Raw genomic sequence first — 57,671 nt, 5'->3', positions numbered from 1 at the left:
GGCGTTGTTCCAGGCGCCGGAGCATGACCTCTACATCACCGACCCGAACTACCGCGGCCAGGTCACGCCGTTGTTGGCGATGCCGGGACAAAACGACGATGTTGGCAGCGTCCTGAGCCTGTGGCATGACTACCGCGACAAGCGCAACGAGTACGAAGCGCTACGCCGGGACAATTACGCCGATCTGCCGGCGCCGAGCTGGTCGACCCTGTGGGCAGGCAACGACAACGCGCTGCTGAGCATCTTTCGGCATTTCGACAGCGCGTCGGTGAACAAGGGCCTGATCGGCAACGTGCCGCAAACCATCTGGCTGTTTGACTATCCGCTGCTGGAACGCACGTATTATCAGTTGGTGGTCAACTTCGACGTGTTCGGCAACGTCTCTCACCAGGCGCAGACACGCCTGTACTTCGACCTGATCCGCAACGGCGCCGAGCAGAATTTCCTGCGCCTGATGCCGGCCGATTCGCGGGACGATTACCTCAATGACTGGTACCAGGCCGGTGGCCAGTTCAAGATGTGGCTGGATTACGAGGCCATCGACAATGACAAGCCGACGGCACTGAAACTGGATGAGAAGGACCCCAAGCGCGACTTTGCGATGCAGCTGTTGACCCGTTACGGCGAACTCAATGCCAGGCCAGATCCGATCAACCGTTGTGACGGCGCTTACTGTTCCCGACCGAACATCGACCCGGCGTTGCAGAGTGCCGAGCAGGCGCTGAGTCGCCTGACTTCACGCCCGGCTGCCGGGTTGAAGGTCATCGATCAGTTGCCGGAAGCGACCATGCTGCGCATCGAGACGGCGAGCGGCAAGCGCGAGGTCTACAGCCTGCTGCGCAACCGGGCCCACAGCAATGTGGCATTCCTGCTCGGTGAATCGCTGCGCTATCAGCCGGGACTCGATACGTTGACGATTTTCCCGGGCGTGCTCAGCAGCTATCCGAATTTCATATTCAACATTCCTGCCGACCAGGTGCCGGCGTTCGTCGATGCGATGGAAAACGCCAAGGACGCGCACCGTTTCGAGAAAATCGTCGAGCGCTGGGGCATTCGCCGCAGCCATCCGCAGTTCTGGTTTTACTTCCACGACCTGAGTCGCTACCTCCACGAAACCGAGCCGTTGGAAGAGGGCGTGCTGGACATGAACCGGTACGAGAATCTTTGATCGACCTTTGACTGCTGGCCGGTGTCGGACTCAATAGGCACCGCCATTCCCCTGTAGGAGCGAAGCTTGCTCGCGAAGGCAATCGACCGGCCGACAATGATGTTGAATGTACAGGCCACTTCGCGAGCAAGCTTCGCTCCTACAGGGAACTGTGGTGGTTTTGGGTCTTGCGGTGGAGGGGCGTCGATGTTGATTTCAGTACAGGCACTGCGCGCTGTCGCGGCCTGGACAGTGGTCTGCCACCACTTCATGCAGATTTTCTTCGACTTCAAGGCCCGAGGCCCGGTGGGGCAGATGTTCATCGACAAAGGCGCGGTGGGCGTTGATATCTTCTTCGTCATCAGTGGCCTGGTGATCTTCCTGTCCACTGAAGGCAAATCGCTGCCGCCAGCGCGGTTTCTGCTGTATCGACTGTTTCGCATCGTTCCGGCGTACTGGCTGTACACAGTGCTGATGGCGCTGGTGGTCGTGTTTGCGCAGCCTGTGTTGCCGGATCAGACGGTCGACTGGTCGCATTTCCTGCTGTCGCTGTTATTCATTCCCACGGAGAACCCCGGTGGCTACGGGATTTATCCGACCCTCAATGTCGGCTGGACGCTGAATTACGAAATGCTGTTCTACGTGCTGTTTGCCTGGGCATTGCTCTTCCGCTTGCAGGTTCGGTTGCTGATCGTCGGCGCGCTGCTGTTTGCGGTGTGCCAGGCGTGGACCGGTTATGGCTGGATCAGCGAGTTCTACCGCTCGGACATTGTTTATGAGTTTCTGCTGGGGATCGCCATCGGCATGATCTATCGGCGCGGCTGGATCAAACCCGGTTTCTGGCTGCCCTTGCTGGGGATTGGCGGCGCGTTGCTGGCGATTTATAACCTGGCGCCGCAGCCGCGTTTCCTGGCCTGGGGCGTACCTGGTGCGGTGTTGGTGATGGCGTGCATGGCGCTGGAACGCTATGTCGAGAACGCCCGGCTGTTCAAGGTGCTTGGCGATTGTTCCTACTCGGTTTACCTGATGCACGTGCTGGTGCTGTCTGTCGGAGGGTTTGTCGCACAGCGTTATGGGGTAAATCCCTACGTGATGTTCGCCGTTTGCGTGGTGACCATCGGACTGGCTTCCTGGGCAAGTTACGAATTTGTAGAAAAATGCAGCTATCGGTGGCTTAAAGGCTGGATTGACGGCGAATTGGCGAGCAACGCTGTTCCGGCTCTTTCCCGACAAAAATACTAGGACTTTGTACGGCGCGATGATTGGCGTAAACTGCGCCCAAGCCTGCGAGGAGTTTCCATGACCGCTATTACCATCACCGACGCCGCCCACGATTATCTGGCTGATCTGCTCTCCAAGCAGAACACCCCGGGTATCGGCATCCGCGTCTTTATCACCCAGCCTGGCACCCAGTACGCCGAAACCTGCATTGCCTACTGCAAGCCGGGCGAAGAAAAACCTGAAGACACCGCGTTGGGGCTGAAAAGCTTCACCGCTTACATCGATTCGTTCAGCGAAGCTTTCCTGGACGACGCGGTCGTCGACTACGCTACCGACCGCATGGGCGGCCAGCTGACGATCAAGGCGCCGAACGCCAAAGTGCCGATGGTCAACGCCGACAGTCCGGTCAACGAGCGCATCAACTACTACCTGCAAACCGAGATCAACCCGGGGCTGGCCAGTCACGGCGGTCAGGTCAGCCTGATCGATGTGGTCGAAGACGGCATCGCCGTACTGAAGTTCGGCGGCGGTTGCCAGGGCTGCGGCCAGGCAGACGTCACCCTTCGCGAAGGCATCGAGCGCACCTTGCTCGAGCGCATTCCCGAGCTCAAGGGTGTACGCGATGTGACCGACCATACGCAGAAAGAAAACGCCTACTACTAAGGTGTTCGCTGCGAAATGAAAAAACGGCGCCCCGTGAGCGCCGTTTTTTTATGGGTGAAATTCAAGGACGCCTTGTGTTTGATCGTTCCCACGCTCCGCGTGGGAATGCAGCCCGGGACGCTCTGCGTCCCACCCAAAGCCGAACGCAGAGCGTCCGTTGAGGCATTCCCACGCAGAGCGTGGGAACGATCTTGCTCAGGGTCTGTAGAGATGCGCATGCCCCGCGCGATACAGCGACGACTCGCTGAACTGATCACTCCCCAACACCCGACCCACCAGAATCAACGCCGTACGCCGAAAACCCTTCACCGCAACCTTCCCGGCAATGTCCGCAATTGTCCCCACCACCCAATCCTGATCCGGCCAGCTCGCCCGGTGAATCACCGCGATCGGGCAGTCTGCGCCGTAATGCGGCAGCAATTCGGCGAGGATCTTTTCCAGATGCTGCACGCCCAAATGAATCGCCATGGTCGCCCCATGCTGCGCCAGGCTGCCCAGCTCTTCACCGGCCGGCATCACGGTCTTGTCGGCATAGCGGGTCAGAATCACACTTTGCGAGACGTCGGGCAGCGTCAGTTCCGCCCCCAAAAGCGCCGCACACGCCGCAGTGGCCGTGACCCCAGGAACGATTTCAAACGCAATCCCGAGTTCACGCAGACAGCGAATCTGCTCGCCAATCGCCCCGTAAAGACTCGGATCCCCCGAATGCACCCGCGCAACGTCCTGGCCGTTGGCATGGGCGGTCTTGATCAGTTCGATGATCTGCTCCAGGTGCAATTCGGCGCTGTTGACCACCTGTTCGGCACAATGGCCATCGAGCACGGCGGCGGGCACCAGGGAACCTGCGTAGATGATTACCGGGCAACTGCGAATCAGCCGTTGGCCTTTGACGGTGATCAGTTCCGGGTCGCCGGGACCTGCGCCAATGAAGTAGACGGTCATCGTCCGTTCCTTTGAATAAAGAGTCTGTTAGAAAAAGGGCTGGGCAAGGCTTCAGATGAAGATTGCTCATGATCGAAGGCGGGGATTATCGAGGATCTTACGCAACGCAGGCCAATGCCAGGGTGGCCTGGGCATATTTTTGTCGCGAAATCAGCAGTTTTGCCGGTGCCTTGGCCAAGTGTTCGGCCAGGGCCAGGGCGGCACTTTCCGCGACGCCGTAGCAGCCGGTGCGTTCGAACGCGATGTCCGAATGATGGCTGAGTTGCGGTTTGTAGCCTTTCAATTGCTCACTGCTGAAATACATCAGTGGCAAGCCGAGTTGTTCGGCGAGTTCGATCAGGCCAGGTTCATCACGCTTCAGGTCGATACTGGCCAAGGCCTGGATCTGGTGAAGTTCGATTTGATTAGCCTGCAATGCCTGATCGATCAACGCCCGCAGCGTGCTGGCGGGGCAGCCGCGCTGGCAGCCCAGGCCGACGACTAGAGTCGGCGCTGTGCGGGAATCCTTCATGCGTCGTATTGGCCATCGCTTTTGCGGCGGAACAACCAGGCGCTGATCAGGCCCAGGGCCAGCCAGAACGCGACGTTGGTCAGCTGCGACGCGATTTTGAACTGCGCTTCCAGCGCTTGCGGAGCGAGCATCGAGTGCACTTCCGGTTGCGGCGCGCCGATCACGTGCGGAACGGCGAGAATCGCCACGCCGAGGATCTTCATCAGCCAGTGACGGCTGAACACGATCAAGGCGATGCCGACAGCCGTGGAGGCGGCCGTGCCAATCCACCAGAGTTGCCGTTGGGCCAGATCGGCCGCGGCAGTGCCCGGCAGTTCAGGCGGCAGGCCGAGGGTCGGCGCCAGCACGAAGGTCGCGTAGCCGGCCAGGCCCCAGAGCAAGCCCTGAGAGGTTTTGGTCGGTGCACGCAAGGTGTAGAGACCGGCGAGCATCAGGGCGAAACCGACGGCTACCACCAGGTTGCCACCCGTGGTCGACAGCACGCGCTGCCAGCCGTCTTCCGGTTCCCAGGCTTCGGCGTCGTGAGTGTGAGCGGCGACACCGGCGGCGTGTTCGTGAACTTCAGCAGCGACCGGCTCGGATTTTTCGTAGGTTTCGGCCTGCAGAATCAGCGGCGAGACCCAGAAACTTTGCAGCAGGGTCAGCAACAGGGCGGCCAGCAAACCGCTGAAACCTGCGGTTTGCGCGATACGCTTGATCATGTCGGCAGGTCTCAATGGCACGGGAAGGCGGAGCTGTGACGGGTATCGTGCGCGGCATTGTGCACCGCTTCGATGTGCGAGAAACCGGCGAAATAGACGAGGCACGCGCCAAGAATCGACGCACACACGGCGGCGGTCAGGCGTTGGCTCAGGGTTGTGGTGGTGCTGGCGGTGCTGTGGCCGGTACTGCTGATGATCGACATGGCGCTTCCCTCTGGTCTGTCAGCGGGTGAATAGAGCGCATGGAAGACCCCTGCGAGTCGGGCGCGCAGAGGTTCAAACAGCGCCCGCCCACCGCGGGTTTGTTATTCAGTGACGTAAGGGTCACTTTGTGTTGCGGGCCGGTCTCCGGGCTCACGAGGGGCGCTGGCTTTCGCCTGAACCTGCAAGCATCACCTTCCCATGCCGAACTGCTGGCACAGTGGATCTGACGCTTCGCTCGCTTACCGTTGCGGGGGCAGCACCGGACTGACATGGCTTTGAGTAAAGCACATGATTCACCGGTTTCCCGTTTCACCCTGTGAAGGGCACCCGTAACAAGGCGTGTAGGAGAGCATGGGCGGGGGTTTGGCGTCAATTGGCATGGGTTCTCATCTCGATACCGAGGCGAATTCTTCGCGGGCAAGCCTCGCTCCTACAAAAGCACCGCCGTCCCGTAGGAGCGAGGCTTGCCCGCGAAGGGGCCGGTGAGGGCACCACAAGACATTGACCCGCCCCCACACGATGCGTAGCCTTGCGCTTTCGAGGTTCTTCGGCGTCTGCCGAAGCTAAGAAGGGAACGCGGTCGATGCCGCGGCTGCCCCCGCAACTGTGAACGGTGATGTTCGCTGCCACGCCACTGCAAACCCTGTCCAGCGGGTTCGCGGGAAGGCGCAGTGAATGCCAGGTCCATCAAGACCGGCACACCGTCAGCCAGGAGACCTGCCTCGACACAGATTCTCACTACAACCGGGCGGGGTGATCCGGTGGCGAACTCTTCCGCGCGCGTCCGTCGCTGCGATTGTCGTCCCGTATGCCCGCCACCTTGCCAAAGGGCATCCGATGAAAACACTGGCCAAACTTCCCGTCACCATCGTTACCGGCTTCCTCGGCTCGGGTAAAACCACCTTGCTGCGGCACATGCTCGACAACGCTCAGGGCCGTCGCATTGCGGTGATCGTCAACGAGTTCGGCGAGCTGGGCATCGACGGCGAAATCCTCAAGCAGTGCTCCATCGGTTGCACCGAAGAAGAAGCCAACGGCCGCGTCTACGAACTGGCCAACGGCTGCCTGTGCTGCACCGTCCAGGAAGAATTCTTCCCGGTGATGCGCGAACTCGTCGCCCGTCGCGGCGACCTTGATCACATCCTGATCGAAACCTCCGGTCTGGCCCTGCCAAAGCCGTTGGTTCAAGCCTTCCAGTGGCCGGAAATCCGCAGCGCCTGCACCGTTGACGCGGTCATCACCGTGGTCGACAGCCCGGCCGTTGCCGCCGGCACCTTCGCGGCTTTCCCGGACCAGGTCGATGCCCAGCGCAAACTCGACCCGAACCTGGACCACGAGTCGCCGCTGCACGAACTGTTCGCCGACCAACTGGCCAGCGCCGACCTGGTGATCCTCAACAAGGCCGACCTGATCAGCCCTGAAGACCTGGCCCGCGTGCGCCTGGAAGTCGCCGAAGAACTGCCGCCCGCCGTCAAAGTCATCGAAGCCAGCAGCGGCCGCGTGCCACTGGACGTGCTGATCGGTCTCGGCGCCGGTTCTGAAGAACACATCGACAGCCGTCACAGCCATCACGATCACCACCATGAAGGTGAAGACGATCACGACCACGACGCCTTCGATTCGATCTCCATCGAACTGCCGCAAGCCGACGAAAGCCTGCTGCTGGACGCGCTGACCCAACTGGTGGTCCAGCACGGCATCCTGCGGGTCAAAGGTTTCGCGGCGATTCCGAACAAACCGATGCGCCTGCTGATCCAGGGCGTGGGCACTCGTTTCGACAAGCATTTCGACCGTCAGTGGGGCGCCGATGAAGCGCGCACCACGCGCCTGGTGCTGATCGGCCAGGAACTGGACGCTACCTTGCTTGAAGCGCAATTGCGCGCCGCGCTCAGCGTTTAAGCCATGCACCTGCTCAGGACCCAGCCCGGCGGTTTCGTGTCGGATGACAATATTGCCGACCTTGGACAAACCCCCGCCGAGTTGGTGATCCTGTGCAGCGGCGATTCCAGCCTGGCGCTGCTTGCCGAAGCGGCACAGCAGCTGCCGGACGATTACCCCAGCGTGCGCCTGGCCAACCCGATGCAGGTGCAGAATCACGCGTCGGTCGACCTGTATGTCGACGAAGTGCTGCGCCACGCCAAGGTGATTCTGATTTCGTTGCACGGCGGCATCGCCTATTGGCGTTACGGGGTCGAGCGTTTGGTGGAGCTGTCCCAGCGCGGTGTGCAGCTGATTCTGGTGCCGGGGGATGATCGTCCGGACCCGGAACTCAGCGACCTGAGCACCGTGGCCGCCGCCGACCGCGACCGGCTCTGGCAGTTTCTGCGTCAGGGCGGCATGGCCAATGCCCTGGATTTTTTCCGCTGTCTGGCCAATCGCTGGCTGGGCCGCGATTACGCCTGGGCCGAGCCGCAAACCCTGCCGCGCACAGCGATTTACCATCCGCAAAAAAGCCCCGCTGAACTGAGCGATTGGCAAGCCGACTGGCAGGCCGGTCAACCGGTGGCGGCGGTGCTGTTTTATCGCTCGCATTTACAGGCGGCGAACACCGCGTTCATCGATGTTTTCTGCCAGCGTTTGCAGGCTGCGGGTTTGAACCCGTTGCCGATTGCTGTGGCCAGTTTGAAAGAACCCGGCTGCCTGACGGTGGTCGAGGATTTGCTGGATGAAGTGGAGGCGGGGGTGATCCTCAACACCACCGGTTTCGCTCAATCCAGCCCCGAAGCGCCGCATCTGCGGCCGTTTCGCCGCAACATTCCGGTGATCCAGGCGATCTGCGCCCAGGACAACGAGCCGGGTTGGCTCGCCAGTGAACAAGGCCTCGGCCCGCGTGATCTGGCGATGCACATCGCGTTGCCGGAACTGGACGGACGGATCATCAGCCGGCCGATCAGCTTCAAGGATTTGGCGTGGCGCAGCGAGCGCAGTCAGTCGGACGTGGTGTGCTATCGGGCACAACCGGAGCGCATGGATTTCGTCGCCGAACTGGCACGACGCTGGATCGATCTTGCGCGGGTGCCATACAGCGAAAAACGCATCGCGTTGATCCTCGCCAACTACCCGACCCGTGATGGACGCATCGGCAACGGTGTCGGCCTCGACACCCCGGCCGCCGCGCTGAACATCCTGCGGGCGCTGCACACCGAAGGTTATCCGCTGCCCGCCGAGTTGCCGGACAGCGGCACTGCGTTGATCCAGCAATTGCTCGGCGGCGTCAGCAATGACCTCGACACCATTGACCAGCGTCCCTGTCAGCAAAGCCTGGCGATGGACGACTATCGAGCGATGTTCGAGGCCTTGCCCGAAGCCAATCAGCAAGCGGTGCTGGAGCGTTGGGGCACGCCCGACAGCGATCCGATGTGCCGTGACGGACGCATGATGATCGCCGGGCTGCGCTTTGGCCTGACCTTCGTCGGCATTCAACCGGCGCGGGGGTATCAGGTTGATCCGAGCGCGGTGTATCACGACCCGGACCTGGTGCCGCCCCATGCCTATTTGGCGTTCTACTTCTGGCTGCGCAACACCTATGGCGCCCACGGCGTGATCCACGTCGGTAAGCACGGCAACCTCGAATGGCTGCCGGGCAAAGGCGTCGGGCTGTCGGAAAACTGCTGGCCGGACGCGCTGCTCGGGCCGCTGCCGAATATCTATCCGTTTATCGTCAACGACCCGGGCGAGGGCGCCCAGGCCAAGCGTCGCACGCAAGCGGTGATCATCGATCACCTGATGCCGCCGCTGACCCGCGCCGAAACCTACGGCCCGCTGCGCAACCTTGAGTTGCTGGCCGACGAGTATTACGAAGCGCAATTGCTCGATCCGCGCCGCGCCCGGGAGTTGCAGCGCGACATCCTGCAACTGGTGCGCGATACGCACATCGACCGTGAACTGCAACTGGACGAAAAGCTCAACAGCGACGCCGATGCGGCGATCTGGTTGCCACGGCTGGATACGTATCTGTGTGACTTGAAAGAGTCGCAGATCCGCGATGGCCTGCACATCTTTGGCGAGTCGCCGATCGGGCGCTTGCGCATCGATACGTTGCTGGCGCTGTTGCGGATCCCCCGTGGCGATGGCCGTGGGGCGCAATCGAGTCTTCTACGGGCGTTGGCCAAGGCGTTTGAGTTAGGGTTTGATCCGCTGGATTGTGCGTTGGCCGAGCCGTGGGCCGGGCCGCGTCCCGTTGAACTGCAATGGGTTAACGATGAAACCTGGCGCACGGCGGGCGATACCCGCGAACGTCTCGAACTGTTCGCCGCCCAACTCATCGCGCAAACTCTAAATACCGACGCCTCACCCCGTGAGAACGAGTCTCTGTGGCGAGGGGGCTTGCCCCCGTTGGGTCGCGAAGCGGCCCCAAAAACAGGGACTGCTGCGCAGTCCAACGGGGGCAAGCCCCCTCGCCACAGAGGTTCGCTCCCACAGGAGGTACGTTGGTCTGAAGTGAGCGCCATCCTCGACAGCCTGCGCGAAGTGGTCGCCCCGCGTCTGGACGCCTGCGGCCCTGCAGAAATGCGCGGCCTGCTCGACGCCTTGAGCGGTCGCTTCGTCCCGGCCGGTCCCAGCGGCGCACCGAGTCGCGGTCGCCTGGACGTGCTGCCGACCGGGCGCAATTTCTACTCGGTGGACGTGCGCAACCTGCCAACCACCACGGCGTGGCGCATCGGTTTCCAGTCGGCAAACCTGATTCTCGAACGGCATCTGCAAGACCACGGCGATCATCTGCGCCAGCTCGGCCTGTCCGTCTGGGGCACCGCGACCATGCGCACCGGCGGCGATGACATCGCCCAAGCCATGGCGCTGATGGGCGTGCGCCCGGTCTGGGCCACCGGCAGTCAGCGGGTCGACGACTTTGAAATTCTGCCGCTGAGCTTGCTCGACCGTCCGCGCGTAGACGTGACCTTGCGCGTGTCCGGGTTCTTTCGCGATGCCTTCGCCAATCTGATCCGCCTGTTCGACGCCGCCGTGCAAGCGGTTGCCGCGCTGGACGAGCCGGACGACCTCAATCCGTTGGCCGCCAAAGTGCGCGCCGAGCGTGAAGCGTTGATGCAATCGGGGCTGGATGAAGACGCGGCCAGGCGTCAGGCCGGTTGGCGCATCTTTGGCGCCAAACCCGGCGCTTACGGCGCGGGCGTGCAGGGCGCCATCGACGGTCGTCTGTGGCAAAGCCGCGACGACCTGGCCGAGGTTTATCTGAACTGGGGCGGCTACGCTTACGGCGGTTCTGACGAAGGCACCGCGGCGCGAGCGCAGTTCGCCCAGCGCCTGAGCCAGGTTCAGGCCGTCCTGCAAAACCAGGACAACCGTGAACACGACTTGCTTGATTCCAACGACTATTACCAGTTCCAGGGCGGCATGCTCGCGGCGGTGGAAAGCCTCAGTGGTGAAGCGGCGGCCAGTTACCATGGTGATCACAGTCAGCCGGACTTGCCGAAGATCCGCAGCTTGAAGGAAGAGCTGAACCGGGTAATCCGCTCCCGGGCGGCGAATCCGAAGTGGATCGACGGCGTGAAGCGTCACGGCTATAAAGGCGCGTTCGAATTAGCCGCGACGGTCGATAACCTGTTCGCGTTCGACGCCACCACCCAACTGATCGACGATCATCAATATGCGTTGCTGGCGGATGCGTACTTGCTCGATCCGGCGACCCGGGATTTTGTGCGTGAGCATAATCCCCACGCGCTGCGCGACATGACCGAGCGGATGCTTGAGGCGCAGCAGCGGGGAATGTGGCAGGAACCGGGGGCGTATCGCGAGGCGCTGGAAAACCTGTTGCTGGACATAGAAGAAGACAACTAATACGCCGCTAATCCTGTAGGAGCGAGGCTTGCCCGCGAAGAGGCCTTCACATTCAATATTAATATCGACTGAATAGACGCCTTCGCGGGCAAGCCTCGCTCCCACAGGTACAAGGTGTGCCTGCTACCGACCATGACCGAGATTTAATAATGACCGACACCCCCCATTTCCCGCTCTCCGCCGTGGTCGGCGCCGACGATCTGAAACTCGCCCTCTACCTGACCGCCATCGACCCGAAAATCGGCGGCGTGCTGATCGAAGGCCCGCGTGGCATGGCCAAATCCACGCTGGCCCGAGGTCTCGCGGATCTACTCGCCAGCGGCCAATTCGTCACGCTGCCTCTGGGCGCTACCGAAGAACGGCTGGTCGGCACCCTCGATCTCGACGCCGCCCTGAGCGAAGGCCGCGCGCAATTTTCCCCCGGCGTATTGGCCAAGGCCGACGGTGGGGTCCTGTACGTCGATGAAGTCAATTTGCTGCCCGATCACCTTGTCGACCTGTTGCTCGACGTGGCCGCCAGCGGCACCAACCTGATCGAGCGCGACGGCATATCCCATCGGCATTCGGCGAAGTTTGTCCTGATCGGCACCATGAACCCGGAAGAGGGCGAACTGCGGCCGCAACTGCTCGACCGTTTTGGCCTGAACGTCGCCCTCGGTGGTCACACCGCACCGGTCGAACGTGGCCAGATCATCCGGCGGCGTCTGGATTTCGACAGCGATCCCCAAGGTTTCTGCACCGAGTGGGAAAGCCAGCAGCAATCGCTGCGTGAACGATGCCAGAAGGCGCGTAGCGCATTGGCAAGCATCCCTCTGGATGATGCAGCACTGGCGCAGATCACCGAGCGCTGTTTTGCCGCCGGGGTCGATGGCCTGCGCGCCGATCTGGTCTGGTTGCGCGCGGCCCGGGCCCACGCCGCATGGCGAGGAGCGGGTGCGATCAGCGAGGAAGATATCGACGCCGTTGCCGAGTTTGCCCTGCGTCATCGTCGTCGCGAGCAATCGCCCCCGGCGCCGCAACACAGTCAGTCGCCCTCGGCGCAACCTTCCAGCCCGAGCGAAGGCCAGGGTCAATGGGGCGAAATGCCCGCTCAGACGTTGCCGGTCGGCGCCCGCCGTGAAGTGCCGAGCTGGCCAAAAAAGCCCTAGGCATTCGCCCTCGGTCTGACGCGGGGGCGAATGCCAGGCCCCGTGCAGGACGGCTGGACAATGGCAAACAGGGCAAGCGTCACACCGCGCGCAGTGGCTCGATCAATTGGCCCGGCACCTTGCTCAATGGCCGGCCGCGTCAGCGTGAAGATGTGCTGTTTCACCTGCGCACGCGTTCCTCGCATGAACTGTGGCTGGTGATCGTCGACGCCTCGGCCTCGACCCGTCGTCATCAGGCATTGAGCGATGCCAAGGGGCTGCTCGCGCAGGTGTTCGACGATGCGTATCGCCAACGCGCGCGCCTGGCCTTGTTGACCGCCAGCGGTCAGGCGCCGAAGTGGCAGGTGCAAGGCTTGAAAGCCTCGGCGGGGTTGCGTGCCTGGCTCGATGGCTTGGGCGCGGGCGGCGGCACGCCGTTGTTGGCGGCTCTGGGAGAGGCGGGGCGTTGGCTGGCCGCACGGCAAAAACGCTTTCCGGCGGAACAGCAAAGGCTGCTGCTGGTGACCGATGGGCGATTGAAGGACTGGCCGGGGTTGCCGTTAATGGATTGCCCGGGGCTATTGATTGATATTGAACGCGGGCCGATTCGGCTAGGTCGGGCCAGACAGATGGCGACAGAGTTGCAAGCGGATTATCGGCACATTGATGAGCTGATTTCAGGTTGAGATTTGTGCTGTCTGCAAGGACCCCATCGCGGGCAAGTCGAATCGTCGCACCGCCGCTCCCACAGGATTTGTGAACGCCACAGATCCTCTGTGGGAGTGAGCCTGCTCGCGATGGCATCACCCCGACTCCGGATAATCATGGAGAATCCGCATCGCTCCCCTATGCTCTGAGTGCATTCGATCCAAGGAATGAATCATGCGTGTACTGGCCGTTAACCCTCAAAACGACTTCCGCGTCAAAGCCTACGCCGGCACCAACGGCGTGCTGTTGGCCATGGACGTGGCCGAACCTCGTCACAAAGGCCTGCTGGGTTTCGCCATCGAAAAGCAGCAGGGCAGCAAACCCTGGCTGTTTTTGTTCAACAGCCTGACGTTCCCGGGCAAGACCCATACCTTCCCCCAATACCACGCCACCCCGAGCGATATCGCGCCGTTGCAGAAATTTCGCTGGGCCGATTACGCGGTCAATCCGGGGCTGACGATCCATTACCGGATTTATTTGGCCTACGGCAGCGCCGATGCGCCGCAACTGGGTGAGTTTCTGGAGGTGAAGGTCATTTCCGATGACGGTCATCCCGGCAACCAAAGCGTCAATTTCAACCGCGCCGTTGCTGCGAGCCAGGCATTCCAGCGCAAGTTTCCCGAGCTCGACAAGCGCCTTGGCGGTGGAGAAATGCTGCCCCTCGAAGCTTGGCCCGATGCCCCGCGCCAATGGCTGGAGAACGGGTTGCTCGGACGTTTGTTGGGTTTCATCGAGCGTGCCGTCGATGGCCAGTGGGCACTGGATATCGCCATCTACGAATACCAGTTGCCGGTAATTGTCGATGCAGTGAACGCGGCGCAGGAACGCGGCGTGAACCTTCGCGTCCTGTATCACGCGCAACCGGGCGAAGACACCACCGCCATGAACGAAGCGAGCCTGGAAAAGATCCCGGCGGCGAACAAGCGCGGGCGCGTCACCCACAGCATTTTCCACAACAAGTTCATGGTCCTGAGCCGGCTCGATGCAGCGGGTCTGCGCCAGCCAGAAGCCGTGCTCTGCGGCAGTACCAACTTCACGCCCAACGGCATTTACCGCCAGGCCAACGTGGTGCATGTGCTGGACGATACTCGGGTCGGTGCCAGTTACCTGGAAACGTTCGAGCAGGTCTGGAACACACCGGCAGATGTCGGCGCCACTCGGCAATGGATCACGCAGCACAATCCGATGGACCCGGCCCAGCCATTGTTTGCCGGATTCTCACCACGCTCGGGTCAGGGCGACTTGCATGAGTTCGTTGACATCATCAATGCGGCGAAGAAAGACCTGCTGTTTGTCACCGCGTTTACCTTGCCCGACGCCATCCTCAACGCGTTACTCGGCCAGCCCCACGACGACATCCTGCGCTACGGCCTGCAGAACTCCGCGAGCAAGATCACCGGGTTTCACGCCGACCGCACCGCAGAATTCACCACGGTTGCGCTGCTCAATACCGGCCTGGAAGGTTGGCTCCTGGAAAGCAAGGAAGGCCAGAAGGGCAACCTGCTGGTGCACACCAAAGCCATCGTCACGGATTTCACCAGCGATACGCCGACGATCATCAGCGGCAGTCATAACCTCAGTGCGGCGGCCAGTAACAGCAATGACGAAAACTACCTGATCATCCGCGGCGACACCGATTTGGCCGATCGTTATGGTCTGGAATTGCTGCGGTTTTATGAGCATTACCGGTTTCGCTATTACGCGAAAAAACTGGCGCTCAAGCAGGTCAAGCCGTTGGCTGCGGATGACAGTTGGACTCATGATTATTATGTCGAGGGGAATTTGCGGCAGTTGTCGCGACTGCGTTTTTCAGGGCAGTAATTGCTGGCCTCACTGGCCCCTTCGTCGGAACGCCGCCCGGAGCAGGCTCGCTCCTACATTGGATCTCGGGTGTTCACAAATCCTGTAGGAGCGAGCCTGCTCGCGATGGGAGCGACGCGGTTTGGACGCTTCAGCGAAACAGATTCGTGCGCGCCAACTCAATCACCTCATCCCCACGCCCGCTCATCACCGCTTTGAGCATGTACAAACTGAACCCTTTGGCTTGTTCCAGCTTGATCGTCGGGGGCATCGCCAATTCCTGAGTCGCGGTCACCACGTCCACCAGCACCGGCCCGTCATGCGCCAGCGCCCGGCGCAAGGCCGGTTCCAGCGCTTCGGATTCCTCGACACGTATCCCCAGAATGCCCATGGCATTGGCCATCGCCGCGAAGTCCGGATTGTGCAGGTCGGTGCCGGTATCCAGCAGCCCGCTGGATTTCATTTCCATCGCCACGAACCCGAGCGAGGCATTGTCGTAGACGATAATTTTCACCGGCAGTTTCAGTTGCGCCAGCGAGATGAAATCCCCCATCAGCATGCTGAAACCACCATCGCCGGACAGCGAAATCACCTGCCGACCGGGAAAAGCCGCTTGCGCGCCAATGGCCTGGGGCATCGCGTTCGCCATGGAGCCGTGATTGAACGAGCCGAGCAGTCGGCGCTGGCCATTCATTTTCAGATAACGCGCGGCCCAGACCGTCGGCGTGCCCACGTCGGCGGTGAAGATCGCATCGTCATCGGCCAGTTCACTGAGCAGGCGAGTGAGGTATTGCGGATGAATCGGCCGGCCCGGCGCCGACGGTTGAGCCAGGTCATCCAGCCCCTGACGCGCCTTCTGGTAGTGCTTGAGGGATGACTCGAGAAAGCTCCGGTCGCCACGATAAGGCAGGCGCGGCAGCAGCGCGGCGAGGGTTTCGCCGACATCGGCGGCGATGCCCAGATCCAGCGTGGTGCGGCGGCCGAGGGCCTGCGGGTCGTGGTCGATCTGAATGATGGTGGCGTCGGTGGGGTAGAACTGCCGATAGGGAAAGTCAGTGCCGAGCATCACCAGCGTGTCGCAGTTGAGCATTGCGTGATAACCGGAGCTGAAGCCGATCAGCCCGGTCATGCCGACGTCGAACGGATTGTCCCACTCCACGTGCTCCTTGCCGCGCAATGCATGCACCACTGGCGCGCCGAGGGCGTCGGCCAACGCCACCACCTGATCGTGGGCGCCCGCGCAACCGGCGCCACACATCAGCGTCACCGCTTTGCTCTGGCTCAGCAATTCGACCAGTCGATCCAGGTCCTGAGGCGCGGGCAGGGTGCGTGGTTTTGAAATCGCCGGCCAGGGTTTGAGGTTGTCTTCGACTTCCTGCAGCGCCACGTCGCCGGGAATCACCACCACCGCGACACCGCGATTGAGAATGGCACTGCGCATCGCCCGATGTAGCACCTGGGGCATCTGCGCCGGGTTGCTTACCAGTTCGACGAAGTGGCTGCATTCCTTGAACAGTTCCTGCGGGTGGGTTTCCTGAAAGTAATTCAGGCCGACTTCCGAAGACGGAATCTGCGCGGCAATGGCCAACACCGGCACATGGTTTTTGTGGCAATCGAACAGCCCGTTGATCAAGTGCAGGTTACCCGGCCCGCAACTGCCGGCGCACACCGCCAGTTCCCCGGTGACCGCTGCGTCGGCGCCGGCGGCGAACGCGGCGACTTCCTCGTGGCGCACGTGCATCCACTCGATGCTGTCCATGGTGCGCAGGGCCTCGGTCAGGCCGTTCAGGCTGTCGCCCGTCAGGCCCCAGATGCGTTTGACGCCGGCCTGTTCAAGGGTGGTTGCCAGTTGCTGGGCAAGGTTGATTTTCGCCATGGGGTGCTCCAGTGATGAATGAATTGTCCTCGCGATTAAAAGAGGACAACACTGTGGCAACCATGACTCACCCGGATGTGCGATTACTTGCCCATCGCCTGGCGGTACTGCCGTGTGCGCCGTGCGATGTACAGCTGGTCAAGAATCAACGCCCATATCGCCGAAACCTTCGGCCGGGTCTTGCGCCCGCGGCTCAGGCGATGCAGCTGGAACTTCACCACGGCCATGCTCGCCAGGGCGGCCAACGGTTTGCGTTTCCAGCGGATCGGTGGCAGTTGCGGGTGGCTGTTCTGACCTTCGCGCCAGCGTTTGACCAATTGCGGCTCGATGGCCAGCGCCGTGCCGATACCGGCCATGGCGATGCCGCTGTCGAGTACTTGTTCGACGATGGCCAGGCGTCGAATCCCGCCCGTCACCATCACCGGCATGCTCGCTACGCTGGCCAGTTCGCCGGCCATGTCCAGAAAGTACGCCTCCCGCGCCAAGGTCCTGCCGTCGCGGGCTTCGCCTTGCATGGCCGGTGCTTCGTAGCTGCCGCCGGAGAGTTCCAGCAAATCCAGTTGCTGGTCGTTGAGCCACTGGATCACCTGGCGGGCGTCGTCGGCGTCGAAACCGCCGCGCTGGAAGTCTGCGGAATTGAGTTTTACCGCGACACAAAACTGTGGCGACACGGCTTGGCGAACGGCGCTGACCACGGCCAGCAGCAGACGGGCGCGATTCTCCAGCGCGCCACCCCAACGGTCCGTGCGGCGGTTGGTCAAGGGTGAGAGAAACTGGCTGATCAGGTAGCCGTGCGCCGCATGAATCTGCACGCCCGTGAAACCGGCTTTTTCCGCCAGTGCAGCACTGGTGGCAAAGCGTTGGATGACCTCGGCGATATCGCTTTCCGACATCGGTTTGGGTTCGGCAAACATCTTGGAAAACGATCCCAGATCCAGCGCCACGGCCGATGGCGCCCAGGCTTGCTGGCCGAGGTTGGCCATGGTCTGGCGGCCGGGATGATTGAGCTGCACCCAGAAATGCGCACCGCTGGAGCGGCCGATGGATGCCCACTGACGGAACTGCTCAAGATGCCGCTCGTCTTCCAGCACCACGCCGGCGGGGCCGGTCATGGCGCGGCGATCAATCATCACGTTGCCGGTCAATAACAGTCCTGTTTCACCTTCGGCCCAGGCCTGATAAAGCTTGAACAACGCGCTGGACGGCGCCTGCCCGGTATCCGCAAGGTTCTCTTCCATCGCGGCTTTGGCGATGCGATTGCCGAGGGTCTGGCCGTTGGGCAAGTTCAGCGTTTGAAAGGGCGACATGCTTGACTCCTCATCAGTGATGAGTAGAGGCTAAGCTTAAAGTTAACTTTAATGTCAAGCAGACAGATGAGGCCGGGATGAAGATTGGTGAATTGGCGCAATTGAGCGGGTTGAACGCGTCACGCATTCGGTTTTACGAGGCTCAAGGCCTGATCCGCCAAGTGGAACGCCTGGCCAACGGCTATCGGCGTTACCCACCGCAAGTCCTGCAAACCCTGAAGATCATCCAGTGTGCGCAGCAGGCCGGGTTCAGCCTCGAAGAGCTGAAGTTGTTGTTGCCGGACACGGTGACAGGCGAGTTCAAGCACGATGAACTGGTGGCGAGCCTGGGACGCAAAGTCGAACAGATCGAAGCGATGCAACTGCACCTGGCGCAAAGCAAGGCGCAGCTGCTGGGGTTGATCGAAAACATCCAGGCACGGCCCGAAGGAATGGCCTGCGGTGAGAATGCCGAGCGGGTGCTGGCGTCGATCAAGCATTAGTTCTGACCGAGGCAGTTATCGCCAAACGCCTTGTAACGCAGGACATGGGTGGTGCCCGCAGTATCAATGTAGGTCATCTCCCGCGGGAGGGGGCCGCAACCATCGCTGCTGGTCATGTTGAGCACTTTGGCGATGTCGAGCGGTGTCGAATACTTGTAGTCCTCGACTTTCGGCGTGCTGGAATTGTCGACGGAAGCGGCCGCTGCAACACCGCTCAGACTGATAAGAAACAGGGCGGACAGAATGCGTTTCATGATGGGGCTCTCGTAGTGGCTACTGAACGATTTCAGTGGCAGTACGACGAGCCCCGTTGGGGTTTATTCCAGGCTCAGGGAAAAACTTTTCGGTGCCGGGATCGGATTGCGCATCAGCGTGCCGACCACCAGCGCCCCGAGCAAGGCCAGCAAACCGGCAACCAGAAGCAGCAGGCTGAAGCCGCCGACGAAGGCCTGACGCGCCAGTGGCTCGACCAACGCACGCGCGGTTTCCGGCAGCAGGTTCATCGCCGCTGTCATGTCACCGGCGACCACCCGTGAGGCAATGCCCTGGCTCTGGCTGAGCCATTGCGTGCCCTGCGTCGACAGGCTGGTGCGCAACAGCCATTCGGCATGGCTGGACAGCAACGCACCGAAGACACCGATGGCCAGCACGATCGCGCTGAAACGCATGGTGGTGCTCATGCCCGAGGCCATGCCGGTTCGCTCGCGGGGGACGCAGGCCATGATGTTTTTTTGCGTGTCGCCATTGAGCAAGCCGGCCCCGGCGCCCGTCACGGCAATGGCCAGGGCGAAGGGCAGGTAGCCGCCGCTGATGACGGCCCAGGCGCTGAGCAGGTTGCCGCTGCCGACCAGCGTCAAACCCGCCGCCATCAGCGTCGCAGGGGCAAAACGATGGGCAAGGCGAGCGCCGATGCGCGGGCAAATCAACATGGTCACGGCAAACGGCAACATCCCCAGCCCCGAAGCGATGGCCGAGAAGCCCAGGCCGTTTTGCAGGTAGAACGGCAGCAACGTCATCATCACCTGGGCGCAACCGGCATAGGCAAACATGCCGAGCAGGGCGCCGATAAAACGCGGATGCTTGAACAATTGCAGGTCGACCATCGGTCGCTGCTGCATCCGTTCAATCAGCACAAACAACCCCAACAGCAGCGCGCCACCAATTAGCCGGGCATAGGTGAGCGGGTTGCTCCAGCCGATCCGGTTGGCTTCGATCAAGCCCCAGATCAGGCACAGCAAACTCGCACTGAACGCCAGGCTGCCCCAGGGATCGAGGCGTGCCGACTGGGTGTCCCTGGATTCCGGCACGGCGCGCCAGACCATGAACATCAAGAACGCGCCCACCGGCAAGTTGAGGTAGAAGATCCAGCGCCAACCGACATATTCAGTGATCAGCCCGCCGACCGTCGGCGCAGCGGTCATCGCCACGCCCATGCACGCGCCCCAGAACGCCCAGGCCTTGGCCCGTTCGACTTCATCGTGAAAGGTGTGGCCGATGGAGGCCAGGGCCGACGTCAACAACAATGCCGCGCCGACACCCTTGACCGCCCGCGCGATGTCGAGGAACAACGCAGTGGGCGCCGCGCCGCAACCGATGGAGGCAAGGATGAAAATACCCAGGCCCCAGAGCAGGGTTTTCTGCCGGCCAAAGCGATCGGCGATGCTCCCGGCGGGCAGCAACAAGGCGGCAAACGCCAGCATGTAGGCGCTGACCACCCATTCAATGTCGGCAAAGTTCGCGCCCAGATCCCGCGCGATGGTCGGCAGGGTGACGGCGACGATGTTGGTGTCGAGCACGATCAGCGAGCACACGCCGGAAGCCGTCAGCAGTGTCAGACGTGGACTGACCCGACTCATGGCGTGATTGCCTTTTGGGCAAGATCGTTGGCCGCAGCCGCGGAATGAGGTTTGACGTGCATGACGTTGGCTCTCTACTGTGATTGGTAATGAGCTTATCGCGATCGATTGTCGGCTTTGTTAGCCAGGCATCGGGACTTCATTACCTTTGAGCTAATGCACCCATGGACATACGGCATTTCCGCTACTTTCTGGCCGTTGCCCGGCAAGGCAACTTTACCCGCGCCGCCGAGCAACTCGGTATCGCGCCGCCGACGTTGACTCGACAGATCCAGGACATGGAGAACGAACTCGGCACGCGACTGTTCGTGCGCCAGACCCGTGAAGTCAGCCTGACCGAGGCCGGTGCCGCGTTAATGATCGAAGCCGAGGCGACGGTGCGGCAATTCGAATACGCCCAGCACAACGCCCAGCGGGCCGGACGCGGGGATATTGGTCATATCGAACTCGGTTACGTGGCGTCGGCGGTGTACTCGGGGGTGCTGCAAAGACAGGTGCAGGCTTTCAGTCACGAGTGCCCGGATGTCAGCTTGAATGTTCGGGAAAGCCCCATGGCGTCATTGCCGGCCATGGTGGTCGAGGGGCGATTCGATATTGGTTATGTCCGCTCACCGATGACCCTGCCTGAGGGGTTGGAAGCCGTTCGCCTGGATGCAGAAGGCTTTGTGCTGGCGCTGTCCACCGAGTCCTGGTTGTGCCGGCTGCCGGAGATTGCTGCGGAGCATTTGCAAAACGAGACGTTTATTCTGCCGGAGCAAATGAGCGGTACTTTGCAAGTCGCCGCCGAGGGCGGGTTTTCACCGAAACTGGGCGCGCAACCGGGCGGACTGGTGGCGGTGATTGCGCTGGTGTCGTTGGGGCAGGGCGTGGCGGTCGTGCCGGAGTCGGTGGTCGGGCATGTCGGGTTGCCCGGCGTGTTGTACCGCACGATCAAGGGCTACGAGGCGACGTCCTGGTTGTCGTTGATTCATCGGCGGTTCGAGAAGTCGGCGGCGGTGGCTCGGTACATCGAGCAAGTGAAAAATCACTAAGGGCAAAAGCTTCGTCGGAACGCCGCCCGGAGCAGACTCGCACATTGGATCGTCAGTGTTCACAAGATCCCTGTGGGAGCGGGCTTGCTCGCGAAAGCAATCTATCAAACACAACAAATGCCACGGGTTACCAACAAACCCGCCGATTCAACCGTCGAGTGGAGCGAGGCACAGTGCACAGCCGGCGGAAGGTCTGTCGCAGCCAGGCAAGATTGTGTGTCGGCTTACGCTTCACCCTTGCCGGTTTCACCTTGCCAATGTGCCTGGCGAAATCCTCCTTTAACGTTTCCTCAGTCCCAATCCCCTTGAGCTTCTTCTGCAGTTTCCCCTCCTTGTAAAACAACACAGTCGGTGTCCCGGTAACATTTGGGTGTCGAGGCGATTGAGCCGTGTCCAGCATGTAGATGTGCGCGTGATGCCGATAAGTCTCGGCAATCTGACGAAAGATCGGCCCGGCCATTTCGCAGGCCGGACAGTGCTGGCTGCCGAAGTACAAAATCACTGGGCGCCAGGTTTTCAGCGCCTTGCGATAGACCGGGGCTAGTGTGTTTTGGCCGGTTGCGGAGCGCATAGAAACCTCCTTTTTTCACTTTGCGATAAGAGTCTGTCGACGGTAAAGGAGCGGAGGCGGTGGGTCTACTGTCAGAAATTACAGGTGGATTTTCCTACGGTTTTCAGGAATCGACTTACCGGGCTGTAGGATCAGACCGACAGCAATCACGGAAAGCCAGAAGTACGTAACGTGATACTTTTTTCCTTCCGTCAATGAAGGCGGTCATGGACTGGGAAAGGGTTGCTAAAACAATGAGTGAGAATCTGGAATGCAAGATAAATCCTCGAATTGATAGGCAACAGAAGACATGTGGTGGACGCCATCTTTATGCCAAAAGAATAGAGGCGGAGATGCTTTGGAGTGCTATTTTGAGCACTTCTAAAAGCACCCTAAGGAATAACTTGATGACACATATCGTGCTTTCGCAGGTGGTGGCCAGCATCTCTGAGCTGAAAAAAAACCCGATGGGCACAGTCGCTGCTGGCGGTGGACTGTCTGTCGCAATTCTTAACCGCAACGAACCGGCTTTTTATTGTGTTCCTGCCAGAGAATACGAAGCTCTGATGAATCGTCTAGAGGATCTGGAACTGCTTGCTCTTTGTAAAGAACGGGAAAATGACCCGACCATTAAGGTTTCGATTGATGACCTATGACCTATGAGCTGGAGTTTTCTGAAAAAGCCTGGAAGGAATGGAAAAAGCTTGGCGTAAATCTGAAGGATCAGTTCAAAAAGAAGCTTCAAAAGCGCCTTTTAAACCCACACGTTCCCGCAGACCGTCTCAAAGGGCTTGGAAACGCTTACAAAATCAAGCTGACAAGTGCCGGGTATCGATTGGTATACCGCGTTAAAGATGAGGTGTTGGTAGTGACGGTGATAGCGGTGGGGAAAAGAGAGCGGGGTGAAGTTTACAAAGACGCAGCCACTCGCTGAACGCTCTGGCTAAACCCATTTGCTCAGTACCGTTTTTAATGGCACACCGCACCGAGTTCACCCGTCAAACGCCCCAATTGTGAACCACCTACCCGCACGTTGTAGCCAACGGTAGCGTTCGTTCACTCGTGCATTTGGTATCGCCCGTTTTTCATTTTCGTCCATCCATCTGATTCAAAACACTTTTCAATCTCTCCACCACACCCCCCACAACCTGTGGCACACTTTCTGCTGTCTATTCCGTTGTTACATACCAATGTCCGTTATAGCGGAATAAACATCACCCTGGAGTGCTTGCCATGCATCGCCGACCTTCCTTGTTTAAAGCGTGTATTTTTCTTGTCGCCGCTTCGGCTGCTGCCATGGGTGTGGCCCAGGCGGCGGACAGCAAGCTCGATAGCGTGCTGGCCCGCGGCAAACTGATTGTGGGCACGGGCAGTACCAATGCGCCGTGGCACTTCCAGGGAGCGGATGGCAAGTTGCAAGGATTTGATATCGATATCGGGCGCATGATCGCCAAGGGCTTGTTCAACGACCCGACCAAGGTCGAGTTCGTCGTGCAGTCGTCCGATGCGCGGATTCCCAACCTGCTGACGGACAAGGTCGACATCAGTTGCCAGTTCATCACCGTGACCGCCAGCCGTGCCCAGCAAGTGGCGTTCACCCTGCCGTACTACCGCGAAGGCGTCGGCCTGCTGCTGCCGGCCAACAGCAAGTACAAGGAAATCGAAGACCTCAAAGCGGCGAACGACAGCGTCACCGTGGCGGTGCTGCAGAACGTGTACGCCGAAGAACTGGTGCATCAGGCACTGCCTAAAGCCAAGGTCGATCAGTACGACAGCGTGGACCTGATGTATCAGGCCGTGAACTCCGGCCGTGCCGACGCCGCCGCAACCGATCAATCATCGGTGAAATACCTGATGGTGCAGAACCCTGGCCGCTATCGCAGCCCGGCCTACGCCTGGAGCCCGCAGACTTACGCCTGCGCGGTCAAACGCGGCGATCAGGACTGGCTGAACTTCGTCAACACCACCCTGCATGAAGCCATGACCGGCGTTGAGTTCCCGACTTACGCGGCGTCGTTCAAGCAGTGGTTTGGTGTCGACCTGCCGTCGCCAGCCATCGGTTTCCCTGTCGAATTCAAATGATCCCGTGAGAGCGGGGCGCCGATGACGCGCCCCGTTCAAGGTATTGCTTACCATGAACTATCAGTTGAATTTTGCCGCCGTGTGGCGCGACTTCGACACCTTGCTGGCGGGGCTCGGTCTGGGCCTTGAGCTGGCGCTGGTGTCGATCGCCATCGGTTGCGTGATCGGCCTGATGATGGCGTTTGCTTTGCTGTCAAAGCACCGCGCGTTGCGGGTGCTGGCGTCGGTGTATGTGACGGTGATCCGCAATACGCCGATTCTGGTGTTGATACTGTTGATCTACTTCGCCTTGCCGAGCCTGGGGATCCGTCTGGACAAGATCCCGTCGTTCATCATCACCCTGTCGCTCTATGCCGGGGCGTACCTGACTGAAGTGTTCCGCGGCGGGTTGTTGAGCATTCCCAAGGGGCAGCGTGAAGCCGGTTTGGCCATCGGTCTCGGCGAGTGGCAGGTCAAGGCCTACGTCACCGTGCCGGTGATGTTGCGCAATGTGCTGCCGGCCTTGTCGAACAACTTCATTTCGCTGTTCAAGGACACCTCGCTGGCCGCCGCGATTGCGGTGCCGGAGCTGACCTATTACGCGCGCAAGATCAATGTCGAGAGCTACCGGGTGATCGAAACCTGGCTGGTGACCACAGCGCTCTATGTTGCGGCCTGTTACCTCATTGCCTTGATGCTGCGTTACCTCGAGCAGCGTCTGGCAATCCGCCGATAGGAGGCCCCCATGTACGAATCACCCAGTTGGTTGCATGAGTTATGGGTTGCCCGCGAAGTGTTGTGGCAAGGCTTTTTGACCAGTGTGCAGGTCTCGGCCCTGGCGATTTTGCTGGGCACGCTGGTCGGCATTGTCACCGGCCTGGTGCTGACCTACGGCAAGTTCTGGATGCGCGCGCCGTTCCGGTTTTATGTGGACATTATTCGCGGCACGCCGGTGTTTGTGCTGGTGCTGGCCTGCTTTTACATGGCGCCCGCATTGGGCTGGCAGATCAGTGCGTTTCAGGCCGGCGCCTTGGGGCTGACGCTGTTTTGCGGCTCCCACGTGGCGGAGATTGTGCGCGGCGCTTTGCAAGCGTTGCCCAGTGGCCAGATGGAAGCAAGCAAGGCCATCGGCCTGACGTTTTATCAATCCCTCGGTTACGTGTTGTTGCCCCAGGCGTTGCGGCAGATCCTGCCGACCTGGGTCAACTCCTCCACGGAAATCGTCAAGGCCTCGACCTTGCTGTCGGTCATCGGTGTGGCGGAATTGCTGCTCAGCACCCAGCAGATCATCGCCCGTACCTTCATGACGCTGGAGTTTTACCTGTTCGCCGGATTTCTGTTTTTTGTCATCAACTACGCCATCGAATTACTCGGCCGGCACATTGAAAAGCGGGTGGCCTTGCCATGACTCAACCTCAAGTTTCGACACAAAACCAGGCCCTGCTGGACATTCGTGGCCTGCACAAACAGTACGGCAAGCTTGAAGTGCTCAAGGGCGTCGACTTGACCATGCAGCGTGGCAACGTGGTCACGCTGATCGGCTCCAGCGGTTCGGGCAAGACCACACTGTTGCGTTGCGTGAACATGCTCGAAGAGTTCCAGGGCGGGCAGATCGTGCTCGATGGCGAGTCCATCGGTTATGACGAGGTCAACGGCAAGCGCGTGCGTCACGCGGAAAAAGTCATCGCTCGGCATCGGGCAATGACCGGCATGGCGTTCCAGCAGTTCAACCTGTTCCCGCACCTGACCGCGTTGCAGAACGTCACCCTTGGCTTGCTCAAGGTGAAAAAACTGCACAAGGACGAAGCCGTGGCGCTGGCGGAGAAATGGCTGGAGCGGGTTGGTCTGCTGGAACGCCGTGATCACTATCCCGGCCAGTTGTCCGGCGGTCAGCAACAGCGTGTGGCGATTGCCCGGGCGATTGCGATGAACCCGAGCCTGATGCTGTTCGACGAAGTGACCTCGGCCCTCGACCCGGAACTGGTCGGTGAAGTGCTGAACGTGATCAAGGGTCTGGCCGACGAAGGCATGACCATGTTGCTGGTCACCCACGAGATGCGTTTTGCCTTCGAAGTTTCGGACAAGATCGTTTTCATGAACCAGGGGCGGATCGAAGAGCAGGGGCCTCCCAAGGAACTGTTCGAACGCCCGCAATCGCCGCGTCTGGCTGAATTTCTCAAGAACACGCGGTTTTAAACATCCCTTTTCAATCAGGAGAAACACTCATGAGCATTACTCGTTACGGCACCGGCAGCACCGCCGGTGGCGGCCAGCCCCGTCCTTTCGCCCGCGCCGTTGAAGCCGATGGCTGGCTGCATGTGTCCGGCCAGGTGCCGGCGCTGGATGGCGAAATCATTGTGGGTGGCATCGTCGAGCAGACTCACCAGACCATGAAGAACCTGATCGCCATCCTCGAAGAAGCCGGTTATGGCCTTGAAGATGTGGTGCGTGCCGGCGTGTGGCTGGAAGACCCGCGGGATTTCTGGAGTTTCAACAAGGTGTTTTCCGAGTACTTCAAAAGCGAACACGCACCGGCCCGGGCCTGTGTGCAGGCGAACATGATGGTCGACTGCAAGGTCGAGATTGACTGCATCGCGTACAAGAAAAAGGCCTGAGATTTGCGGTGACTTCTTCGCGGGCAAGCCTCGCTCCTACATGAGACCGCATTCACCTGTAGGAGCGAGGCTTGCCCGCGAAGGCGCCCTAACAGTCACCACCACACTCTGGTTAAACTCCCGGCACTTTGTATGGGAACCACTGACATGACCGAAGACACCATCAAGCGCCGGGCTCGCGGTCTGGACCGGGCGTTCGATATCCTCGATTTCCTCAAGGAAGTCGGCAAACCGCTGCGCCCGAATGAAATCGCCAGCGGCATCGACAGCCCGAAATCGACGATCTACGAACTGGTCGCTTCCCTGCTGGAACGACGCATTCTCGAGCCCGTGGGCAAGGACGGTCACGTCTACCTCGGCCGTCAGCTGTACTTCCTCGGGCAAGCGCATTTGCGTCATTTCGACCTGACACGCGAGGCCGATCACGCCTTGCAGGAAATCGTCAGCCAGACCCATGAAACCGCGCAGATGTGCCTGCTCAACGGGCGCAAATACACCGTGGCGTTGATGAAAGAGGGCGAGCGGCATTTCCGCATTTCCTCGGACATCGGCGAGAACGCACCGATCCCCTGGACCGCGTCCGGGCGCCTGCTGCTGGCGCACTTGAGCGATCAGGAGATCGTCGACCTGATCGACCACGACGACTTCATCATGCCCGACGGCGAACGCCTGCCGCTGGAGCAGTTCCTCAAGGAAATCCGTCAGGCCGGCATCGATGGTTTTTTCTCTTTCGACAGCGTCGCCGACACCTTCACCCATTGCTTCGCCGCCCCGGTCAAAGACCCGAGCGGCGTGGCCATTGCGACCCTGTGCATCGTCGCCCCACGGGACGACGCCAAGAACAATTACAACGACTATCGCCGAGTGCTGATCGACAGCGCCAATAGCCTGGCCCGGCGTATCAACGAATAACAGCGGCTGCCTGCAGCCGCGAATGTGAGGAGTTCGACCATGTCTTCTGCCCAAAACACTGCCGCCGTGGAAAAGGGCTTTGCCCAGACCGGCGCCAACCTGGTCCGTGACGTCAGCCTGCCTGCGCTGGTGCTGCACCGCGAAGCGCTGGAGCACAACATTCGCTGGATGCAGACGTTTGTCAGTAACAGCGGCGCCGAACTCGCGCCCCACGGCAAAACCAGCATGACGCCTGCGCTGTTCCGTCGCCAACTGGATGCCGGCGCCTGGGGCATCACCCTGGCCAGCGCCACGCAAACCCGCGCGGCCTACGCCCATGGCGTGCGTCGGGTGCTGATGGCCAACCAATTGGTCGGTACGCCGAACATGGCGCTGATCGCCGATTTGCTGGCGGACCCGACGTTCGACTTCCATTGCATGGTCGATCACCCGGATAACGTCGCTGACCTGGGCGCGTATTTCGCCTCGCGCGGTGTACGCCTGAACGTGATGATCGAGTACGGCGTGGTCGGCGGTCGTTGCGGTTGCCGCACTGAAGAGGAAGTAATCGCGCTAGCCAAAGCCATCAACGCCCAACCGGCGCTGGCGCTGACCGGCATCGAAGGCTACGAAGGCGTGATCCACGGTGATCATGCGGTAACGGGTATTCGTGAATTCGCTGCCTCCCTGGTGCGCCTGGCTGTCCAGTTGCAGGACAGCGGGGCCTTTGCGATTCCCAAGCCGATCATTACCGCGTCGGGTTCGGCCTGGTACGACTTGATCGCCGAATCCTTCGAAGAGCAGAACGCCGGTGGACGTTTCCTCAGCGTGCTGCGTCCCGGCAGCTACGTGGCTCACGACCATGGCATCTACAAGGAAGCGCAATGCTGCGTGCTCGACCGCCGCAGCGATCTGCATGAAGGCCTGCGCCCGGCACTGGAAGTCTGGGCACATGTGCAGTCGTTGCCGGAGCCGGGTTTCGCGGTGATCGCCCTGGGTAAGCGCGACGTGGCCTACGACGCCGGTTTGCCGGTGCCGCTGCTGCGTTACAAGGCGGGCGTGGTGCCGGCGAACGGCGACGATGTCAGCGCCTGCAAAGTGACGGCGGTGATGGACCAGCACGCGTTCATGACCGTGGCACCGGGGGTTGAGTTGCGCGTGGGTGACATCATTTCGTTCGGTACGTCGCACCCGTGCCTGACGTTTGACAAGTGGCGCACGGGGTGTCTGGTGGATGAGCAACTGAACGTCATCGAGACTATGGAAACCTGTTTCTAAGGCTTGAGACCGAGGCGCGGCTATCGCGGGCTTGCCCGCGATGGCGGCGGGTCAGACGACACAGAATCATCAGAGAGCTAGAAGAGCAATGAACACCATCAACACCCTCGGCCCCAACACCCCGCGCATCGCCCTGATCGGCGAGTGCATGATCGAATTGCAACAACGCGCCGACGGCACGCTGCAACAAAGCTTCGGCGGCGATACGTTGAACACCGCAGTCTACCTGTCCCGGGAACTGGGCACGAGCGGCGTCGTCGATTACGTCACCGCGCTGGGCGACGACAGTTTCAGCGATGCCATGTGCCAGACCTGGGCCGACGAAAACATTGGCCTGGGCATGGTCCAGCGCCTGCCCGGTCGACTGCCCGGTTTGTACTGCATCCAGACTGATGCGGCGGGCGAGCGACGTTTCCTCTATTGGCGCAACGAAGCGGCCGTGCGCGACTGCTTCACCACCCCGGCCGCCGCGCCGATCCTGGCCGCGCTGCCGGATTACGACGTGCTGTATTTCAGCGGCATCACCCTGGCGGTGCTCGGCGCGCAAGGTCGGGAGAAGTTGCTGGAAACCCTGATCGAAGCCCGCCAGCGGGATGCGCGGATTGTGTTCGACAACAACTACCGCCCACGCTTGTGGGCCTCAGTCGAAGAGGCGCGGGCGGCTTATCGCAGCGTCTTGCCCTATGTCGATCTGGCGTTGTTGACCGTCGATGACGAGCAGGCGTTGTTTCATTTTTCCGATTGCGAAGCGGTGTTTGCCGCTTATGAGCAGATTGGCACCCCCGAAGTGGTGCTCAAGCGTGGCGCCGAGGCGTGTTTGATTCGCTGTGATGGTGAGTCGTTCGAGGTGCCGGCGCAGAAGGTCGAGCGGGTGGTGGACACCACGGCGGCGGGGGATTCGTTTAGCGCGGCGTATCTGGCCAGTCGGCTCAAGGGCGGGAGTGCGGTTGAAGCGGCTGAGGCGGGGCATCGGTTGGCGAGTCGGGTGATTCAAGTGCCCGGAGCACTGATTCCCAAAACATGACGCAATCTCTATGGTGAGGGGATTCTGTGGCGAGGGGATTTATCCCCGTTGGACTGCGCAGCAGTCCCATTTTTAGGGCCGCTGCGCGACCCAACGGGGATAAATCCCCTCGCCACAGATAATCCCCTCGCCACAGATAAATCCCTTTACCACTCGGGCCCTCAAGCCAACCTAATCAATCCCGGTAAAACACCTGCACCAGGTGATACCCGAACTTGCTCTTGATCGGCCCATGCACCACCCGCAGCGGTTTTTTGAAGATCACCGCATCGATGACCCCGACCATTTGCCCGGGCCGCACTTCACCCAGGTCGCCGCCGCGTTTGCCGGACGGGCAGGTGGAGTATTTCTTGGCCAGCACATCAAAGGCTTCGCCCTTGGCGATGCGTTGTTTGAGCTGCTCGGCTTCTTCCGAGGTTTTCACCAAAATATGACGGGCTTGAGCTTTCATGAGGCATACCTTGCAACGGTGGTGGCTATGTTGGTGTCAGCGGGGGCGCGCGATTATGCCTCAACTCACTCCGGTTAGCCGATCATCGAGCGAATCTTGTTAGCCAGCAGGTCGATGGAAAACGGTTTGGCCACCATGTCCATGCCTTCTTCCAGGAAACCCTGGCGTTCGGCGGCTTTCTCCGCGTAACCGGTCATGAACAGCACCTTGAGTTCAGGGCGGTGCTGACGAGCAATTTCCGCCAGTTGTCGGCCGTTCATCCCCGGCAGGCCCACGTCGGTCACCAACAGATCGACTCGCAGGTCGGACTCCAGCAAGGGCAGGGCGGTCTTCGCATCCTCGGCTTCATGGGCGTGATAACCCAACTCGTTGAGCAGGTCGAGCACCAGCATCCGTACTGCCGGATCATCCTCCACCAGCACCACGGTTTCTCCGGCAATCGCCGCCGGTGCCTCACCCGTCAACGGCAGCAGAACGTATTCCGGTTCCGTTGCGGGCAGCCGTGGCAAATACAAACGAACACTGGTGCCCTTGCCCGGCACACTGAACAGGCTGACATGCCCGCCCGATTGCTGGGCGAAGCCATAAATCATCGACAAGCCCAGGCCAGTGCCCTGGCCAATCGGTTTGGTGGTGAAGAACGGCTCGAAGGCCTTGGCCAGCACCGAGGGCGTCATGCCGCTGCCGTTATCGCTGACGGCAATCATCACGTAATCCCCGGCCTTGACCGATTCCAGCGTGGTGATATCGCTGCCGTCGAGGTAAACGTTGGCGGTTTCGATCAGCAAATCGCCGCCATCGGGCATGGCGTCCCGGGCGTTGATGACGAGGTTGAGCAGAGCGTTTTCCAGTTGACTGACGTCGGTGCTCACCGGCCAGACCTCGTCGGCCAACAGCAGTTTGAGCTCGATGTGATCGCCCTTGGTCCGGCTGAACAAATCTTCCAGGGAGTGCACCAGGTCATTGGCATTCAGCGGTTTGCGGTCCAGCGACTGACGTCGGGAAAACGCCAGCAGGCGATGGGTCAGGGCGGCGGCACGATTGGCCGAGGACACCGCCGCTTCGGTGAAACGGCCAATCTCGGCGGCGCGCCCGTCAGCGATATAGCGCTGCATCAGGTCGAGGCTGCCGATAATCCCGGTCAACATGTTGTTGAAGTCGTGGGCGATGCCGCCGGTCAGTTGCCCGACCGCTTCCATTTTCTGTGCATGGCGCAAGGCGTCTTCCGCGCGCTCGCGCTCGAACATCTCGTTTTGCAGCCGCTGGTTGGCTTCGGCCAGTTGCTGGGTGCGGGCGGCAACCCGTTCCTCAAGGGTTTCATTGAGATTGCGCAGGGCTTCTTCGGTCTGTTTGCGCTCGGTTTCGTCGATCACGAAGATGTAGAAGCCATTCACCGCACCATCCGCGCCGTGACGTGGCAGGTAGTTCATCAGCGCATGCCGGGTGCTGCCATCACGGTGGGGGGCATCAATGCTGAAACAGCAGGGCTTGCCGCTCAGCGCCTCGGCAATGTGCTCGGCGCGCAGGGCATAGGCGTCCTCGCCAAGCACTTCAAGAATGGTGCGGCCGTACAGTTCCTGAGGTGTCAATCCGTACCAGTCGAGGTAAGCGGCGTTGTTCAGGCGAAACCGCTCTTCGCGGTCGACATAACTGATCAGGATCGGCATGGCGTTGATGATCAGTTGCAGCTCGGTCTGGCTCTGGCGCAAGGCCTGCTCGGTGTGTTTGCGCTCAGTGAGGTCCAGTGCGGCGCCGAGGAAACGGATCGGCCGGCCATGGTGGTCCTTGTAGCAGCGACCGCGAGCAAACACCCAGCGCAACTGGCCGTCGGGTTGCAGCAAGCGATATTCCTCGGCGTACTCGGTGCCGTGCGTGATGCAGTGTTTGATACTGCGGGTAATCGTCCCACGGTCTTGCGGGTGCACGCCGTGAAGGTATTCGCTGATCGGCAGCTGACTGGCCAAGGCCGGATCGATGCCGTGCAATTGCGCGAAATGCGCATCGGCGATGAAGCGGTCTTCGCCGATGTCCCAATCCCAGGTGCCGACAGCGTCGGTGGCCGCCAGCGCCAGTTGCAGACGCTGTTCGGTTTCGTGCTGGGCCTTGAGGCTGGCGGCCGAGCGCTGTTCCAGTTCCAGCGCGATACGGCGGCGTTCATTGGTTTCGATGGCGGTGACCAGAATGCCGGCGACCTGAGCGTTTTCATCGCGGATCGGACTGTAGGTCAGGTCCAGCCAGAAGTCGGAATCACCCTCGCCACGCTGCAAGGTAAAGCGTTGTTCGCTGTAGGTTCGCACTTGGCCCTGTAGGACGGCGCTGTAAATGGGGTCGGTAAAGTCCTGGAGTTCTGGCCAGATCTGGTGCGTCGGTTGTCCGAAAGCGTGTGGATGCTGGCTGCCGGCGAGGAGGGCGAAGCCGTCATTGTAGATCTGCGTGAGTTGCGGCCCCCACAGCAACAGCATCGGCATCGGTGAATGAATCACGATGTCCACGGCGGTGCGCAGGCTCTGTGGCCAGGTACTGGCAGCGCCCAGCGGGGTGCGTGTCCAGTCCAGTCTGGCGATCAAGGCCTGGGCATCGCTGCTCGTCGGTGCTGCGTTCATCAAATTGTCCTGCGCTTAAGTCGGTGTGGCGGCGTCTACTATCCTTGCAGGGCGGTAGACGCTGGATGACCCGCCATGGGTCATTATTTTTTCATTGAATGCTTCGCGGGTGCTTTTTGCCATGGAAATCGATGCACTGTTGCAGATACTGGCTGACCGGAACGGATCCGATCTCTATCTCTCCACCGGCGCGCCACCCAGTGCGCGGTTCGACGGCGTGCTCAAACCGCTGACCGATCAACCGTTCAAACCGGGGGAAGTCGCGGCCATTGCCGAATCCATCATGGACGCCGAACAGCGGCTGGAGTTCGACCGGGAACTGGAGATGAACCTGGCGATCTCCCTGGCGGGGGTCGGGCGCTTTCGGGTCAACATCTTCAAGCAACGTAACGATGTGTCAATCGTGGCACGCAACATCAAGCTCGATATCCCGCGCTTCGAGGACCTAAAACTCCCGGCGGTGCTGCTCGAAACCGTGATGCTCAAGCAAGGCCTGATGCTGTTCGTCGGTGCCACCGATTGCGGCAAGTCTACCTCCCTGGCGGCGCTGATCGATTACCGCAACCGTCACAGCAGTGGCCATATCGTCACCATCGAAGACCCGATCGAGTACATTCACCGGCACAAAAAATCGATCATCAACCAACGTGAGGTCGGCGTCGATACTCGCAGTTTTCATGCTGCCCTGAAAAACACCCTTCGTCAGGCACCGGACGTCGTCTTGATCGGCGAAATCCGCGACCGCGAAACCATGGAGCACGCGCTGGCGTTTGCCGATACAGGCCATCTGGTCATCTCTACATTGCACGCGCACAACGCCAATCAGGCACTGGACCGCATCATCAATTTCTTTCCCGAAGAGCGGCGGACTCAGTTGCTGCATGACCTGGGCAACAACCTCAAGGCATTCGTGTCTCAACGATTGGTGCGTACCCGTGACGGTCAACGCAGGGCGGCGGTAGAAGTAATGTTGGGCACGCCGACCATCGGCGACCTGATAAGGCGTAATGAACTGGACGAACTTAAGAACATCATGGAAAAGTCCGCAGCGTTGGGGATGCAGACCTTCGATGGCGCACTGTATGCACTGGTGGTGGAAGGCGTAATCAGTGAGGAGGAGGCGCTAAAACATGCGGACTCGCTTAGTAATCTGAAGTTACGTCTAAAACTTTATGGCGGTGGCACTTCTACCGTTAATGTGCCCAATGGAGATTGGGGGCTGGTGGATTGATCAGGTTGGTAAAGTAAGTGGTTCTGAAATGTTGTCTTATGGATTTTTGCTGTTTAGTTATTCTGGGGTGAGTAAAGATTCGCGTCTGTATAATTAATCAGTCAAGTTGGTTCATGAGGTTGTTTTATGTGTATGAAGTTGAAGTATAAGGCCTATCCATTGTCCGGGGCAGTTTCCGAAGTTCAGCATCAGTGGTTAAAGGCCGACGCTGCTGAACGACAAGTGGTAGTGAGCTTGTTGAAAAGTGTCTTCGAGGATCAAGAGGACGAAGGGCCCTACCATTGGCAAGGCTATGAGTTTGAGTTGGCCAAAGGGTCTTCGCTTTATGAAGTCCATATGCCCGGCCGCGTGGCATGGAATAACCTGGCCAACTACACAGACGTGATGGATGAACTCCGCCGCCACCAACCCGAGAATATGGCGGCAACCCGTATCAACGAAACCAGCGGACTTGAGATATTCCGGAAAGACCGGTTAGTGTGGGACGTCGTCGACGTAAATATCGTCCAGGCGTCTCACTATTATCAAAAACTGTTGGTGGTAGGTGATATTGCCAAACAAGCCGGTGGTTACATTTATACCGAAGACTTCGTCGATGTAGACCAATGGCTGAGGTTTCATGGCTTCACGGTTCCAAGGAATGCCAGCGAAACAAAAAACCTGATCGCGCTTTTCGAGTTTGATCCTGATGTTGATGAGTTGGGTAACTATTGGGGGCAGCTTGTTACGGATGATCCGTCGTTAGCCGTCTTGTCGGCTGAGCAACGCGCCGCCATTCGGCAGGTCACCCAACGTGTCGCCAAGAACACCAGACTGCTGGATAAGTTGTACCGCGAAACCGGGCGCGCCATTGCGACGCACGATAATGCCGCTGAACGGATTGTTCATCTGGTCAAGCATCCGGTGGCCCAGGCCTGTGCCAGAGAACTCCTGAAGGCGTCGGACTGGTTCGGCGCGCAATCCGGGCAAGACGTTTCTGCACAAGATCTCGAGCAACTGCTGATAACCAGCCTGTTGCTGGATCTTTATCCGTCTCTCGGTGACATCCAAGACCGCAAGAGTCTCGGCGGTTTCGCTTTATATGCGCCGAGCAACGTTGAGCGGTCGCCGGCCATGGTGCGCGAGGAGCTGCAAGCCTTTCTCTATACCAAAGGCTGGGTTGATCCTGCCGCGGCTCCGCTGGCGTGTCATCTGCTGCTGGCGGACATCGCGCCGGAATTTCTGGTCAAAGGCGTTCCAGCGTCGCTGACGATGGGCTCGGTTGCTTGGGTCACCTTTTGCCATGGCGTTGCCCTGGCGGAAGCGGTCAGGAAGGGCGCGTCGCGTGTGCTGACGTATGCGCAAATCATGGCGTATGTCGAACTGGAGCCTGTCAGCGAACCGCTGTCCCGACTGCGGGATTTGGCCATGATCGATCCGATCGTTGACTGGGCGCTGATGAATGGCGTTATCAGCGCAAGCGAGCTTACTCAAGCGGCAAAGGAAACCACCGAGCGGGCAATCACGGCGTTCCAGGACTACGCGGAGAACTTCACCCATCTGGCGCGCATCTATTCCATCCCCATGCCCAACCGCGAAACCATCGCGCGCGAAGCGTTGCGAGGAGCGGTGCCGGAGTGTGATTTCCTCGACGATAAAGTGCTCTATCAACACCCCGGCCTTTATGCATCCCCCAACCCCATGTCCATGGTCGGCTTGCACATGTCGGCGGATCTGGCGGGGGGGCAGTGGGATTTTCCTGCGGTCTTTCCTGACGAAGTTATTTCGAGAACACCTGATTTGTTGGCCGGTGTAACTAATTACAAAAGACCAGCTCAGTACGATCCCTCCGTCACGAGCCTTTATAGCCGCTTTCCAAGGTTGCGGAGCCTGCCACCCAATAATGTCGAATACCATCGCCAATTGCGGGATTATCACGGCAATTTGAATAACGCCCTGGCGACCAACGTCAAGTTGACCCTTTCACACATGCTTCCCCATGATCTGGAAGCCTTTCTGAAAGGCAAGATCAGCTTTTTTACCGTCCGCTTCCCGGCGCCGAGGACAATCTCGAATTCCTCGTTATCGCCGGTGTCTGTTTCTATTGCCTACGAAACCCAACGCAATAACGATGCGGCCAGGGGGCGCTTTGGCATTGTCCTGTGCGCTACCCACGGAAACACGGTTGCGTGTTACGAGTTGTTTACCTTGCGCGGTGAACTACGGAAAAACAACGCACTCGGGGCGCTGATTAGCTCAACTGGAAAGTTGCAGGCCGCCGCCAGAATGGACTTCAGCGGGAATCTGAATGCGCACCTGCAACCCGCGCTTCCCGAATTGTTGCCGCTCTCTATTGTTGAATACACTGACGGGGTTCTCGCTGAGAGTCACGTCATTGGCTCCATGGCGATTATTGAAAAGCTCGGTGAGCTCCCCGCGCCGGCGTCTGTGGTGGCGCGACAGCAGAGTACCTACATAAATTTCGGTAATCCGCAGCTTGTACGAATTGCCGAGTTCGTCGTGAGCAATTATCCGTTTCGAACGTTTGACGAAATTGAATCAATGGCAACCGTGCCGACAGCGCTTGAAAGCGAACGCAAAAAGGGCGAAGAGACTGCAGATTACCTTGTGAATCTGGCGGTTCCCTTCAAGAAATGCATCGAGGATTTATCTTCCGGGGAATACAACCAGATAGTCGACGGGGTCTATGGTTGTGTCATGGACGCTATTGCTGTGGCAGGCGCCTTCGTGGGGGCGGGCTCCGCAGCGCTGAGCATCTCGTCGAAGGCAATCTCCATGTCATCCAAAGCCGCCCGCCTGACCAAGCTGGCCTTCGCGACGTCCGTTTCCCTTTTCAACCCCGTGGATGATGTGCCAACGGTGTTTTATGGCGCAGGGAAGCTCATCCACAAGGGCGCGTTGCGTTTTAGCCGACAGGCTGAAGAGCTTCTCGGGCTGGCGAAGTCCCAATTGGGCAGGCTCCATGGCAGCCATAAATCCTATGACCTGGTCCGCGCAGCCAATAACGTCCATACCGGGCAGGGTACCTGGCGACCCAGTGGTGCGATCGGTGAGGAACTCACGGTGGTGGCGGCGCGCAACAACTTTCAATGGTATGCCCTTGACCGTCTGGGCAAGGCCTGGGGACCGAAACTGAACAACTTTGCCTATGTCGCCCCTGTTCGCTGGCCGCGCTCCACCAAGACATTGCCCATCAGTTATACCCGGCAGTTTATCGAGCAAAGCCTGCCGCGGGCCCGGTCGAAAATCGAAAACGCGATCAATGCCTTGACCCTTCGTGATTTTGAGGCACAGCGCAATCTGGTCGCCAGACTCCTGATGGGAAGCGACTCGAACGAGGCAATCAGTCGGTTAGTGAATTATCTGAGAGCGATCAGAGCCGATTTTGGGGGCGTGTCCATCAGCAACTTTTTCCTCGATCCGCTCAAGGAAACCCATCACATAGCCGCTTTTGATACGCGCGCTTACCAACAGTGGAAAAGTGCAGGCGGGCAATCCGACGCGAAGTTCATTGAAATCTATACCCCCAATCTCAACCGGCACTTTATCGGTCTGGGTTTCAACCATGACGTCGTTGCAGACGACTTAATCCATGAGCTGTTTCACGGACCTGCGCAGATCGGTGATGTTGCCTATGCCCGCGACGCCGGCAACGTCGGCGGTGGACAGTCACTGGACGTGGCATCGTTGCTGAACCTGGCGTCCGGGCTGCTTGCGGTGACAGATGAAGGCAATGCCCGTCACGCCAGTTCCAAAACCTTTGAAAACGCCGACTCACTGGCGGTGGTCACTTCGCTGCTGAGCCAGTTGTACACGGACGAGAGCGGGTTTGACCGCAACCTGTCCCTCCTGCGGAACACACTGGAAGCAAGCCCCGATAGCGCGATCGTCGATTCGGTGCTGATCACGCTGAACAACCCCGTTACTGCGCAAAGGCCTGCCCCTGACACGAGCGTTCAATAGAACCGTTTAAAAAGCGAGTTCCGGTCGATCCCGAAATTGCTCCAGCGCCTCGGGATTGGCCAGCGCATCGGTGTTCTTCACTTTCTGCCCATGCACCACGTTCCTCACCGCCAGCTCAACGACCTTGCCGCTGATGGTCCGTGGAATATCGGTCACCGCGACGATCTTCGCCGGTACATGCCGCGGCGTGGTGTTGGCGCGGATGACCTGGCGGATCTGCTGCTGCAAGGCTTCATCCAGTTCGACGCCGTCGCGCAACTTCACGAACAGCACCACCCGCACGTCATCCTGCCATTGCTGACCAATGGCCACGCTGTCCAGCACCTGCGGGACTTTCTCCACCTGACGATAGATTTCCGCTGTGCCGATGCGCACGCCGCCGGGGTTGAGCACCGCGTCCGAGCGCCCGTGGATCATCATCGCGCCGTGGGACAGTTGTTCGGCGTAATCGCCCTGGGCCCAGACGCCGGGGAACTGACTGAAATATGAAGCGTGCAGCTTCTCTTGCTGCGGGTCATTCCAGAAGCCGATGGGCATCGCCGGGAAGTGCCGGGTGCAGACCAGCTCGCCTTTCTCGCCGATCACAGGTTTACCGTCGTCGTTCCAGACTTCCACCGCCATGCCCAGGCTCTTGCCCTGGATTTCGCCGCGACGCACGGGCTCAAAAGGATTGCTGTTCACAAAGCACGAAACGATGTCGGTGCCGCCGGACATCGACGCCAGGCACAGGTCGTTTTTGAAGTCGCGGTAAACGTAGTCGTAACTCTGCGGCGACAGCGCGGAACCGGTGCAGAGCAGGATTTTCAGGCTGCTCAGGTCATGGCTCTCGCGGGGTTTGACGCCGTTGGTTTCCAGGGTCGCGAGGAATTTGGGACTGGTGCCGAAGACGCTGATGCGTTCATCGTCGATCAGATCGATCAAACGCTGGGGATCCGGATGGAATGGCGAGCCGTCGTACAGCACCACCGCGCTGCCCACGGCCAGGGCCGAGACCAGCCAGTTCCACATCATCCAGCCGCAGGTGGTGTAGTAAAACAGCCGGTCGCCGGGACCGAGATCGCAATGCAGGCCGTGTTCCTTGACGTGTTGCAGCAACACGCCGCCGGTGCTGTGGACGATGCATTTCGGCACGCCGGTGGTGCCGCTGGAATAGAGGATGTACAGCGGATGGGCGAAAGGCACGGGGAAGAAATCCGGCTCGCCGCCGATGTCGTAGAAATCATCCCAAAGCGTCACGTTGGCCCGGGTGTGGAAATGCTCGATGTGTGCCTGTGGCCGGGCATACGGCACCACGATCAACTGCTGCAAGGAGGGCAGGCGTTCGAGGATTTCATTGACCTTGGTGGTCTGGTCGATGTCCTTGCCGGCGTAGCGGTATCCGGCGCAGGTGATGAGCACTTTCGGTTCGATCTGGCCGAAGCGGTCAATGACGCCCTGGGTGCCGAAGTCCGGTGATGAGCAGGACCAGATCGCCCCCAGGCTGGTGGTGCCGAGCATGGCCACCAGGGTTTGCCAGGTGTTGGGCATGCACGCGGCCACGCGGTCGCCGAGGCCGACACCGGCGGCGATCAAGCTGTTTTGAAAACCGGCGACATGCTCGGCCAGTTCGGCCCAGGTCAGGTGTTCACGCTGGCCGTTCTCGCCAATGGCAATCACCGCCACGGCATCGTCGCGACGGCGCAGCAGGTGTTCGGCGAAATTCAGGGTGGCGCCTGGGAACCACTCGGCGCTGGGCATTTGCGCGCCTTCCACCAGCACCGCATCCGGTTGATCGTGAAAGCGGATGTCGAAGAAGTCGACGATCGCCTGCCAGAACGCTTCACGCTGATCGATGGACCATTGGTGCAGGGCGGGGTAGTCGTCGAGGTGGATGTTGTGCCGCTCAATGATGAAGCGCCGGAAGGCTTCCATACGGGTCTTGCCGATGCGTTTTGTGCTGGGTTGCCAGAGGATGTCGGACATGGCTTGCCTCTCTCGTTCCCACGCTCCGCGTGGGAATGCCTCAACGGACGCTCCGCGTTCGGCTGTTGGGACGCGGAGCGTCCCGGGCTGCATTCCCACGCGGAGCGTGGGAACGATCATCTGTGGGTTACTGCGCCAACCACCCACCATCAATATTCCACGCCGCGCCACGAACCTGGCTACCGGCTTCGCTGCACAAGAACAACACCAGTTCACCCAACTGCGGCGGCGTGACGAATTCCAGCGACGGCTGCTTTTCGGCCAGCAAATCTTGCTGCGCCTGTTGCGGCTCGATCCCGGTTGCGATGCGATCATCAATCTGCTTCTGCACCAGTGGCGTCAACACCCAGCCCGGGCAAATGGCGTTGCAAGTCACATTCGTCGTTGCCGTTTCCAGCCCGACGACCTTGGTCAAGCCGATCACGCCATGTTTGGCCGCGACGTAGGCGGCTTTACCCACCGAGCCTACCTGGCCATGCACCGAGGCGATGTTGATGATCCGCCCCCAACCTTTGGCGCGCATGCCTGGCAGGCTCAAGCGGGTGCTGTGGAATACCGACGACAGGTTGATCGCAATGATCGAGTCCCAGCGCTCCACGGGAAAATCTTCCACCGGTGCCACGTGCTGGATACCGGCGTTGTTCACCAGAATGTCCACGCCGCCGAATTCACGCTCGGCGTAGGCGATCATGTCGGCAATCTGCGCCGGGTCACTCACGTCGGCCGGATGATGGCCAACCTTGCCGCCGAATTGCTCCACCTCGGCAATCACCTTGGACGCATCGCCGAAACCGTTGAGGATCAGATGGGCGCCGGCCTTGGCCAGGCTCAGGGCAATCCCTAAGCCAATGCCGCTGGTGGAACCGGTGACCAGTGCAGTCTTACCCGAAAGAGTCGTCATGAATACCTCACACAATGCCAGTGGCGTAGAAAATACCGATCACCACAAAAACCGCCAGGGTCTTGATCAGCGTAATACAGAAAATGTCTTTGTAGGCTTCGCGGTGAGTCAGGCCGGTGACCGCCAGCAAGGTAATCACCGCGCCGTTGTGCGGCAGGGTGTCCATGCCGCCACTGGCCATCGAGGCCACCCGGTGCAGCACTTCCAGCGGGATGTTGGCCGCGTGGGCCGCAGCGATGAAGTCATTGGCCATGGCCGCCAGCGCGATGCTCATGCCGCCGGACGCCGAACCGGTGATGCCGGCCAGCAGGGTCACGGTAATCGCTTCGTTGACCAGCGGGTTGGGAATGCTCTTGAGCCAGTCGGCCAATACCAGGAAGCCCGGCAAGGAGGCGATCACCGCACCAAAGCCGTATTCAGATGCGGTGTTCATTGCCGCCAGCAACGAACCGCTGACCGCACTTCGACTGCCCTCGGCCAACTTGCCGCGAATCGCCTGGAAGCCGAGCACCAACACCATGATGATGCCCACCAGCAAGGCCGCCTGAACCGCCCAGATCGCCGTGAGTTTGGCGATTTCGGTGGTCACCGGCGCGGCCATCCCCGGCAGCGCGAGGCTGTGGGTCTTGCCGTACCACTGCGGAATCCACTGGGTAAACAGCAGGTTCATGATGCCGACGGCCAGCAGCGGCGACAGGGCAATCCATGGATTCGGCAGTTTGATGTCAGCCGCGGTTTCCGGCTCGTTGCGCAGTTCGGTGCCATACCCTTCACCGGCGGCCTGGGCCTTGTTGCGCTGGCGCTGGAGAAACAGCATGCCGGCGCTAAACACGAAGATCGCGCCGATCACGCCCAGCCACGGCGCCGCCCACGCCGTGGTGTTGAAGAAGGTGCTGGGGATGATGTTCTGGATCTGCGGGGTGCCGGGCAGGGCGTCCATGGTGAACGAGAACGCACCGAGGGCGATGGTTGCCGGGATGAGCCGCTTGGGGATGTTGCTCTGGCGGAACATTTCAGCGGCAAACGGATAGACCGCGAACACCACCACAAACAGCGACACGCCGCCGTAAGTCAGCAGGGCGCAGACCAGCACGATCACCAGCATGGCTTGGCGGGTGCCGAGCAGTCGGATCGCTGCCGCGACGATGGAGCGCGAGAAACCCGACAGCTCGATCAGCTTGCCGAAAACAGCGCCGAGCAGGAACACCGGGAAATACAGTTTGATGAAGCCGACCATTTTCTCCATGAACACCCCGGTGAAGGCAGGGGCGACGGCGGAAGGGTCGGTGAGCAGGACGGCGCCGAGGGCGGCAATCGGGGCGAAGAGAATAACGCTGTAGCCGCGATAAGCAGCGAGCATCAGCAGCGAGAGGGCTGCCAAGGCAATGATCACACTCATGGTGTGTCTCCTGGATTGTTATTTTTGTAGGGTGGATCTTTTGTGGGAGAGGGCTTTAGCGAGATTCGTGCCACGAATGCAACATGTTGAAATATAAGGATATTTATTTGTTGGTGAGGTGGATTTGAATTATTTGTCTCTGTTTTGAGATTTTTTCTGGCTGTGCGGACGTCTTCGCGGGCAAGCCACGCTCCCACAGGTTTTGGGGTTGCCTCTGAATTTAGGCTCGACGCAAACCCTGTGGGAGCGGGCTTGCCCGCGAAGGGGCCATATCTACCAATGGAGATCAATGTCTCTTTATGGAGACTAAACAATCCCCAACGCCACCATCTTCTTATACAAAGTAGACCGCCCCAGCCCCAACCGCGCCGCCGCTTCAATCACCTTGCCCCCGCATTGCGCCAGGGCCGTTTCAATCAACTGCCGGTCAAACCGTTCCCGCGCCTCACTGAACGTCTCATGCGCAACCGCCTCAATCACCTTCGGCGCCACACGCTCCACCGGCGTAAACGTGCCAATTGCCGCGCGAATATCCCCGGCATTCAGTACCAGGTCATCACTGAGCAGTGCTGCGCGCTCCAGCACATTGCGCAGTTCGCGAATATTCCCCGGCCAGGCGTGCTGCCCCAGCAAATCCAAGGCTTCGCGGTTCAGTTCATGCTGGCTGCGCAGTTCCTCAAGGATCGCTTCACTGAGCGCCGGCACGTCATCGAGGCGATCGCGCAGGGGCGGCACGTTAATCGGCAACACGTTGAGGCGGTAATACAAATCAGCACGAAATTCGCCGCGCTTGATCGCTGCTTCCAGATCGGTGGAGGTGGCCGCGATCACTCGCACATCACTCTGGATCACTTCATTGGAACCGACCGGCTCGAATTCTTTTTCCTGCAACACGCGCAGCAACTTGCTTTGCAGCGGCAGCGGCATGTCACCGATTTCATCGAGAAACAGTGTGCCGCCTTGGGCGATCTGCAACTTGCCGGCCCGGCCCTTGCGATCGGCACCGGTGAAGGCGCCGGGCGCGGTGCCGAAGAACTCGGCTTCCAGCAACGCCTCGGGAATCGCCGCGCTGTTGATGCTGACGAAGGCTTTGTGCGCGCGCGGCGAAGCACCGTGGATCGCCTGGGCCAGCAGCTCCTTGCCGGTGCCGGTTTCGCCGAGCAACAGCACCGGCGACTCGGCACTGGCACTGCGCCGGGCGCGGCGTTTGACTTCCAGGCTGGCGGCGCTGGTGCCGATGAAGTGGGCGAAGTTGTATTTGGTCTGCCGCGACCGCAGCAACGAACGGGTGGAGGCCAGTTCTTCCTGCATGCTCAGGTAGCGTTTGAGCATTGGTGAAAGACTGTGCAATTCGTCGAACAACGCAAAACCAATGGCGCCGATCACGGCGCCCGCGTCATCGTGGATCGGCAAGCGCATGACCACCAGCGGTTCTTTCGGCGTGTCCTGCATGTCCAGCAAGATCGGCCGCCCCGTGCGTACCACTTCGCGCAACAGGCTGCCCGGGATCACGCTTTCGCACGCTTTGCCGATGGCCACTTCGGCTGACTCCAGACCGAAGCGGCGGGCATAGCGCTCGTTCATCCAGACGATGTTCGCGTCGCGGTCGACAATCACCGTGCCTTCGCTGGATTGCTCGATGATTTCGAACAGCGAACGGATCGCCAGCAGGCGAACTCGCTGGTAATCCTTGAGGCTTTCGGTGGTGTTCATGGGTGTCATGTCCAGAATGTGTGTTGTCTTGAAGGGCCTCTTCGCGGGCAAGCCTCGCTCCTACAGGGTTTGCGTCGAGCCACAAATTCAACGGTAACCACAAAACCTGTGGGAGCGAGGCTTGCCCGCGATGGCCTTTACACGGTCCAGCTGTCTGGCGCGATTATGCCTACCGCGGATGCGCCGCCGCCAACAGCTCTTTGGTGTACGGATGCTGCGGCGAATCGAACACGTCATGGCTGGCACCGCTTTCCACCACTTTGCCGTCCTTGATCACGATCATGTCGTGGGCCAGGGCGCGCACCACCGCCAAGTCATGGCTGATGAACAGGTAGGTCAGGCCGTGTTTTTCCTGAAGCTGGCGGAGCAGGGCGACCACTTGCTTCTGCACGGTTCGATCCAGTGCCGAGGTCGGTTCATCGAGCAGAATCAGCGCCGGTTTCAGCACCAGCGCCCGGGCGATGGCGATGCGTTGACGTTGGCCACCGGAGAATTCGTGGGGGTAGCGATCGCGGCTTTGCGGGTCGAGGCCGACTTCTTCCAGCGCGCGAATCACTTCGGCTTTGCATTCATCAGCGGTTAACTGGCTATGCACTTCAAGCCCTTCGCTGATGATCTGCGCCACGGACATGCGCGGGCTGAGACTGCCGAAGGGGTCCTGGAACACCACCTGCATCTTCTTGCGCCATGGCCGCAGCTGCTTTTGCGTCAGACCGTCCAGTGCCTCGCCCTGAAAGCGAATGCTGCCTTCGGAATCGAGCAAGCGCAGGATCGCCTGACCCAGCGTCGACTTGCCCGAGCCGGACTCGCCGACGATGCCCAACGTCTTGCCGCGCTGAATGTTAAGACTGATGCCGTCCACCGCGTTCAGGTAAGTCTTGCGCTGGAACAGACCGCCACCGAGGGCGAATTGCACGCGCAGATTGTCCACTTCCAGCACGTTCTCGCGCTCGTCCCGGGGCAGGGCCTCGCCTTCCGGTTCGGCGTTCAGCAGCACGCAACTGTAGGGATGTTTCGGTTCGGTGAAGATCGTTTCGCATGTGGCTTCTTCGACGATTTCCCCGGCCTTCATCACGCACACGCGCTGAGCGATGCTGCGCACCAGATTGAGGTCGTGGCTGATCAACAGCAGCGACATGCCGAGCCGCTGCTGCAGGGACTTGAGCAGGATCAGAATCTTGCGCTGCACCGTCACGTCCAGCGCCGTTGTGGGTTCGTCGGCGATCAGCAGCTGCGGCTCGCAGGCCAGGGCCATGGCGATCATCACCCGTTGCCGCTGGCCACCGGACAGCTGATGGGGATAGGCCTTGAGCCGCTCTTTGGGTTTCTGGATGCCGACCAGTTGCAGCAACTCCAGAATCCGCGTTTGCGCCGCTTTGCCCGTCAGACCCTTGTGCACCAGCAGGGTTTCGCCGATCTGCTTTTCGATGCTGTGCAACGGATTGAGCGAGGTCATCGGTTCCTGAAAGATCATTGCAATCCGGTTACCGCGCAACTCACGCAACACCTGGGGCGGGGCGCCGAGCAATTCCTTGCCGCGATAGCGAATGCTGCCAGTGGTCCGGGTGCCGGTCTCGGGCAGCAGTTGCAGGATCGAGTGGGCCGTCACCGATTTGCCGGAGCCCGATTCGCCCACCAACGCCAGGCATTCCCCGGGATGGATGTCCAGGCACAGGTTGCGCACCACCGTCTGGCCATTGAAGGCCACGCTGAGGTCACGGATTTCGATCAGGTTGGTACTCATATCAGCTGTCCCATTTCACGATCGAGGCTCAAGAGCGCGGATCAAACGCATCACGCAACGCCTCGCCAATAAACACCAATAAGGAAAGAATCAGCGCCAGGGTGAAAAACGCCGTCAGCCCCAGCCAAGGCGCTTGCAGGTTCTGCTTGCCCTGGCCGATCAGTTCGCCGAGCGAGGCGCTGCCAGCCGGCATGCCGAAGCCGAGAAAATCCAGGGCCGTCAGGGTGGAGATGGCCCCGGTGAGAATGAACGGCAGGTAGCTCAAGGTCGCGTTCATGGCGTTGGGCAGGATATGCCGGACAATCACTTTTCGATCCGTGAGGCCCAGCGCCCGGGCGGCTTTGACGTATTCCAGGTTGCGCCCGCGCAGGAACTCGGCGCGCACCACGTCGACCAGCGCCAGCCAGGAAAACAGCGCCATGATCCCCAGCAACCACCAGAAATTCGGCTCGACGAATCCCGACAGAATAATCAGCAAGTACAGCACCGGCAGCCCGGACCAGACCTCCAGCAAGCGTTGGCCCAACAGGTCGACCCAGCCGCCGTAATAGCCTTGCAGGGCGCCGGCGGCGATGCCGATCAACGCGCTGACGAAGGTCAGCATCAACGCAAACAGGATCGACACCCGCGCACCGAAAATAACCCTGGCCATGACGTCCCGGGACTGGTCGTCGGTGCCTAGCCAGTTAACACTCGAGGGCGGGCTCGGTGCCGGCTTATTGAGTTCATAGTTGGGCGTGTCATCGCTGAACGGGATCGGCGGGAACAGCATCCAGCCGCCGTCCTTTTTAATCAGCTTCTGCACGTAGTCGCTGCGATAATCCGCCTGAAACGGCAGTTGCCCGCCGAATTCCTGCTCGGTGTGGCGCTTGAACACCGGGAAGTACCACTGGCCCTGATAACTGACCACCAGCGGTTTGTCGTTGGCGATCAACTCGCCGCCCAATGTCAGCAGAAACAGACCTATGAACAGCCACAGCGACCACCAGCCCCGGCGGTTTTTCTTGAAGCGTTCAAAGCGGCGACGGCCTAATGGCGAGAGCTTGAACATCAGGCGTTCCTCGCGGCGAAGTCGATACGCGGGTCGACCAGGGTGTAGCAGAGGTCGCCGATCAGTTTTATCAAAAGCCCGAACAGCGTGAAGATAAACAGCGAACCGAACACCACCGGGTAGTCCCGGGACACGGCGGCCTCATAGCTCATGCGCCCCAGGCCATCGAGGGAGAAAATCACCTCGATCAGCAGCGAGCCGGCGAAGAACACGCTGATGAACGCCTGGGGAATCCCCGACACCACCAGCAGCATCGCATTGCGAAATACATGGCCGTACAGCACGCGTCGTTCGCTCAAGCCCTTGGCCCGTGCGGTAACCACGTACTGGCGGGTAATTTCATTGAGGAACGAATTCTTGGTGAGGATCGTCAGGGTGGCGAAACCGCCGATCACCAGCGCCGTCACCGGCAACACCAAGTGCCAGAAGTAGTCGGCGATCTTGCCCACGGTCGACAGCGATTCGAAGTTGTCCGAAACCAGCCCGCGCACCGGGAACCAGTTCAGCGAGGTGCCACCGGCGAAGACCACTATCAGGAACATCGCGAACAGGAACGCCGGCATCGCGTAGCCGATGATGATTGCCGTGCTGCTCCAGATGTCGAAATGGCTGCCGTGGTGCACGGCCTTGCGGATGCCCAGCGGGATCGATACCAGATAGGTGATCAGCGTCGCCCATAGCCCGAGGGAAATGGTCACCGGCATTTTTTCCAGGATCAGATCGGTGACGGTCGCGCCGCGGAAAAAGCTCTTGCCGAAGTCCAGGCGCGCGTAGCTGGTGAGCATCAGCCACAGGCGTTCGGGTGCCGGCTTGTCAAAGCCGTACTGCTTTTCGATGTCCTTGATCAATTGCGGGTCGAGGCCGCGACTGGCCCGGGAAGTGCCGGACAGGGATTCCCCGGAGCCGCCGCCGACACTCGCGCCGCCGATGCCTTGCAAGTGCGCGATGGCCTGTTCCACCGGACCGCCCGGTGCCGCCTGGACGATGATGAAGTTGACCAGAAGAATGATCACCAGCGTCGGGATGATCAGCAGCAGGCGCCGCAGTATATAAGCCCACATCAATGCGGCCCTCCGGGTGTGCCACGGCGGATTTTTTCGGCCGTCATCTGCTGGTTGGTCAGCGGCGTGGAGCTCACTTCCCACCAGCTCTCGATGGCTTCATCATTACTGGCCTGCTCGTTGGGCATGCCGAAGCGGTTCCACCACACCGTTGAAGTGCCCGGCGGGTAATAGTTGGGAATCCAGTAGTAATTCCATTGCAGCACCCGGTCCAGCGCATGGGCGTAACGCAGCATTTCCGGCTGGGTGTTGGCGCGGACCAGGCCGTTGATCAGGGTGTCGACCGCTGGGTTCTTCAGCACCATGTAGTTGTTGGCGCCAGGGTCGTTGGCCGAGACCGAGCCGAAGTAGTTGAACAACTCGCCACCCGGTGAAGTGGTGACCGGGTAGCCGGTGACGATCATGTCGTAATCGCGGCTCATCAGGCGATTCACATACTGCGACGAGTCGATGCGGCGAATGTTCAGGTCGATGCCTATCTGTTTCAAGGTGCGCTTATACGGCAGCAGCAATCGGTCCATGCCGTTCTGGCTGACCAAGAAGGTGAAACTCAGCGGCTTACCTTCGGCGTTGACCAATTGGTCGCCGTCGGGTTTCCAGCCGGCCTGTTCGAGCAGGTTCAGCGCCTGCAATTGCTTGTCGCGAATCAGGCCGCTGCCATCGGTTTTCGGTGCTTCGAAGACTTGAGTGAAGACCTCGTCGGGGATTTGCCCCCGCAGCGGTTCGAGAATTGCCAGTTCGCCGGCATCCGGCAGGTGGCGGGCGGCCAGGTCGGTATTGGAAAAAAAGCTCTGCTGGCGGATGTAGAGGTCGCGCATCATCTGCCGATTGCTCCACTCGAAATCCCAGAGCATCGCCAGGGCCTGGCGCACTCGGCGGTCTTGGAACATCGGGTTTTGCAGGTTGAAGACAAAGCCCTGAGCCGATTGCGGGGCTTCTTTGGCCAGATGCGCTTTTTGCAGGCGACCGTCGCTCAGGGCCGGGCTTTCGTAACCGATTGAATAGCCGGTCGCGGAGAATTCGCGGTTGTAATCGTAGGCTCCGCCCCGCAGGACCTGACGCGCGACGTCGGTATCGCCGAAGTACTCGATGCTGAAATGATCGAAGTTGTAGAGGCCGCGGCTGACCGGTAAATCCTTGCCCCACCAGGTGGCGTTGCGTTCGAAGGTGATGCTGCGACCGGAGTCGATCTTGCCCACCTTATAAGGACCGCTGCCCAATGGTGCCTCATAACCACCGCCATCGGCGAAGTCGCGGGTCTTCCACCAGTGTTCGGGAAATACCGGCAAAGTGGCGATATCAAGAGGCAGGGTGCGGTTTTCGTTGCTTTTGAAGTCGAACCGAACCGTTAGGGGCGCTTCGACTTCGACGCCTTTGACGTCGGCGAACTGGGTGCGATAGCGCAGGCTGCCTTGGGTCATCAGCAGGTCGAAGGTGTAGCGCACGTCCTGGGCTGTGATCGGTGTGCCGTCGGCGAAACGCGCCTTCGGGTTCAAGTAGAAGCGCAGCGACATACCGTCGTCCGAGCGCTCCATCTTCTGAGCCACCAGACCGTACACGGTATAGGGTTCGTCCAGCGAACGCTGGGCCAGGGGCGAGTAGAGCAAGCCGTCTATTTGCGTGACGCCAATGCCTTTGTCGATGTACGGCAATATATGGTCGAAATGCCCGATTTCGATGGCCGAGCGACGCATCGTGCCGCCCTTGGGGGCTCGCGGGTTGGCGTAGGCGAAATGACTGAAGCCGGCGGGGTACTTCGCCGGTTCGCCGTACACGGTCAACGCATGTTGCGGTGCTGCATTCACACCGGCGGCACCCAATAGCAGGGCCACGGCAGTGAACAACAAAGTGGGGAAAGCCAGTCGCATTGTCAGCCTTAGAGCCGGGTGGTCGATAACCGCAATTTGTACGCTAGCGGCGCGTCCCTCGCCAGCCGTATTACGTATCCGAAACACAACGGCCCACCAAAAGGCGGGCCGTTGTGCAGAATATCAGGGCGTTGATCAGTCCTGACGGCTGGTCACTTCCAGCAGGTGATAACCGAACTGGGTCTTGACCGGGCCTTGCACGACGTTGATCGGTGCGCTGAAGACGACGGTGTCGAACTCTTTGACCATCTGGCCTGGACCGAACGAACCCAGGTCACCGCCCTGGCGGCTGGACGGGCAGGTGGAGTTGGCTTTGGCAACTTCGGCGAAATCGGCGCCACCTTCGATCTGGGCTTTGAGTTCGTTGCACTTGGCTTCCGAGGCAACCAGGATGTGACGGGCAGTGGCTTTAGCCATGGAAAATTCTCCTTTCAATGTTCAGTAAAGTGCGGAGCCTACCGGATTCAGTGGCCTATTTCTCGTCAAAGTTCCGGACGGATTATAGGCCGGCATTTCTCAGGCGCTCGGCATGCTGCACATACAAGGCTATCGGGTCGATGCCCTTGCGTAGCGGGCCGGCGGTTTGACTGAGGCTGTCCAGATGATCCAGCGGATAGTCGGAACGGATGACTTTGCCTAAATGGGAGCTGTAGCGGCCCACCATGCCGTCATTCTGTTCCGCTTCGGTGGTGAAGTAGCGGGAGAAGGCCTGGAGGAAACCGTGCAGCGGACTGACCGCCTCAAGTCCTTTATCGAGAAGGTCACCCTGCAATGTCCCGCTCCACGAGTAATAACGCACGCCGTTCACCAGCTCGCGTCCCTTGCCACCCCAGGTTTTCGGCAGACCTTGGGGGTATTTGTCGTTGAAAGCGCCCACACCTTCGGTGGTCAAGGCGTTGAGCGCGGCGATGGCGTTCTGCGGCAAGTGCTGATGACCGCTGAGCAACGACAGAAAGTCAGCAAACAGCGTCGCAACCGTTGCCGCGACGTGTTCCGGCAGGCGTCCTGGCGTGAGGGCCTTGCGCAGGAAGTCGGCCAGTTCCGAGCCGTGGTTGGGGCCGCTGACCGAGGTCACCGACGCGACGATCTCCGGCGCGATGGCGGCGGCGTAACGTGCCGCGAGGGCACCCTGGCTGTGACCGATCAGGTTGACCTGGTGGGCGCCGGTTCCTTCCAGCACCCGTTCGATCTGTGCCAACAGTTGCTCACCGCGCACTTCGTTGCTTTGGGTAGCCGAGAGGTGGGGGATAAACACTCTTGCGCCGGCACTTCTGAGGGCCTGCTTGACGTCATGGAAGAGTTCGACTTTGCCAATGCGATCAAAGCCGAAGAGCCCGTGGATCAGCAGGATTGGATACTGAGTGGTTGCATTCCGTAGCATGTTCATTCCTTTTTCGCGGTGGTTCAGAGGTGTGAATATGGGCTCACTCTAAAGCACACCGGCTGCTCGGCGATGTATGAGGAATCCGCTGTAAGCTGATGAAAAAGGTATAGAAAACGTAGGAAAGTTCGAAAGACCATGAGGTCCTGTTCGGAATATTTCGACATCTTTTTGTCGTTCGCAGAGCGCATCATTGCAACGGCCTACTGTGCTTACGCCGTTTACCTGTCAACCGATTCGCTTTTATGACGTCCAGCCCTCGATCGAGGGCTGGCAGGTGGGAAGGGGTTACGCCGGTCGTTGAGCGTTGTGCTGCGCTCGCAGTCGGTCGGCCGCCTTGCGCAACAGTTGTTCGGTTCCGCTCCAGCCAAGGCAACCATCAGTCACCGATACGCCGTAGCGCAACGATGGGCTCAAGGGTTGGCAGCCTTCGAACAAATGGCTCTCGATCATCATGCCGATCAGCGATCGATCACCCTGCAGGCGCTGCTCGAGTACATCGTTGAACACGGCTGGCTGACGTGCAGGGTCTTTGCCACTGTTGGCGTGGCTGCAGTCGACCATGATCCGTGCCGGGATCTTCAGCCGGGTCAAGTCACTGTTCACCTGAGCGACGCTGTCGCGATCGTAGTTCGGCCCGCGATGACCGCCGCGCAACACCAGATGGGTGTCGGGATTGCCCGGGGTTTGAATGATCGCAGGATGCCCCTGGCTGTCGACACCGAAATGGCGATGCGGGTGGGCGGCCGAACGCATGGCGTCGCTGGCAACGGCCACGCCGCCATCGGTGCCGTTCTTGAATCCGACGGGCATGCTCAGGCCGCTGGCCATTTCCCGGTGGATTTGCGACTCGGTGGTGCGGGCGCCGATGGCGACCCAGCTCAGCAGGTCGTCGAAGTAGCCGGCCGCCATCGGTTGCAACAGTTCGGTGGCAATCGGCAAGCCGAGGCGCAGCAATTCGCGCATCAGTTCACGCGACAGCGTCAAACCGCCGGCCATGTCATCGCTGCCGTCAAGCCGTGGGTCGTAGGCCAGGCCTTTCCAGCCGACCGTGGTGCGGGGTTTTTCGACGTAGGCGCGCATCACCAGCAACATCTCGTCGCTGACTTCGGCGGCGAGGCGAGCGAGGTTGGTCGCGTATTCGAGGGCGGACTGGGGATCGTGAATCGAGCAAGGGCCGACGATGACCAGCAGACGGGAATCTTCACCGTTGAGGATCGCGCGGACCGCGTCGCGGTGGGCGGCGACTTGCAGGGTCAGGGCGTTGTTGAGGGGCAGTTGCTGCTTGAGTTGCAACGAGCTGGGCAGACGCAGGGTCAGCGCTTCATTGGCGGGACTCAAGGTGGACAGCGGCAGGGCAGAGACGGACGAGTTCATGTTCAGGCTTCCTGGGCGGGCGGCGGGTTCTTCCCGCGCGCTCGGCCCTACTGGGGTGTTCGACAATTGGCCGGATTGGATGCGTGTGTGTGCTTGCCACCTGTGGGTGACCGATCGGAGGCGGCAGGCTGTCCCGAGCGGAGGCTGCTAAATCGCCAGGCGGTAAAACTGTCGTAACGGTAATAAGTGGCGTAGTTCATTTTCTAAATCCTCAAGGTGTCTGGTGTGTCGCTAAAAATGTGTGGGGGCTGAAAAAACAAAACCCCCGGTCGGGAAGCCGACCGGGGGTTGAGAATTCTCTGGTGGCGACCCGTTTAAAGTGGGCGCCGTGTGGGTATCAGGCGCGCCAGTGGCTAAACCAATACCCAAAATAAAAGCTGACCGGAGCACAAACGTCAGTCGCCCGGGCAGCCGCAACCGAGCGCGAGGCGCTGGCGGTACGAAGCTGTGAGAGGGCGTTGAACATGGTCTGTCTCCGATGAATGCGCCGAGCTTACTAGAGGCCGGTGCGCGGTTTCAATCAGAAAATGCTATCGAGGACCGATCACATTTTCTATCGCTTGAGTGGCCGAGGTTTATGACACACTTTGCGCTTCGCTCAACGTGTGATGTCACAAGGATGAACCATGACGACACTAACCGTTGCCGCCCGCGGAGGTTTTAATGGCTTTTGATTGGCGTCCGGCGACATCCGGCGACCTTGATTTCGCTCGCGAGCTGACCTGTCGCAACATGCTCCGCTATTACATTCAGAATGATCTGCTCTGGCTGGACGAGGCGTTCGATGTGGCTTGGGCGGGGCGCGAGAGCCGGGTGATCGTGTGCGGCGATTTATCGGTGGGTTACGTCAGTCTCAGTCGCGATGCCAGAGCCTTGTACATCCGCGAATTGCACGTGCTCGAAGCGTTTCAGGGGCGTGGCGCCGGTTCCTGGGCGATCGATCAGGTATTCGCCATGGCGTGCAAGGAACGGCGTCCGGCATTACGCCTGACAGTTTTTGAAACGAATCCGGCCAAAGCGCTGTATGAGAGAAAAGGGCTGAAGGTGGTCGGGCAAGACGAGTGTTTCCTGAGAATGCAGCGTGATGTCGATGAGCTCCATTGCTGAAACACGCTGGCGACAAGCCTTTCAAGATGTATTGAAACTTTTTATATAGCGCTTGCCGCTAGGTCTGCCAGTCGCTTTTTGCTAAGGTGTCCGGCAACCCAATAAGACCATATCGCGAGGTGTCTGCTTGATTAGGGTGCTAGTAGTCGATGACCATGATCTCGTTCGTACGGGCATTACACGAATGCTGGCTGACATCGATGGCCTGCAAGTAGTCGGCCAGGCTGAGTCGGGGGAGGAATCCCTGCTTAAAGCGCGTGAGTTGAAACCCGATGTGGTGCTGATGGATGTCAAGATGCCCGGGATCGGCGGTCTTGAAGCCACGCGCAAGTTGTTGCGCAGTCATCCGGATATCAAAGTCGTCGCGGTCACCGTGTGCGAGGAAGATCCGTTTCCTACGCGGCTGCTGCAGGCCGGTGCCGCGGGTTATCTGACCAAGGGCGCCGGGTTGCCGGAAATGGTCCAGGCCATTCGCCTGGTGTTTGCCGGACAACGCTACATCAGCCCGCAGATTGCCCAGCAACTGGCGATCAAATCCTTTCAGCCGACCAATGATTCGCCCTTCGACGCATTGTCGGAGCGCGAAATCCAGATCGCATTGATGATTGTCGGCTGTCAGAAAGTCCAGATCATTTCCGACAAGCTCTGCCTGTCGCCAAAAACGGTCAACACTTACCGTTACCGCATTTTCGAGAAGCTTTCGATCAGCAGTGATGTCGAGCTGACGCTGTTGGCGGTGCGTCACGGCATGGTCGACGCCAGCCTCTGAAAATGACCGAAGTCTTCGATCCAGGCGCTTTCCTGTCGACCGTCAGTGGGCGCCCCGGCGTCTACCGCATGTTCGACAGCGATGCTCGCCTGCTGTATGTCGGCAAAGCCAAGAACCTGAAAAATCGCCTGTCGAGCTACTTCCGAAAATCCGGTCTCGCGCCCAAGACGGCCGCGCTGGTCGCCCGTATCGCTCAGGTCGAAACCACCATTACGGCCAACGAAACGGAAGCCTTGCTGCTTGAGCAGACGCTGATCAAGGAATGGCGCCCGCCGTATAACATCCTGCTGCGCGACGACAAATCCTACCCTTACGTCTTTCTCTCGGATGGCCAGTTCCCTCGTCTGAGCATCCATCGCGGTGCGAAAAAGGCCAAGGGCAAGTATTTCGGTCCGTATCCGAGCGCGGGCGCCATTCGTGAAAGCCTGAGCCTGCTGCAAAAAACGTTTTTTGTTCGTCAGTGCGAAGACAGCTATTACAAGAACCGCACGCGCCCTTGCCTGCAATACCAGATCAAGCGTTGCAAGGCCCCGTGCGTCGGGCTGGTGGAGCCTGAGGTGTATGCCGAGGACGTTCGCCACTCGGTCATGTTCCTTGAAGGCCGCAGCAATGCGCTGACGGACGAGTTGTCTGCCGGCATGGAAGAGGCGGCGATCAACCTCGAGTTCGAGCGCGCCGCCGAGTTGCGTGACCAGATTTCACTGCTGCGCCGGGTTCAGGACCAACAAAGCATGGAAGGCGGCACGGGCGATATCGATGTGATCGCTGCGTTCGTCAATCCGGGCGGCGCCTGCGTTCACTTGATCAGCGTGCGCGGTGGGCGGGTGCTGGGCAGCAAGAACTTCTTTCCTCAGGTTGGCATCGACGAAGACGTTTCCGAGGTCATGGCTGCATTTCTCGGCCAGTACTTCATTACCAGTCCTGAGCGCGACCTGCCGAGCGAACTGATCGTCAACGTGGTTCACGAAGACTTTCCGACCCTGATTGCGGCCATCGAAGAGCTGCGCGGTCGCGAGTTGACCATCAGCCATCGGGTGCGCGGTACGCGAGCGCGCTGGCAACAACTGGCGGTGACCAATGCCGAGCAGGCGTTGGGCGCGAGGCTGGCCAACCGTCAACACGTCGCCGCACGTTTCGATGCCCTGGCAGAAGTGTTGAACCTGGACGAGCCACCACAGCGGCTTGAGTGCTACGACATCAGCCACTCCAGCGGCGAAGCCACCGTTGCGTCGTGCGTGGTGTTCGGTCCGGAGGGCCCGATCAAGTCCGACTATCGTCGTTACAACATCGAAGGCGTCACCCCGGGCGACGACTATGCGGCCATGCACCAGGCCCTGACGCGGCGCTTCAGTAAACTGAAAGACGGGGAGGGCAAGCTGCCGGACATCCTGTTGGTGGACGGCGGCAAGGGTCAGCTGTCGATGGCCCGCGACGTGCTCAATGAGCTGGCGGTGCCTGATCTGATTCTGCTGGGCGTGGCCAAGGGTGCGACGCGCAAGGCCGGTTTTGAAACCCTGTACCTCAACGACGCGGCCCACGAATTCACCTTGCGCGGTGATTCCCCCGCGCTGCATCTGATTCAACAGATACGCGATGAAGCCCACCGTTTCGCCATTACCGGGCACCGCGCCCGCCGTGGAAAAACGAGGCGCACATCGACGCTTGAGGGCGTTGCAGGCGTCGGTCCGACACGCCGTCGCGATTTGTTGAAACATTTTGGTGGATTGCAGGAGCTGTCTCGTGCCAGCATCGAAGAGATCGCCAAAGCACCCGGGATCAGTAAAAAGCTCGCAGAGTTGATTTATGCAAATCTGCACAGCGAGTAGAATGCCACCTCACCTCGTAGCCAGTTGTGCCGATGAATATCCCTAATCTGATTACCGTTCTACGCGTCCTGCTCATCCCGATCTTCATTTTACTGTTCTACCTGCCTTACCAATGGAGCTACCTGGCCTCCGCCTCGGTCTTCGCATTTGCCGCCGCCACAGACTGGCTGGACGGTTATCTGGCCCGTCGTCTGGAGCAAAGTACGCCGTTCGGGGCTTTCCTCGATCCCGTGGCTGACAAGCTGATGGTGGCCGTTGCGCTGGTGCTGCTGGTGCAAGAGCACGGCAACCTGTGGCTCACACTGCCCGCCGCGGTCATCATCGGTCGCGAGATTGTCGTCTCGGCACTGCGTGAATGGATGGCCGAACTCGGTGCGCGGGCTCACGTCGCCGTGTCGAACCTGGGCAAATGGAAAACCGCCGCGCAAATGCTGGCGCTGGTGATCCTGCTGGCCAATCCATCGGCCTTCACCTTCTGGGTCTTGATCGGTTATGCCTTGCTGCTGGTGTCTGCCGGCCTGACATTGTGGTCCATGGTCCAATACCTGCGGGCTGCCTGGCCGCATCTGAAGACCGACGTGGAAAAGAAATAAAACTTTTTTGAATCAAAGGGTTGACGGGGCTTCTGGATTCTATAGAATGCGCCACACCAAGACGCGGGAATAGCTCAGTTGGTAGAGCACGACCTTGCCAAGGTCGGGGTCGCGAGTTCGAGTCTCGTTTCCCGCTCCAAGTTTGTACACATTTGATGTTGCGCTACATGACAGCAAATGTTTGAGGCCGAGTAGCAAAATGGTTATGCAGTGGATTGCAAATCCACCTACGCCGGTTCGATTCCGACCTCGGCCTCCACTATAAACAAGCTCCGTAGATCTATGATTTACGGAGCTTTTTTATTTGCGCAGTCTTGCAAGATTTTGTCTTGAAAAGGGTATCTGCGAACTTGCTTCACCGGGACGGGATGTATATATTTCGTCCTCTGTTGCACAAGCCAGACAGCTTCACCGCGCTACCGCCCGAATGGCGAAACTGGTAGACGCATGGGACTTAAAATCCCCCGCTCGTAAGGGCGTGCCGGTTCGATTCCGGCTTCGGGCACCATATATATCAAGGGCTTGCGTGAGAAACCTCACGCAGGCCCTTGTTTTTTGCTCCGCAAAAACCAATCTCTGCTCCGCAATTCATTACCGCCAGTCACTTAGTGGGCATTACCTTTACCCCTTGGCGCATTTGAATGTACTGCTCTGTCATTCCAACGGTTGTCTACGGCGGATCTTGAACCCTCCCTGACCACGAATTAGACCCGTGCCTGAGAAAACCCCTTCCTTCTAATGTTGCAACTCCCAGGTGATCTGTTCGGATCATCCTTTTATTCCCCCCTCTGATTTCGATCCACCCCCCCTGACGATGGGGGGGACGTCGGTCGGCTACGCAATAGTCTGGGCTCAATAAGAGTGCAGTGCGTATCGGCTG

At 59.9% G+C, this 57,671-nt stretch carries 48 protein-coding genes, 3 tRNA genes and 2 riboswitches (1 of these 53 cut by a window edge); of the genes, 29 read left to right on the top strand and 22 right to left on the bottom strand.

What is annotated here, in order from left to right; all coding sequences use genetic code 11:
• From ACIQV9_RS03540 to nfuA, 3 genes are all read left to right on the top strand, one after another.
• Positions 1-1,168, top strand: the 3' portion of a protein-coding gene (locus tag ACIQV9_RS03540) for a fatty acid cis/trans isomerase (protein ID WP_403098178.1). It extends 1,118 nt beyond the left edge of the window; the window shows 1,168 of its 2,286 coding nt (coding positions 1,119-2,286); the start codon falls outside the window, past its left edge; its stop codon occupies positions 1,166-1,168.
• A gap of 186 nt (positions 1,169-1,354) precedes the next feature.
• Positions 1,355-2,389 (top strand): acyltransferase family protein, encoded by a 1,035-nt coding sequence (locus ACIQV9_RS03535; protein WP_403098176.1) that lies wholly within the window; start codon positions 1,355-1,357, stop codon positions 2,387-2,389.
• A gap of 57 nt (positions 2,390-2,446) precedes the next feature.
• The gene (gene nfuA / locus ACIQV9_RS03530) at positions 2,447-3,031 is read left to right on the top strand and encodes a Fe-S biogenesis protein NfuA (protein WP_007898222.1); all 585 of its coding nucleotides are present in this window, start codon (positions 2,447-2,449) and stop codon (positions 3,029-3,031) included.
• A gap of 195 nt (positions 3,032-3,226) precedes the next feature.
• Here nfuA and cobM read toward each other — a convergent pair whose 3' ends face one another.
• From cobM to ACIQV9_RS03510, 4 genes are all read right to left on the bottom strand, one after another.
• The gene (gene cobM / locus ACIQV9_RS03525) at positions 3,227-3,973 is read right to left on the bottom strand and encodes a precorrin-4 C(11)-methyltransferase (RefSeq protein ID WP_403098173.1); all 747 of its coding nucleotides are present in this window, start codon (positions 3,971-3,973) and stop codon (positions 3,227-3,229) included.
• 97 nt (positions 3,974-4,070) lie between these two features.
• Entirely contained in the window at positions 4,071-4,484 is a 414-nt protein-coding gene (locus tag ACIQV9_RS03520) for a cobalamin biosynthesis protein (RefSeq protein ID WP_403098171.1), read from the bottom strand.
• Entirely contained in the window at positions 4,481-5,185 is a 705-nt protein-coding gene (locus tag ACIQV9_RS03515) for a CbtA family protein (RefSeq protein ID WP_403098168.1), read from the bottom strand. Before ACIQV9_RS03515 ends, ACIQV9_RS03520 begins: the two co-directional genes overlap by 4 nt.
• 11 nt (positions 5,186-5,196) lie before the next feature.
• Positions 5,197-5,388 carry a CbtB-domain containing protein gene (locus ACIQV9_RS03510; protein WP_084322810.1) on the bottom strand — a complete coding sequence of 64 codons (192 nt, stop codon included), beginning with the start codon at positions 5,386-5,388 and terminating at the stop codon, positions 5,197-5,199.
• Between the two features lie 118 nt (positions 5,389-5,506).
• A riboswitch (cobalamin riboswitch) is annotated at positions 5,507-5,735 on the bottom strand.
• A gap of 177 nt (positions 5,736-5,912) precedes the next feature.
• A riboswitch (cobalamin riboswitch) is annotated at positions 5,913-6,129 on the top strand.
• Between the two features lie 97 nt (positions 6,130-6,226).
• Here ACIQV9_RS03510 and cobW point away from each other — a divergent pair.
• The 5 genes from cobW (at position 6,227) to ACIQV9_RS03485 (ending at position 14,841) form a co-directional block, all read left to right on the top strand.
• Complete coding sequence (gene cobW / locus ACIQV9_RS03505) at positions 6,227-7,288, top strand: cobalamin biosynthesis protein CobW (RefSeq protein ID WP_046048481.1); 1,062 nt, start codon at positions 6,227-6,229, stop codon at positions 7,286-7,288.
• A 3-nt stretch (positions 7,289-7,291) separates the two neighbouring features.
• Entirely contained in the window at positions 7,292-11,185 is a 3,894-nt protein-coding gene (cobN, locus tag ACIQV9_RS03500; RefSeq protein ID WP_403098165.1) for a cobaltochelatase subunit CobN, read from the top strand.
• A gap of 149 nt (positions 11,186-11,334) precedes the next feature.
• Complete coding sequence (locus tag ACIQV9_RS03495) at positions 11,335-12,333, top strand: ATP-binding protein (RefSeq protein WP_403098163.1); 999 nt, start codon at positions 11,335-11,337, stop codon at positions 12,331-12,333.
• Between the two features lie 53 nt (positions 12,334-12,386).
• The gene (locus ACIQV9_RS03490) at positions 12,387-12,998 is read left to right on the top strand and encodes a VWA domain-containing protein (RefSeq protein ID WP_403098592.1); all 612 of its coding nucleotides are present in this window, start codon (positions 12,387-12,389) and stop codon (positions 12,996-12,998) included.
• 196 nt (positions 12,999-13,194) lie between these two features.
• Positions 13,195-14,841 carry a phospholipase D-like domain-containing protein gene (locus ACIQV9_RS03485; protein WP_403098161.1) on the top strand — a complete coding sequence of 549 codons (1,647 nt, stop codon included), beginning with the start codon at positions 13,195-13,197 and terminating at the stop codon, positions 14,839-14,841.
• Between the two features lie 130 nt (positions 14,842-14,971).
• On the opposite strand, the gene poxB is transcribed toward ACIQV9_RS03485, so the two are convergent.
• Both poxB and ACIQV9_RS03475 read right to left on the bottom strand, forming a co-directional pair.
• The gene (poxB, locus tag ACIQV9_RS03480; protein ID WP_403098159.1) at positions 14,972-16,696 is read right to left on the bottom strand and encodes a ubiquinone-dependent pyruvate dehydrogenase; all 1,725 of its coding nucleotides are present in this window, start codon (positions 16,694-16,696) and stop codon (positions 14,972-14,974) included.
• Between the two features lie 83 nt (positions 16,697-16,779).
• Positions 16,780-18,003, bottom strand: coding sequence for an NADH:flavin oxidoreductase/NADH oxidase family protein (locus ACIQV9_RS03475; protein WP_403098157.1), 1,224 nt, complete (start codon positions 18,001-18,003; stop codon positions 16,780-16,782).
• A gap of 77 nt (positions 18,004-18,080) precedes the next feature.
• On the opposite strand from ACIQV9_RS03475, the gene ACIQV9_RS03470 reads away from it, so the two are divergent.
• On the top strand, positions 18,081-18,485 hold the full coding sequence (locus ACIQV9_RS03470; RefSeq protein WP_403098155.1) for a MerR family transcriptional regulator: 405 nt from the start codon (positions 18,081-18,083) through the stop codon (positions 18,483-18,485).
• Here the strand turns inward: ACIQV9_RS03470 and ACIQV9_RS03465 are convergent.
• Together ACIQV9_RS03465 and ACIQV9_RS03460 are read right to left on the bottom strand one after the other, a co-directional pair.
• Positions 18,482-18,739, bottom strand: a complete 258-nt coding sequence (locus tag ACIQV9_RS03465) for a DUF2790 domain-containing protein (RefSeq protein WP_403098153.1) — start codon at positions 18,737-18,739, stop codon at positions 18,482-18,484. The genes ACIQV9_RS03470 and ACIQV9_RS03465 overlap by 4 nt on opposite strands.
• A 63-nt stretch (positions 18,740-18,802) precedes the next feature.
• The gene (locus tag ACIQV9_RS03460) at positions 18,803-20,341 is read right to left on the bottom strand and encodes an MFS transporter (RefSeq protein WP_403098151.1); all 1,539 of its coding nucleotides are present in this window, start codon (positions 20,339-20,341) and stop codon (positions 18,803-18,805) included.
• 164 nt (positions 20,342-20,505) lie between these two features.
• Here ACIQV9_RS03460 and ACIQV9_RS03455 point away from each other — a divergent pair, with 164 nt between their 5' ends.
• A complete protein-coding gene (locus ACIQV9_RS03455; protein WP_403098149.1) occupies positions 20,506-21,372 on the top strand; it encodes a LysR family transcriptional regulator in 867 nt (288 codons plus the stop codon).
• 127 nt (positions 21,373-21,499) lie between these two features.
• Here the strand turns inward: ACIQV9_RS03455 and ACIQV9_RS03450 are convergent, their stop codons facing one another.
• Complete coding sequence (locus ACIQV9_RS03450) at positions 21,500-21,943, bottom strand: thioredoxin family protein (RefSeq protein ID WP_403098147.1); 444 nt, start codon at positions 21,941-21,943, stop codon at positions 21,500-21,502.
• Positions 21,944-22,329: 386 nt separating this feature from the next.
• Between ACIQV9_RS03450 and ACIQV9_RS03445 the strand changes: the two genes are divergently transcribed.
• From ACIQV9_RS03445 to ACIQV9_RS03400, 10 genes are all read left to right on the top strand, one after another.
• Complete coding sequence (locus tag ACIQV9_RS03445) at positions 22,330-22,578, top strand: type II toxin-antitoxin system Phd/YefM family antitoxin (protein ID WP_403098589.1); 249 nt, start codon at positions 22,330-22,332, stop codon at positions 22,576-22,578.
• Positions 22,575-22,856: a type II toxin-antitoxin system RelE/ParE family toxin gene (locus ACIQV9_RS03440; protein WP_403098145.1), complete on the top strand. Its 282-nt coding sequence runs from the start codon at positions 22,575-22,577 to the stop codon at positions 22,854-22,856. Before ACIQV9_RS03445 ends, ACIQV9_RS03440 begins: the two co-directional genes overlap by 4 nt.
• 299 nt (positions 22,857-23,155) lie before the next feature.
• A complete protein-coding gene (locus tag ACIQV9_RS03435) occupies positions 23,156-24,004 on the top strand; it encodes a transporter substrate-binding domain-containing protein (protein WP_403098143.1) in 849 nt (282 codons plus the stop codon).
• A 52-nt stretch (positions 24,005-24,056) separates the two neighbouring features.
• Positions 24,057-24,719 (top strand): amino acid ABC transporter permease, encoded by a 663-nt coding sequence (locus ACIQV9_RS03430; protein WP_403098141.1) that lies wholly within the window; start codon positions 24,057-24,059, stop codon positions 24,717-24,719.
• Between the two features lie 9 nt (positions 24,720-24,728).
• Positions 24,729-25,391, top strand: a complete 663-nt coding sequence (locus ACIQV9_RS03425; protein ID WP_403098139.1) for an amino acid ABC transporter permease — start codon at positions 24,729-24,731, stop codon at positions 25,389-25,391.
• Complete coding sequence (locus ACIQV9_RS03420) at positions 25,388-26,179, top strand: amino acid ABC transporter ATP-binding protein (protein WP_403098137.1); 792 nt, start codon at positions 25,388-25,390, stop codon at positions 26,177-26,179. Before ACIQV9_RS03425 ends, ACIQV9_RS03420 begins: the two co-directional genes overlap by 4 nt.
• 29 nt (positions 26,180-26,208) lie before the next feature.
• Entirely contained in the window at positions 26,209-26,598 is a 390-nt protein-coding gene (locus tag ACIQV9_RS03415) for a RidA family protein (RefSeq protein WP_403098135.1), read from the top strand.
• A gap of 147 nt (positions 26,599-26,745) precedes the next feature.
• Complete coding sequence (locus ACIQV9_RS03410; protein WP_403098133.1) at positions 26,746-27,510, top strand: IclR family transcriptional regulator; 765 nt, start codon at positions 26,746-26,748, stop codon at positions 27,508-27,510.
• A 39-nt stretch (positions 27,511-27,549) separates the two neighbouring features.
• Positions 27,550-28,767, top strand: a complete 1,218-nt coding sequence (locus ACIQV9_RS03405; RefSeq protein WP_403098131.1) for an amino acid deaminase — start codon at positions 27,550-27,552, stop codon at positions 28,765-28,767.
• Between the two features lie 88 nt (positions 28,768-28,855).
• Positions 28,856-29,791, top strand: coding sequence for a sugar kinase (locus ACIQV9_RS03400; protein WP_403098129.1), 936 nt, complete (start codon positions 28,856-28,858; stop codon positions 29,789-29,791).
• Positions 29,792-29,966: 175 nt separating this feature from the next.
• Here the strand turns inward: ACIQV9_RS03400 and ACIQV9_RS03395 are convergent, their stop codons facing one another.
• Together ACIQV9_RS03395 and ACIQV9_RS03390 are read right to left on the bottom strand one after the other, a co-directional pair.
• Complete coding sequence (locus ACIQV9_RS03395) at positions 29,967-30,242, bottom strand: peptidylprolyl isomerase (protein WP_007898282.1); 276 nt, start codon at positions 30,240-30,242, stop codon at positions 29,967-29,969.
• A 74-nt stretch (positions 30,243-30,316) separates the two neighbouring features.
• Entirely contained in the window at positions 30,317-32,845 is a 2,529-nt protein-coding gene (locus ACIQV9_RS03390; RefSeq protein ID WP_403098126.1) for a PAS domain-containing protein, read from the bottom strand.
• Positions 32,846-32,966: 121 nt separating this feature from the next.
• Here ACIQV9_RS03390 and ACIQV9_RS03385 point away from each other — a divergent pair, with 121 nt between their 5' ends.
• Positions 32,967-34,076, top strand: coding sequence for a PilT/PilU family type 4a pilus ATPase (locus tag ACIQV9_RS03385; protein WP_403098124.1), 1,110 nt, complete (start codon positions 32,967-32,969; stop codon positions 34,074-34,076).
• A 132-nt stretch (positions 34,077-34,208) separates the two neighbouring features.
• Positions 34,209-38,039 carry a hypothetical protein gene (locus ACIQV9_RS03380; RefSeq protein ID WP_403098122.1) on the top strand — a complete coding sequence of 1,277 codons (3,831 nt, stop codon included), beginning with the start codon at positions 34,209-34,211 and terminating at the stop codon, positions 38,037-38,039.
• 6 nt (positions 38,040-38,045) lie between these two features.
• Here the strand turns inward: ACIQV9_RS03380 and ACIQV9_RS03375 are convergent, their stop codons facing one another.
• The 11 genes from ACIQV9_RS03375 to ACIQV9_RS03325 all read right to left on the bottom strand — a co-directional run bounded on the left by ACIQV9_RS03375 (position 38,046) and on the right by ACIQV9_RS03325 (position 52,496).
• Complete coding sequence (locus ACIQV9_RS03375) at positions 38,046-40,001, bottom strand: acetoacetate--CoA ligase (protein ID WP_403098120.1); 1,956 nt, start codon at positions 39,999-40,001, stop codon at positions 38,046-38,048.
• A 127-nt stretch (positions 40,002-40,128) separates the two neighbouring features.
• Positions 40,129-40,902, bottom strand: a complete 774-nt coding sequence (locus ACIQV9_RS03370) for a 3-hydroxybutyrate dehydrogenase (protein ID WP_403098118.1) — start codon at positions 40,900-40,902, stop codon at positions 40,129-40,131.
• 7 nt (positions 40,903-40,909) lie between these two features.
• Positions 40,910-42,301, bottom strand: a complete 1,392-nt coding sequence (locus ACIQV9_RS03365; protein ID WP_403098116.1) for a GntP family permease — start codon at positions 42,299-42,301, stop codon at positions 40,910-40,912.
• A gap of 306 nt (positions 42,302-42,607) precedes the next feature.
• A complete protein-coding gene (locus ACIQV9_RS03360; protein WP_403098114.1) occupies positions 42,608-44,014 on the bottom strand; it encodes a sigma-54 interaction domain-containing protein in 1,407 nt (468 codons plus the stop codon).
• A gap of 169 nt (positions 44,015-44,183) precedes the next feature.
• Positions 44,184-45,758 (bottom strand): ABC transporter ATP-binding protein, encoded by a 1,575-nt coding sequence (locus ACIQV9_RS03355; RefSeq protein WP_403098112.1) that lies wholly within the window; start codon positions 45,756-45,758, stop codon positions 44,184-44,186.
• 28 nt (positions 45,759-45,786) lie between these two features.
• The gene (locus ACIQV9_RS03350) at positions 45,787-46,809 is read right to left on the bottom strand and encodes an ABC transporter permease (RefSeq protein ID WP_403098110.1); all 1,023 of its coding nucleotides are present in this window, start codon (positions 46,807-46,809) and stop codon (positions 45,787-45,789) included.
• Entirely contained in the window at positions 46,809-47,870 is a 1,062-nt protein-coding gene (locus ACIQV9_RS03345) for a microcin C ABC transporter permease YejB (RefSeq protein ID WP_403098108.1), read from the bottom strand. Before ACIQV9_RS03345 ends, ACIQV9_RS03350 begins: the two co-directional genes overlap by 1 nt.
• The gene (locus tag ACIQV9_RS03340) at positions 47,870-49,738 is read right to left on the bottom strand and encodes an extracellular solute-binding protein (protein WP_403098106.1); all 1,869 of its coding nucleotides are present in this window, start codon (positions 49,736-49,738) and stop codon (positions 47,870-47,872) included. The genes ACIQV9_RS03345 and ACIQV9_RS03340 overlap by 1 nt, the downstream gene beginning before the upstream one ends.
• A gap of 135 nt (positions 49,739-49,873) precedes the next feature.
• Positions 49,874-50,155 (bottom strand): peptidylprolyl isomerase, encoded by a 282-nt coding sequence (locus ACIQV9_RS03335; RefSeq protein WP_008150918.1) that lies wholly within the window; start codon positions 50,153-50,155, stop codon positions 49,874-49,876.
• Between the two features lie 82 nt (positions 50,156-50,237).
• Entirely contained in the window at positions 50,238-51,119 is an 882-nt protein-coding gene (locus tag ACIQV9_RS03330) for an esterase/lipase family protein (RefSeq protein WP_403098104.1), read from the bottom strand.
• A 288-nt stretch (positions 51,120-51,407) separates the two neighbouring features.
• Positions 51,408-52,496: a 3-deoxy-7-phosphoheptulonate synthase gene (locus ACIQV9_RS03325; RefSeq protein ID WP_403098102.1), complete on the bottom strand. Its 1,089-nt coding sequence runs from the start codon at positions 52,494-52,496 to the stop codon at positions 51,408-51,410.
• 663 nt (positions 52,497-53,159) lie between these two features.
• On the opposite strand from ACIQV9_RS03325, the gene ACIQV9_RS03320 reads away from it, so the two are divergent.
• From ACIQV9_RS03320 to ACIQV9_RS03290, 7 genes are all read left to right on the top strand, one after another.
• Positions 53,160-53,603 (top strand): GNAT family N-acetyltransferase, encoded by a 444-nt coding sequence (locus ACIQV9_RS03320; protein ID WP_403098100.1) that lies wholly within the window; start codon positions 53,160-53,162, stop codon positions 53,601-53,603.
• A gap of 127 nt (positions 53,604-53,730) precedes the next feature.
• Positions 53,731-54,372, top strand: coding sequence for a UvrY/SirA/GacA family response regulator transcription factor (gene uvrY, locus ACIQV9_RS03315; protein WP_008015884.1), 642 nt, complete (start codon positions 53,731-53,733; stop codon positions 54,370-54,372).
• Between the two features lie 2 nt (positions 54,373-54,374).
• Positions 54,375-56,198 carry an excinuclease ABC subunit UvrC gene (uvrC, locus tag ACIQV9_RS03310; RefSeq protein WP_010460831.1) on the top strand — a complete coding sequence of 608 codons (1,824 nt, stop codon included), beginning with the start codon at positions 54,375-54,377 and terminating at the stop codon, positions 56,196-56,198.
• A gap of 32 nt (positions 56,199-56,230) precedes the next feature.
• Entirely contained in the window at positions 56,231-56,791 is a 561-nt protein-coding gene (gene pgsA, locus ACIQV9_RS03305) for a CDP-diacylglycerol--glycerol-3-phosphate 3-phosphatidyltransferase (RefSeq protein WP_403098097.1), read from the top strand.
• Between the two features lie 63 nt (positions 56,792-56,854).
• Positions 56,855-56,930 (top strand) — tRNA-Gly (locus ACIQV9_RS03300).
• 46 nt (positions 56,931-56,976) lie between these two features.
• Positions 56,977-57,050: transfer RNA gene (locus tag ACIQV9_RS03295), tRNA-Cys, on the top strand.
• Positions 57,051-57,212: 162 nt separating this feature from the next.
• Positions 57,213-57,299, top strand: a tRNA-Leu gene (locus ACIQV9_RS03290).
• Positions 57,300-57,671: the final 372 nt, after the last annotated feature.

The sequence above is a fragment of the Pseudomonas sp. NPDC099000 genome (genome assembly GCF_044759925.1).
Taxonomy (GTDB): Bacteria; Pseudomonadota; Gammaproteobacteria; order Pseudomonadales; family Pseudomonadaceae; genus Aquipseudomonas.
Note: the sequence above shows the minus strand (reverse complement) of the source record. Positions and strands in the feature narration are given on the sequence as shown.

Bases quoted from the DNA above. Each gene is read 5' to 3' on its own strand.
- ACIQV9_RS03390 (WP_403098126.1), bottom strand. From the start codon at position 32,845: ATGAACGCAGCACCGACGAGCAGCGATGCCCAGGCCTTGATCGCCAGA.
- ACIQV9_RS03415 (WP_403098135.1), top strand. From the start codon at position 26,209: ATGAGCATTACTCGTTACGGCACCGGCAGCACCGCCGGTGGCGGCCAG.
- ACIQV9_RS03420 (WP_403098137.1), top strand. From the start codon at position 25,388: ATGACTCAACCTCAAGTTTCGACACAAAACCAGGCCCTGCTGGACATT.
- ACIQV9_RS03450 (WP_403098147.1), bottom strand. From the start codon at position 21,943: ATGCGCTCCGCAACCGGCCAAAACACACTAGCCCCGGTCTATCGCAAG.
- ACIQV9_RS03320 (WP_403098100.1), top strand. From the start codon at position 53,160: ATGGCTTTTGATTGGCGTCCGGCGACATCCGGCGACCTTGATTTCGCT.
- nfuA (WP_007898222.1), top strand. From the start codon at position 2,447: ATGACCGCTATTACCATCACCGACGCCGCCCACGATTATCTGGCTGAT.
- ACIQV9_RS03355 (WP_403098112.1), bottom strand. From the start codon at position 45,758: ATGAGTACCAACCTGATCGAAATCCGTGACCTCAGCGTGGCCTTCAAT.
- ACIQV9_RS03535 (WP_403098176.1), top strand. From the start codon at position 1,355: ATGTTGATTTCAGTACAGGCACTGCGCGCTGTCGCGGCCTGGACAGTG.
- ACIQV9_RS03350 (WP_403098110.1), bottom strand. From the start codon at position 46,809: ATGTTCAAGCTCTCGCCATTAGGCCGTCGCCGCTTTGAACGCTTCAAG.
- ACIQV9_RS03385 (WP_403098124.1), top strand. From the start codon at position 32,967: ATGGAAATCGATGCACTGTTGCAGATACTGGCTGACCGGAACGGATCC.
- ACIQV9_RS03510 (WP_084322810.1), bottom strand. From the start codon at position 5,388: ATGTCGATCATCAGCAGTACCGGCCACAGCACCGCCAGCACCACCACA.
- ACIQV9_RS03470 (WP_403098155.1), top strand. From the start codon at position 18,081: ATGAAGATTGGTGAATTGGCGCAATTGAGCGGGTTGAACGCGTCACGC.
- pgsA (WP_403098097.1), top strand. From the start codon at position 56,231: ATGAATATCCCTAATCTGATTACCGTTCTACGCGTCCTGCTCATCCCG.
- ACIQV9_RS03475 (WP_403098157.1), bottom strand. From the start codon at position 18,003: ATGTCGCCCTTTCAAACGCTGAACTTGCCCAACGGCCAGACCCTCGGC.
- ACIQV9_RS03465 (WP_403098153.1), bottom strand. From the start codon at position 18,739: ATGAAACGCATTCTGTCCGCCCTGTTTCTTATCAGTCTGAGCGGTGTT.
- ACIQV9_RS03395 (WP_007898282.1), bottom strand. From the start codon at position 30,242: ATGAAAGCTCAAGCCCGTCATATTTTGGTGAAAACCTCGGAAGAAGCC.
- ACIQV9_RS03515 (WP_403098168.1), bottom strand. From the start codon at position 5,185: ATGATCAAGCGTATCGCGCAAACCGCAGGTTTCAGCGGTTTGCTGGCC.
- ACIQV9_RS03330 (WP_403098104.1), bottom strand. From the start codon at position 51,119: ATGCTACGGAATGCAACCACTCAGTATCCAATCCTGCTGATCCACGGG.
- cobM (WP_403098173.1), bottom strand. From the start codon at position 3,973: ATGACCGTCTACTTCATTGGCGCAGGTCCCGGCGACCCGGAACTGATC.
- ACIQV9_RS03485 (WP_403098161.1), top strand. From the start codon at position 13,195: ATGCGTGTACTGGCCGTTAACCCTCAAAACGACTTCCGCGTCAAAGCC.
- poxB (WP_403098159.1), bottom strand. From the start codon at position 16,696: ATGGCGAAAATCAACCTTGCCCAGCAACTGGCAACCACCCTTGAACAG.
- ACIQV9_RS03345 (WP_403098108.1), bottom strand. From the start codon at position 47,870: ATGTGGGCTTATATACTGCGGCGCCTGCTGCTGATCATCCCGACGCTG.
- ACIQV9_RS03380 (WP_403098122.1), top strand. From the start codon at position 34,209: ATGAAGTTGAAGTATAAGGCCTATCCATTGTCCGGGGCAGTTTCCGAA.
- ACIQV9_RS03445 (WP_403098589.1), top strand. From the start codon at position 22,330: ATGACACATATCGTGCTTTCGCAGGTGGTGGCCAGCATCTCTGAGCTG.
- ACIQV9_RS03375 (WP_403098120.1), bottom strand. From the start codon at position 40,001: ATGTCCGACATCCTCTGGCAACCCAGCACAAAACGCATCGGCAAGACC.
- ACIQV9_RS03520 (WP_403098171.1), bottom strand. From the start codon at position 4,484: ATGAAGGATTCCCGCACAGCGCCGACTCTAGTCGTCGGCCTGGGCTGC.
- ACIQV9_RS03460 (WP_403098151.1), bottom strand. From the start codon at position 20,341: ATGAGTCGGGTCAGTCCACGTCTGACACTGCTGACGGCTTCCGGCGTG.
- ACIQV9_RS03405 (WP_403098131.1), top strand. From the start codon at position 27,550: ATGTCTTCTGCCCAAAACACTGCCGCCGTGGAAAAGGGCTTTGCCCAG.
- cobW (WP_046048481.1), top strand. From the start codon at position 6,227: ATGAAAACACTGGCCAAACTTCCCGTCACCATCGTTACCGGCTTCCTC.
- ACIQV9_RS03335 (WP_008150918.1), bottom strand. From the start codon at position 50,155: ATGGCTAAAGCCACTGCCCGTCACATCCTGGTTGCCTCGGAAGCCAAG.
- ACIQV9_RS03430 (WP_403098141.1), top strand. From the start codon at position 24,057: ATGAACTATCAGTTGAATTTTGCCGCCGTGTGGCGCGACTTCGACACC.
- ACIQV9_RS03410 (WP_403098133.1), top strand. From the start codon at position 26,746: ATGACCGAAGACACCATCAAGCGCCGGGCTCGCGGTCTGGACCGGGCG.
- ACIQV9_RS03360 (WP_403098114.1), bottom strand. From the start codon at position 44,014: ATGAACACCACCGAAAGCCTCAAGGATTACCAGCGAGTTCGCCTGCTG.
- ACIQV9_RS03455 (WP_403098149.1), top strand. From the start codon at position 20,506: ATGGACATACGGCATTTCCGCTACTTTCTGGCCGTTGCCCGGCAAGGC.
- ACIQV9_RS03435 (WP_403098143.1), top strand. From the start codon at position 23,156: ATGCATCGCCGACCTTCCTTGTTTAAAGCGTGTATTTTTCTTGTCGCC.
- uvrC (WP_010460831.1), top strand. From the start codon at position 54,375: ATGACCGAAGTCTTCGATCCAGGCGCTTTCCTGTCGACCGTCAGTGGG.
- ACIQV9_RS03370 (WP_403098118.1), bottom strand. From the start codon at position 40,902: ATGACGACTCTTTCGGGTAAGACTGCACTGGTCACCGGTTCCACCAGC.
- ACIQV9_RS03495 (WP_403098163.1), top strand. From the start codon at position 11,335: ATGACCGACACCCCCCATTTCCCGCTCTCCGCCGTGGTCGGCGCCGAC.
- cobN (WP_403098165.1), top strand. From the start codon at position 7,292: ATGCACCTGCTCAGGACCCAGCCCGGCGGTTTCGTGTCGGATGACAAT.
- ACIQV9_RS03400 (WP_403098129.1), top strand. From the start codon at position 28,856: ATGAACACCATCAACACCCTCGGCCCCAACACCCCGCGCATCGCCCTG.
- ACIQV9_RS03325 (WP_403098102.1), bottom strand. From the start codon at position 52,496: ATGAACTCGTCCGTCTCTGCCCTGCCGCTGTCCACCTTGAGTCCCGCC.
- ACIQV9_RS03425 (WP_403098139.1), top strand. From the start codon at position 24,729: ATGTACGAATCACCCAGTTGGTTGCATGAGTTATGGGTTGCCCGCGAA.
- ACIQV9_RS03340 (WP_403098106.1), bottom strand. From the start codon at position 49,738: ATGCGACTGGCTTTCCCCACTTTGTTGTTCACTGCCGTGGCCCTGCTA.
- ACIQV9_RS03365 (WP_403098116.1), bottom strand. From the start codon at position 42,301: ATGAGTGTGATCATTGCCTTGGCAGCCCTCTCGCTGCTGATGCTCGCT.
- ACIQV9_RS03440 (WP_403098145.1), top strand. From the start codon at position 22,575: ATGACCTATGAGCTGGAGTTTTCTGAAAAAGCCTGGAAGGAATGGAAA.